Annotated in this window: 54 protein-coding genes and 1 pseudogene (2 of these 55 cut by a window edge); 26 read left to right on the forward strand and 29 right to left on the reverse strand. The window is 73.7% G+C overall.

Annotation, left to right across the window (positions count from 1 at the left end):
- A partial coding sequence (locus A4V12_RS10655) for an FAD-dependent oxidoreductase (RefSeq protein WP_234372136.1) occupies positions 1-1,059 on the reverse strand: 1,059 nt, incomplete at its 3' end.
- A 90-nt stretch (positions 1,060-1,149) separates the two neighbouring features.
- Here A4V12_RS10655 and A4V12_RS10660 point away from each other — a divergent pair.
- Together A4V12_RS10660 and A4V12_RS10665 are read left to right on the forward strand one after the other, a co-directional pair.
- Positions 1,150-2,412 carry a cytochrome P450 gene (locus A4V12_RS10660; protein ID WP_423563801.1) on the forward strand — a complete coding sequence of 421 codons (1,263 nt, stop codon included), beginning with the start codon at positions 1,150-1,152 and terminating at the stop codon, positions 2,410-2,412.
- 163 nt (positions 2,413-2,575) lie between these two features.
- Complete coding sequence (locus tag A4V12_RS10665; protein WP_064069038.1) at positions 2,576-3,451, forward strand: esterase/lipase family protein; 876 nt, start codon at positions 2,576-2,578, stop codon at positions 3,449-3,451.
- Positions 3,452-3,512: 61 nt separating this feature from the next.
- Here A4V12_RS10665 and A4V12_RS10670 read toward each other — a convergent pair whose 3' ends face one another.
- The 3 genes from A4V12_RS10670 to A4V12_RS10685 all read right to left on the reverse strand — a co-directional run bounded on the left by A4V12_RS10670 (position 3,513) and on the right by A4V12_RS10685 (position 6,595).
- The gene (locus tag A4V12_RS10670; protein ID WP_064069039.1) at positions 3,513-4,580 is read right to left on the reverse strand and encodes a lytic polysaccharide monooxygenase; all 1,068 of its coding nucleotides are present in this window, start codon (positions 4,578-4,580) and stop codon (positions 3,513-3,515) included.
- 598 nt (positions 4,581-5,178) lie between these two features.
- On the reverse strand, positions 5,179-5,691 hold the full coding sequence (locus A4V12_RS10680) for a DUF402 domain-containing protein (protein ID WP_064069041.1): 513 nt from the start codon (positions 5,689-5,691) through the stop codon (positions 5,179-5,181).
- Entirely contained in the window at positions 5,672-6,595 is a 924-nt protein-coding gene (locus A4V12_RS10685) for a GNAT family N-acetyltransferase (protein ID WP_064069042.1), read from the reverse strand. The genes A4V12_RS10680 and A4V12_RS10685 overlap by 20 nt, the downstream gene beginning before the upstream one ends.
- 70 nt (positions 6,596-6,665) lie before the next feature.
- Between A4V12_RS10685 and A4V12_RS10690 the strand changes: the two genes are divergently transcribed.
- A complete protein-coding gene (locus A4V12_RS10690; RefSeq protein ID WP_064069043.1) occupies positions 6,666-7,040 on the forward strand; it encodes a GntR family transcriptional regulator in 375 nt (124 codons plus the stop codon).
- 61 nt (positions 7,041-7,101) lie between these two features.
- Here the strand turns inward: A4V12_RS10690 and A4V12_RS10695 are convergent, their stop codons facing one another.
- Positions 7,102-8,205, reverse strand: a complete 1,104-nt coding sequence (locus tag A4V12_RS10695; RefSeq protein WP_079136967.1) for a DUF5925 domain-containing protein — start codon at positions 8,203-8,205, stop codon at positions 7,102-7,104.
- A 433-nt stretch (positions 8,206-8,638) separates the two neighbouring features.
- Between A4V12_RS10695 and A4V12_RS10700 the strand changes: the two genes are divergently transcribed.
- Together A4V12_RS10700 and A4V12_RS10705 are read left to right on the forward strand one after the other, a co-directional pair.
- Positions 8,639-9,448, forward strand: a complete 810-nt coding sequence (locus tag A4V12_RS10700; RefSeq protein WP_064069045.1) for an SGNH/GDSL hydrolase family protein — start codon at positions 8,639-8,641, stop codon at positions 9,446-9,448.
- A gap of 472 nt (positions 9,449-9,920) precedes the next feature.
- Entirely contained in the window at positions 9,921-10,184 is a 264-nt protein-coding gene (locus tag A4V12_RS10705; RefSeq protein ID WP_079136968.1) for a hypothetical protein, read from the forward strand.
- A gap of 241 nt (positions 10,185-10,425) precedes the next feature.
- Here A4V12_RS10705 and A4V12_RS10710 read toward each other — a convergent pair whose 3' ends face one another.
- The 4 genes from A4V12_RS10710 to hmgA all read right to left on the reverse strand — a co-directional run bounded on the left by A4V12_RS10710 (position 10,426) and on the right by hmgA (position 15,154).
- Positions 10,426-11,622 (reverse strand): CaiB/BaiF CoA transferase family protein, encoded by a 1,197-nt coding sequence (locus A4V12_RS10710; RefSeq protein ID WP_064069046.1) that lies wholly within the window; start codon positions 11,620-11,622, stop codon positions 10,426-10,428.
- A 116-nt stretch (positions 11,623-11,738) separates the two neighbouring features.
- Positions 11,739-12,938 (reverse strand): type ISP restriction/modification enzyme, encoded by a 1,200-nt coding sequence (locus A4V12_RS10715; RefSeq protein ID WP_064069047.1) that lies wholly within the window; start codon positions 12,936-12,938, stop codon positions 11,739-11,741.
- A 131-nt stretch (positions 12,939-13,069) separates the two neighbouring features.
- Complete coding sequence (locus tag A4V12_RS10720) at positions 13,070-13,819, reverse strand: GntR family transcriptional regulator (protein WP_064069048.1); 750 nt, start codon at positions 13,817-13,819, stop codon at positions 13,070-13,072.
- 12 nt (positions 13,820-13,831) lie between these two features.
- A complete protein-coding gene (gene hmgA, locus A4V12_RS10725; protein ID WP_064069049.1) occupies positions 13,832-15,154 on the reverse strand; it encodes a homogentisate 1,2-dioxygenase in 1,323 nt (440 codons plus the stop codon).
- A gap of 174 nt (positions 15,155-15,328) precedes the next feature.
- Here hmgA and A4V12_RS10730 point away from each other — a divergent pair, with 174 nt between their 5' ends.
- The 7 genes from A4V12_RS10730 to A4V12_RS10760 all read left to right on the forward strand — a co-directional run bounded on the left by A4V12_RS10730 (position 15,329) and on the right by A4V12_RS10760 (position 24,396).
- Positions 15,329-16,006 (forward strand): TetR family transcriptional regulator, encoded by a 678-nt coding sequence (locus tag A4V12_RS10730; protein WP_234372137.1) that lies wholly within the window; start codon positions 15,329-15,331, stop codon positions 16,004-16,006.
- Positions 16,007-16,101: 95 nt separating this feature from the next.
- Entirely contained in the window at positions 16,102-18,300 is a 2,199-nt protein-coding gene (locus A4V12_RS10735) for a molybdopterin oxidoreductase family protein (protein ID WP_064069051.1), read from the forward strand.
- Between the two features lie 120 nt (positions 18,301-18,420).
- Complete coding sequence (locus tag A4V12_RS10740) at positions 18,421-19,887, forward strand: CitMHS family transporter (protein WP_064069052.1); 1,467 nt, start codon at positions 18,421-18,423, stop codon at positions 19,885-19,887.
- Positions 19,887-21,152 carry an MFS transporter gene (locus A4V12_RS10745; protein WP_079136969.1) on the forward strand — a complete coding sequence of 422 codons (1,266 nt, stop codon included), beginning with the start codon at positions 19,887-19,889 and terminating at the stop codon, positions 21,150-21,152. The genes A4V12_RS10740 and A4V12_RS10745 overlap by 1 nt, the downstream gene beginning before the upstream one ends.
- A 158-nt stretch (positions 21,153-21,310) precedes the next feature.
- Positions 21,311-21,796, forward strand: a complete 486-nt coding sequence (locus A4V12_RS10750) for a DUF3574 domain-containing protein (RefSeq protein ID WP_079136974.1) — start codon at positions 21,311-21,313, stop codon at positions 21,794-21,796.
- Positions 21,797-21,899: 103 nt separating this feature from the next.
- Positions 21,900-23,294 carry an aldehyde dehydrogenase family protein gene (locus A4V12_RS10755; protein WP_064069053.1) on the forward strand — a complete coding sequence of 465 codons (1,395 nt, stop codon included), beginning with the start codon at positions 21,900-21,902 and terminating at the stop codon, positions 23,292-23,294.
- 22 nt (positions 23,295-23,316) lie between these two features.
- Positions 23,317-24,396 (forward strand): zinc-binding dehydrogenase, encoded by a 1,080-nt coding sequence (locus A4V12_RS10760; RefSeq protein WP_064069054.1) that lies wholly within the window; start codon positions 23,317-23,319, stop codon positions 24,394-24,396.
- A gap of 139 nt (positions 24,397-24,535) precedes the next feature.
- On the opposite strand, the gene A4V12_RS10765 is transcribed toward A4V12_RS10760, so the two are convergent.
- Positions 24,536-25,180, reverse strand: a complete 645-nt coding sequence (locus A4V12_RS10765; RefSeq protein WP_064069055.1) for a TetR/AcrR family transcriptional regulator — start codon at positions 25,178-25,180, stop codon at positions 24,536-24,538.
- Positions 25,181-25,242: 62 nt separating this feature from the next.
- Between A4V12_RS10765 and A4V12_RS10770 the strand changes: the two genes are divergently transcribed.
- From A4V12_RS10770 to A4V12_RS10780, 3 genes are all read left to right on the forward strand, one after another.
- Positions 25,243-26,394 carry an acyl-CoA dehydrogenase family protein gene (locus A4V12_RS10770; protein WP_064069056.1) on the forward strand — a complete coding sequence of 384 codons (1,152 nt, stop codon included), beginning with the start codon at positions 25,243-25,245 and terminating at the stop codon, positions 26,392-26,394.
- Between the two features lie 58 nt (positions 26,395-26,452).
- On the forward strand, positions 26,453-26,740 hold the full coding sequence (locus tag A4V12_RS10775) for a YiaA/YiaB family inner membrane protein (RefSeq protein ID WP_064069057.1): 288 nt from the start codon (positions 26,453-26,455) through the stop codon (positions 26,738-26,740).
- 62 nt (positions 26,741-26,802) lie between these two features.
- Positions 26,803-27,444 (forward strand): TetR/AcrR family transcriptional regulator, encoded by a 642-nt coding sequence (locus A4V12_RS10780; RefSeq protein WP_064069058.1) that lies wholly within the window; start codon positions 26,803-26,805, stop codon positions 27,442-27,444.
- On the opposite strand, the gene A4V12_RS10785 is transcribed toward A4V12_RS10780, so the two are convergent.
- Positions 27,435-27,896, reverse strand: coding sequence for a MaoC family dehydratase (locus tag A4V12_RS10785; RefSeq protein WP_064069059.1), 462 nt, complete (start codon positions 27,894-27,896; stop codon positions 27,435-27,437). The two genes, A4V12_RS10780 and A4V12_RS10785, sit on opposite strands and share 10 nt — an antisense overlap.
- Before the next feature lie 105 nt (positions 27,897-28,001).
- Between A4V12_RS10785 and soxR the strand changes: the two genes are divergently transcribed.
- A complete protein-coding gene (gene soxR, locus A4V12_RS10790) occupies positions 28,002-28,490 on the forward strand; it encodes a redox-sensitive transcriptional activator SoxR (RefSeq protein WP_064069060.1) in 489 nt (162 codons plus the stop codon).
- Between the two features lie 73 nt (positions 28,491-28,563).
- Here the strand turns inward: soxR and A4V12_RS10795 are convergent, their stop codons facing one another.
- From A4V12_RS10795 to A4V12_RS10820, 6 genes are all read right to left on the reverse strand, one after another.
- Entirely contained in the window at positions 28,564-28,983 is a 420-nt protein-coding gene (locus A4V12_RS10795; RefSeq protein WP_064069061.1) for a DUF2267 domain-containing protein, read from the reverse strand.
- Positions 28,984-29,061: 78 nt separating this feature from the next.
- Entirely contained in the window at positions 29,062-29,484 is a 423-nt protein-coding gene (locus tag A4V12_RS10800) for an Hsp20/alpha crystallin family protein (protein ID WP_064069062.1), read from the reverse strand.
- 99 nt (positions 29,485-29,583) lie between these two features.
- Complete coding sequence (locus tag A4V12_RS10805; RefSeq protein WP_064069063.1) at positions 29,584-30,651, reverse strand: RNA ligase (ATP); 1,068 nt, start codon at positions 30,649-30,651, stop codon at positions 29,584-29,586.
- A gap of 72 nt (positions 30,652-30,723) precedes the next feature.
- Complete coding sequence (locus A4V12_RS10810; RefSeq protein ID WP_064069064.1) at positions 30,724-31,446, reverse strand: 3-keto-5-aminohexanoate cleavage protein; 723 nt, start codon at positions 31,444-31,446, stop codon at positions 30,724-30,726.
- A 246-nt stretch (positions 31,447-31,692) separates the two neighbouring features.
- Positions 31,693-32,304 carry a hypothetical protein gene (locus A4V12_RS10815; protein WP_064069065.1) on the reverse strand — a complete coding sequence of 204 codons (612 nt, stop codon included), beginning with the start codon at positions 32,302-32,304 and terminating at the stop codon, positions 31,693-31,695.
- A gap of 329 nt (positions 32,305-32,633) precedes the next feature.
- On the reverse strand, positions 32,634-33,878 hold the full coding sequence (locus A4V12_RS10820; RefSeq protein WP_064069066.1) for an exo-beta-N-acetylmuramidase NamZ family protein: 1,245 nt from the start codon (positions 33,876-33,878) through the stop codon (positions 32,634-32,636).
- Positions 33,879-34,065: 187 nt separating this feature from the next.
- Here A4V12_RS10820 and A4V12_RS10825 point away from each other — a divergent pair, with 187 nt between their 5' ends.
- The 3 genes from A4V12_RS10825 to A4V12_RS10835 are packed head-to-tail and all read left to right on the forward strand — an operon-like array spanning position 34,066 to position 37,123.
- Positions 34,066-34,830, forward strand: a complete 765-nt coding sequence (locus tag A4V12_RS10825) for an SDR family oxidoreductase (protein ID WP_064069067.1) — start codon at positions 34,066-34,068, stop codon at positions 34,828-34,830.
- Positions 34,827-36,491, forward strand: a complete 1,665-nt coding sequence (locus A4V12_RS10830; RefSeq protein ID WP_107415387.1) for a class I adenylate-forming enzyme family protein — start codon at positions 34,827-34,829, stop codon at positions 36,489-36,491. Before A4V12_RS10825 ends, A4V12_RS10830 begins: the two co-directional genes overlap by 4 nt.
- 38 nt (positions 36,492-36,529) lie before the next feature.
- A complete protein-coding gene (locus A4V12_RS10835; protein WP_064069069.1) occupies positions 36,530-37,123 on the forward strand; it encodes a TetR/AcrR family transcriptional regulator in 594 nt (197 codons plus the stop codon).
- Between the two features lie 9 nt (positions 37,124-37,132).
- On the opposite strand, the gene A4V12_RS10840 is transcribed toward A4V12_RS10835, so the two are convergent.
- From A4V12_RS10840 to A4V12_RS10850, 3 genes are all read right to left on the reverse strand, one after another.
- On the reverse strand, positions 37,133-38,935 hold the full coding sequence (locus A4V12_RS10840; RefSeq protein WP_064069153.1) for a lysyl oxidase family protein: 1,803 nt from the start codon (positions 38,933-38,935) through the stop codon (positions 37,133-37,135).
- Positions 38,936-39,208: 273 nt separating this feature from the next.
- Positions 39,209-40,423, reverse strand: coding sequence for an acyl-CoA dehydrogenase family protein (locus tag A4V12_RS10845; RefSeq protein ID WP_064069070.1), 1,215 nt, complete (start codon positions 40,421-40,423; stop codon positions 39,209-39,211).
- A gap of 9 nt (positions 40,424-40,432) precedes the next feature.
- Complete coding sequence (locus tag A4V12_RS10850; RefSeq protein ID WP_064069071.1) at positions 40,433-41,455, reverse strand: phosphotransferase family protein; 1,023 nt, start codon at positions 41,453-41,455, stop codon at positions 40,433-40,435.
- A gap of 139 nt (positions 41,456-41,594) precedes the next feature.
- Between A4V12_RS10850 and A4V12_RS10855 the strand changes: the two are divergent.
- Positions 41,595-42,885, forward strand: a pseudogene (locus A4V12_RS10855) (enolase C-terminal domain-like protein).
- A gap of 99 nt (positions 42,886-42,984) precedes the next feature.
- On the opposite strand, the gene A4V12_RS10860 reads toward A4V12_RS10855, so the two are convergent.
- Positions 42,985-43,281, reverse strand: coding sequence for a hypothetical protein (locus tag A4V12_RS10860; RefSeq protein ID WP_064069072.1), 297 nt, complete (start codon positions 43,279-43,281; stop codon positions 42,985-42,987).
- A gap of 110 nt (positions 43,282-43,391) precedes the next feature.
- Here A4V12_RS10860 and A4V12_RS10865 point away from each other — a divergent pair, with 110 nt between their 5' ends.
- The gene (locus A4V12_RS10865) at positions 43,392-44,327 is read left to right on the forward strand and encodes an NADP-dependent oxidoreductase (protein WP_064069073.1); all 936 of its coding nucleotides are present in this window, start codon (positions 43,392-43,394) and stop codon (positions 44,325-44,327) included.
- A 4-nt stretch (positions 44,328-44,331) separates the two neighbouring features.
- Here A4V12_RS10865 and A4V12_RS10870 read toward each other — a convergent pair whose 3' ends face one another.
- From A4V12_RS10870 to A4V12_RS10880, 3 genes are read right to left on the reverse strand one after another with little or no spacing between them, the layout of a single operon-like run.
- Positions 44,332-44,652 (reverse strand): DUF202 domain-containing protein, encoded by a 321-nt coding sequence (locus A4V12_RS10870; RefSeq protein ID WP_064069074.1) that lies wholly within the window; start codon positions 44,650-44,652, stop codon positions 44,332-44,334.
- Positions 44,652-45,044, reverse strand: coding sequence for a YidH family protein (locus A4V12_RS10875; RefSeq protein ID WP_064069075.1), 393 nt, complete (start codon positions 45,042-45,044; stop codon positions 44,652-44,654). The genes A4V12_RS10870 and A4V12_RS10875 overlap by 1 nt, the downstream gene beginning before the upstream one ends.
- Before the next feature lie 9 nt (positions 45,045-45,053).
- Entirely contained in the window at positions 45,054-45,587 is a 534-nt protein-coding gene (locus A4V12_RS10880; protein ID WP_064069076.1) for an NUDIX hydrolase, read from the reverse strand.
- A gap of 86 nt (positions 45,588-45,673) precedes the next feature.
- Between A4V12_RS10880 and A4V12_RS10885 the strand changes: the two genes are divergently transcribed.
- Entirely contained in the window at positions 45,674-47,329 is a 1,656-nt protein-coding gene (locus A4V12_RS10885; RefSeq protein ID WP_064069077.1) for an FAD-binding dehydrogenase, read from the forward strand.
- Here the strand turns inward: A4V12_RS10885 and A4V12_RS10890 are convergent.
- From A4V12_RS10890 to A4V12_RS10905, 4 genes are all read right to left on the reverse strand, one after another.
- Positions 47,326-47,703 (reverse strand): DUF4440 domain-containing protein, encoded by a 378-nt coding sequence (locus A4V12_RS10890; RefSeq protein ID WP_064069078.1) that lies wholly within the window; start codon positions 47,701-47,703, stop codon positions 47,326-47,328. The two genes, A4V12_RS10885 and A4V12_RS10890, sit on opposite strands and share 4 nt — an antisense overlap.
- Positions 47,700-48,125 (reverse strand): ASCH domain-containing protein, encoded by a 426-nt coding sequence (locus A4V12_RS10895; RefSeq protein ID WP_064069079.1) that lies wholly within the window; start codon positions 48,123-48,125, stop codon positions 47,700-47,702. The genes A4V12_RS10890 and A4V12_RS10895 overlap by 4 nt, the downstream gene beginning before the upstream one ends.
- A gap of 98 nt (positions 48,126-48,223) precedes the next feature.
- A complete protein-coding gene (locus tag A4V12_RS10900) occupies positions 48,224-49,621 on the reverse strand; it encodes a GntP family permease (protein WP_064069080.1) in 1,398 nt (465 codons plus the stop codon).
- Between the two features lie 75 nt (positions 49,622-49,696).
- Positions 49,697-50,209 (reverse strand): gluconokinase, encoded by a 513-nt coding sequence (locus A4V12_RS10905; protein WP_064069081.1) that lies wholly within the window; start codon positions 50,207-50,209, stop codon positions 49,697-49,699.
- Between the two features lie 150 nt (positions 50,210-50,359).
- On the opposite strand from A4V12_RS10905, the gene A4V12_RS10910 reads away from it, so the two are divergent.
- The 4 genes from A4V12_RS10910 to A4V12_RS10925 form a co-directional block, all read left to right on the forward strand.
- On the forward strand, positions 50,360-51,061 hold the full coding sequence (locus tag A4V12_RS10910; RefSeq protein ID WP_064069082.1) for a FadR/GntR family transcriptional regulator: 702 nt from the start codon (positions 50,360-50,362) through the stop codon (positions 51,059-51,061).
- A gap of 250 nt (positions 51,062-51,311) precedes the next feature.
- Positions 51,312-52,778, forward strand: coding sequence for an amino acid permease (locus A4V12_RS10915; protein ID WP_064069083.1), 1,467 nt, complete (start codon positions 51,312-51,314; stop codon positions 52,776-52,778).
- Between the two features lie 141 nt (positions 52,779-52,919).
- A complete protein-coding gene (locus A4V12_RS10920) occupies positions 52,920-54,008 on the forward strand; it encodes an S-(hydroxymethyl)mycothiol dehydrogenase (protein WP_064069154.1) in 1,089 nt (362 codons plus the stop codon).
- On the forward strand, positions 54,005-54,627 hold the 5' portion of the coding sequence (locus A4V12_RS10925; RefSeq protein WP_064069084.1) for an MBL fold metallo-hydrolase. It continues 7 nt past the right edge of the window; only the first 623 of its 630 coding nucleotides appear in the window; it begins with the start codon at positions 54,005-54,007; the stop codon falls past the right edge of the window. The genes A4V12_RS10920 and A4V12_RS10925 overlap by 4 nt, the downstream gene beginning before the upstream one ends.
- A protein-coding gene (locus A4V12_RS10930) for an RluA family pseudouridine synthase (protein WP_064069085.1) crosses the window boundary here: on the reverse strand, positions 54,618-54,627 show its 3' portion. It continues 920 nt past the right edge of the window; 10 of the gene's 930 nt are visible here — the last part of the coding sequence; its start codon lies off the right edge, out of view — the gene reads right to left on this strand; the stop codon is at positions 54,618-54,620. The two genes, A4V12_RS10925 and A4V12_RS10930, sit on opposite strands and share 17 nt — an antisense overlap.

Consider the following 54,627-nt stretch of genomic DNA (forward strand, 5'->3'; position numbering starts at 1 on the left):
GGCCTCGTAGCTGTCCAGCAGTGCGTCCGGGGCGTGGTGGCGCAGCACCTGCCCCAGCTTCCAGCCCAGGTTGTAGGCGTCCTGGACGCTGATGTTCAGGCCCTGCCCACCGCCCGGCGGGTGGGCGTGCGCGGCGTCGCCGGCGAGGAACACCCGACCGTCGCGGAACCGCTCGGCCAGCGCCGTACGCGGCTCGTAGTACGAGTGCCACAGCACGTCGGTGACGGCGTCGGCGGGCAGGTGGGTGCGGGCGGCGATCAGCTGCCGCACCGCCTCGGGGGTGAGGTCGCGCTCCTCGTCGTCGGCGCGGGCGTTGAGCTGGAAGTCGTCGGTGCCCGGCAGCGGGCACAGCAGCAGGCTGCCCACGCCCCGGGCGTCCGGGTCGTCGAGCCAGATGTGCCAGTGGTCGCGGTCCAGGCCCCGGATGCGGACGTCCGCCACCACGGCGGGGTGCAGTCCGCCGTCCTCGCCCTTCATGGCGATGCCCAGCGCGTCCCGCACGGTGCTGCGCCCGCCGTCGCACCCGACCAGGTACGGCACGGTCAGCGTCCGGCGGCTGCCGTCGTCGTGCGCCAGTTCGGCCAGCACGTGCCGGTCCGTCTGGTGCAGGGAGGCGAGCCGGGTGCCGTGCTCGACCGTCCCGCCCAGGGCGAGGAGCCGGTCGCGGAGGATCTCCTGCGTACGCCACTGCGGCACCAGCCACGGCTCCGGAAACCGCGACACGGGCGCCCCGGGGTCCGGTTCGAGCAGCCGCCAGGTGCCGTCCCGGCGGCCGTCGCGCCAGGTCTGCATGGGCGGGAACGGCCCGCCCGCCGCCCGGAGGGCGTCCATGACGCCGAGGTCGTCGAGCGCCTCCTGGGTGCGGGGCTGCAGGCTCTTGCCGCGCGAGCCCCCGAAGAGCCGCTCGCCCGCCTCGACGACGTGGGTGCGTACGCCGCGGCGGGCGAGGTCACAGGCGAGGGCGAGCCCGGTCGGGCCGGCGCCGACGACCAGGACGTCCACGGCGCCCTGCACCGGTGCTCCTCGGCGCGCGCCGGCGTGCTGCGGGTCGGTGGGCATGTCTCACCGCTTTCTGCCGTGCGGTCACGGCCTTGAGGAGTGCGCGGGACGGTCGGGTACCGCAAGATGCGGCATATGCGGAATATGCCCGTGAAACAGTCCACCCGGTCGAACGGCCGCCCACATCCGCCCGCATGGCCGGACCCGGACGTCGTCACCTGCCCCTTCGACTTCCACCAGGCCCTCGACTTCGACCCGCTGCTCGCCGACCTCATGGCGAGGGGCCCGGTGACCCGCGTCCGGCTGCCCTACGGCGACACCGGGGCGTGGCTGGTGCTGAGCTTCGACGGCGTACGGAGGGTGACCACCGACCCGCGCTTCAGCCGCGCGGCCATCGTCGGCCGGGACTCCCCCCGGCTGACGCCGGAACCCATCGTCTCCCCGGAGTCGGTCAACGTGCTGGACCCGTCGCGCAGCGCCCGCCTGCGCCGTGCCGCCGCACGGGCGTTCACCAAGAAGCGGGTGGAGCGCATGGCGCCGGCCGTCGAGCGGGTGACCCACCGGCTGCTGGACGCCATGGCCGACCACGGCCCGCCGGCCGACCTCGCCCGCCACCTGGCCACCCCGCTGCCGCACCACACCATCTGCGAGCTGCTGGGCGTGGACCCGGCCGACCGGCCCGTACTGCTGCGCCGTACGCACCAGATGCCGGCCACGGCGCCGGCGGCCCGCCGGGCGGCGGCGGACGCGAAACGGTACCTGCGCGAGTACTTCACCGGCCTGGTCGTGGAGCGGCGCCGGGCGCCGGGGGACGACCTCATCAGCGCGATGGCCGGCGCCGGTGACGGTGCCGGCGGCGAGGGCGACGAACCCCTGAGCGACGAGGAGCTGGCCGTCCTGGCGATGACCCTCGTCCTGAGCGGCAACGACACGGCCACCTGCCAGATCGGCAACATCGTCTACAGCCTGCTCACCCGCCCCGGCCGGTGGGCCGCGCCGGCGGACGACCCCGGCCGGCTGCCCGCGGTCCTGGACGAGCTGCTGCGCCTCATCCCGTTCCGCAAGGGCGTCGGCATCCCGCGCGTCGCGCTGGAGGACGTGGAGGTGGAGGGCGTACGCATCCGCGCGGGCGACTTCGTCCACGTCTCCTACCTGGCCGCCAACCGGTGCCCCGCGGTGTTCCGCGACCCCCATGAGCTGGACCCGGACCGGCCGGCCCACCCCCACATGACCTTCGGCTGGGGCGGGCACCACTGCGTCGCCGCCCCGCTGGCGCTGGCGGAGCTGAGGGTGGCCGTGGGGGCGCTGCTCGCCCGCTTCCCGGGCCTGCGCCTCGCGGTGCCCGCGGGGGAGGTGGAGTGGGACACCGCGACGATCCGGCGCTTCCCGCCGCGGCTGCCGGTGAGGTGGTGATCCGTCAGTTTTTACCGACGCGTAACTTCCCTGTTTCTCCTACCCGTGCGTAACTTGGCATGGGCACGGCATTCGCTGTGCCTCCCCACCAGTGGTCCGGGCCACGGGGCGTACCGCCACCGCCCCACATCCCCATTTCCTTGAGCCGCAAGGAGACCACTCGATGCTGCCCTCACGCCTGCCCGCACGGGTACGCCGCGCGCTCAGAGCCTCGGCCGTCCTGCTGCTGGCCGTCGCCGCCACCCTCGCCCCCGCCTCCGCCGCCCAGGCCCAGGGCCCCAGCAGCGGCTGGAACGACTACACCTGCCGGCCGTCGTCCGCCCACCCCCGCCCCGTCGTCCTGGTCCACGGCACCTTCGGCAACTCCGTCGACAACTGGCTCGCCCTCGCCCCCTACCTGGTCAGGCGCGGCTACTGCGTCTTCTCCCTCGACTACGGGCAACTGCCCGGCGTGCCCTTCTTCCACGGCCTCGGCCCCATCGAGAAGTCCGCCGAACAGCTCGACGCGTACGTCGACAAGGTCCTCGCCGCCACCGGGGCCGCCGAGGCCGACCTCGTCGGCCACTCGCAGGGCGGCATGATGCCGCGCCACTACCTCAAGTTCCTCGGCGGCGCCGACAAGGTGAACGCCCTGATCGGACTCGCCCCCGACAACCACGGCACCACGCTCCACGGCCTCACCAAGCTGCTGCCGTACTTCCCCGGCGCGGCCCACCTGCTGAGCGAGAAGACCCCGGCCCTCGCCGACCAGATCGCCGGCTCGCCGTTCCTCACCAAGCTGAACGCGGGCGGTGACACCGTCCCCGGCGTCCGCTACACCGTCATCGCCACCAAGTACGAAGAGGTCGTCACCCCCTACCAGTCCCAGTACCTCGACGGACCGGGTGTGCGCAACGTGCTCCTCCAGGACCTGTGCCCCCTGGACTTCTCCGAGCACGTGGCGATCGGGCTGTTCGACCGCATCGCGTACCACGAGGTCGTCAACGCGCTGGACCCGGCGCACGCGAAGCCCACCACCTGCGCGTCCGTCGTCGGCTGACGGAACGACGCGAAGGGGCCCGTCCGGATCCGGACGGGCCCCTTCCCGGTCACACCGGTCGTCAGCGCGTGGCCCTGCGGCGCGCCGTGGCGAACACGACCGCGGCGCCGATCGCCAGCACCGCCGCGCCACCGCCGGCGAGGTACGGCGTGCTGCCGCTGCCGCCGGTCTCGGCCAGGTTCTCGCCGGCCGGGGCGGCGACGGGCGACGGGGTGCCGGCACCGTTGGCCTGGAGCGTGCCGGCCTGCTCGGCCTGCTCCGTCGCCTCCGCCTGCGTCTGCTCCTGCTCGGCCGGCTCCGCGGGCTTCGCCGCGGCGGGCTGCTTCGGCTCCTCGGCGGCGGGGTTCGCGGGCTCGGCGGGCCGGGCGTCGTGGTCGTCACCGCCGTGTCCGCCGTGGTCGACCGTCGACTTGTCCGTGCCCTGCTCGATCTGCTCGTCGGAGGGGGCCGACGCGACCGGGGCGGGGGCGCCGCCCGCCTGGCCGTTGTCCTTCCCGAACACCACGTCGGAGCAGGTGTAGAAGGCCTCGGGGGAGTCCGAGCGCTGCCAGATCGAGTAGACCAGGTGGCGGCCGGACTTGGCGGGGACGGTGCCGTCGAAGACGTAGGCGCCGTTCTCCAGCTTCGGGTTCGTGACCTTCGCGAAGGGCTTCGCCTCCAGGTCCGACCACTTCAGCGGCTTGGACGGGTCGTAGCCGTCCTTGGTGATGTACAGCTCGAAGGAGCCCTTGTGCGGGGCGGTCGCGCGGTAGCGGAAGGTGTGCGTGCCGGCGGTCATGGCGGACGACGGCCAGTCGCCGCGCGGCAGGTCGAGCCCCTTGTACTTGTCACGGTTCGCGCTGCACAGCTTCCCGTCCGGTATCAGCCGCTGGTGGTTGCCGGCGGCGTTGGCGATGTTGACCTCGTTCCAGTCGTAGAACGCCTGCGGACCGCTCGCCGCGACCGCCGCCTTGCACGCCGCCGAGTCCGGGCTCTCCGGGCCCTCCGCGTAGCAGGCGGACACCCGGCTGACCGGATCGGTCATCGTGCCGTGCGCCGCGGCGGGCGACGCGGTCAGGCCGGCGAGCGCGAGCGGCGCGATGCCCAGGGCGAGGGCGGCGGCTGCGGGCGTGCGGCGACGAGCGGTCATGGTGACGTTCTCCTTCGGCGGGACGAGCAGATGTGGGGGGTTGCGGGGACGGGAACCGGACGGGCGGCACAGCCCCCCGGCCTCGGTACCGACGATCCGGACCGGCCCCGGTGATCAGCAAACTAGCCCGCGGGGAGGCCGGATCCGGCGGCCTGCGGCGGCAGATGAGGATTCTTATGCTCCGCTTAAGGCGAGGCTAAGAGGACGCTCAGATACGGCCACTCGCGGTCGTCCGCCCCCGGCGACAGGGCGCCCACCGCCCGCCCCTACGCCGCTCGGCGCCGCGGGCGGTGGCTTCCCGTACGGCCCCGCGGGAAGCCACGAGGCGACCCGCTGACCCGGCGGGGCAGCACTTCCCGGAGCGCAGAGCGTCCGCCACACCTACCGGCGGGCGTGCTAGGCGTCGCCGACGCCCAGGTCGGCGCGCATGGACCGCTTCATCTCCGCCAGGCGGGGCCAGACCTCCGCGTGGAACCGGCCCTCCAGCGCGGGGCGCCGTTCCGGGCGGCCGGTCGCGGCGGGGCGCTCCAGGTGGCGCAGAGCGCCCGCCCCGGGGAGCGCGGCCCCCTCCGCGCACGGATGACGCCGTACGCGTCCTCTACCGCGAGCCCGTCCCCGGACCGCCCGCCGGGGCACCCGGCAGGGCACCCGCGCGGGCCAGGGCCTCCAGGGTGTCGAGGGCCGCGAGGGCGGCCGCCGCGGCGGCGGGGTCCCGCTCCGCGAGGCCGCTCGCCGCGAACTCGTCCTCGTCCAGGCGCAGCACCTCGGAGCCGTCCGCCGACACCCACAGGTCCAGGTCCAGGTCCTCCACGACCAGCTCGCCGCGGTCGCCGTCGACGGCGGCGGGCCGGGTGACGTCGCAGTACCAGCCCTTCAGGGCGCCGTCCCCGGCGCGCACCTCCTTCACCGCGTACCACCGGTCGCGCCAGTAGTGCTCGGTGAAGACGTCACCCGGCTCGAAGCGGACGAAGCCGAAGTCCCGCACCCCGTCGGCCGCCCACGGCGCGCGGACGGTGATCCGGGTGCCGTCGTCCGCCAGCACCTCGGCCGGATAGCGGATCTTCGTCCGCCCGGCCTTGACGAGACGCACCTCAACCGAGGGCGCGGACATGCCGGACCTCCGTCGCGCAGATCTCGTACCCGAACCACTCGTTGATCGCCAGCATCGGCCCGTTCTCCGCGTCGTTGCTGGTGAACGCGTCCGTGTAGCCCGCCGCCCGGGCCCGCAGCAGCGAGTCGGTCTTGGCGAGCTTCGCCAGGCCGCGCCCCCGGTACGCGCGCAGCGTCCCGGTCATGCCGGAGTGGTAGCGGCTCACGCCGTCGGTGTGGGCGGCGGTGAAGGCCGCGATCCGGCCGTCCACCGTCACCACGGTGGTCAACTCGTGGTCGAGCAGCGGGTTGTTCCAGGTGTCGGCGAGCCAGGCCTCGTAGTCGTCCAGGTCGGCGCCGATGTCGCTCGGCTCGTCGGCCGTCACCTCGGCGTCCGCCTCGAACAGCGGGCGCGGGTCGCCGGCGTAGGCGGCGGCGGTGCGCAGTTCCACGCCGGGGGGAAGCGCGGCCGGCGGCTCCGGCAGCGTGCCGCCCGCCAGGTCCAGCCGCAGGAAGTGCGCCGGGCGGGTGGGCCGGTAGCCGCGCTTCTCCGCGAACGCCCGGAACCCCGGCTCGTCCAGCACCCAGGCGTACACGCTCTCGGCGCCCTCGGCCGCCAGGTGCTCCTCGGCGGTACGCAGCAGCAGCCCGCCCGCGCCCGAGCCCCGGTGCTCGGGGTGGACCTGCGGGTTGGCGTACGACAGTCCGGGCGTGCCGGACTCGTGGGCGATGCCGACGTTGGCCGTGCCGACGATCTCCCCGTCCTTCTCCGCTATCAGCAGCCGGTACTTCCGGGCCGGGTGCGCCGAGGCGACCTGGGCGAGGACGGCCCGGGGCGTCGTCACCTCGAACGGCAGCGCGGCCCGCCGCACCCGGGTCACGGCCTCGGCATCGTCGGGACGGAAGTCACGCACAAGTACGGTCATGGGGCCGCAGGCTACGCGGGGCGGATGATCATCGCCTCCCCTTTTCGGCGCCGTGGGGGACAATCGCCCCGTGACCTTGAAGATCTCCATCGACGCGGGCTCCCCGACGGCCCCGTACGAGCAGCTGCGCGCCCAGATCTCCGACCAGGCCCGCTCGGGCCGCCTCCCCGTCGGCCACAAGCTGCCGACCGTCCGGGGCCTCGCCGACGAGCTGGGCCTCGCGGCGAACACCGTCGCCAAGGCGTACCGGGTGCTGGAGAGCGACGGGGTGATCGAGACCCGGGGCCGGGCCGGCACGTTCGTGGCGGCAGCCGGTGACGCCGCCGCCCGCCGGGCGGCGACGGCGGCCGCCGCGTACGCGGCCGAGGCCCACCGCCTGGGCCTCGACCGCGCCGACGCCGATGCGGCCGTGGCGGACGCGCTGCGGGCGGTCTACGAGCGGTAGCCGGTACGCGCCTGCCGGCGCCGCCGCGGGCCCGCCGTCCGCCGCCCGGCGCGCGCGCCCGCTACAGGTACAGTCCCGCGTCCGCGCCGCGCGCCTGGTCCGGGATGGCCGCCGGGCCGGTACCGCGCCGCAGCGCGTACAGCTCCGCCAGCGTCGCCCCGTCGCGCCCGATGCCCTCCTCGGTGCCGAGCCATGTGACCGCCTCCGGCCGGGTCAGCGGGCCGACCTCGATGCGGGCCAGGCAGCGGCCGGGGCGGACCACCGCCGGGTGCAGGCGCTCCAGGTCCTCGTTGGTGGTGACCCCGACCAGGACGTTGCGGCCCTGTCCGAGCAGCCCGTCCGTCAGGTTCAGCAGCCGTGACAGGGCCTGGCCCGCCGTGTGCTTGGCCTCGCCGCGGATCAGCTCGTCGCAGTCCTCCAGGAGCAGCAGCCGCCACCGGCCGTTCGCCGTCCCCTCGTCCTCGCCGATCGCGATGTCCATCAGGTAGCCGACGTCGTTGAACAGCCGTTCCGGATCCAGCACGCAGTCGACCTGGCACCAGTCGCGCCACGAGCGGGCGAGCGTGCGCAGCGCCGAGGTCTTGCCGGTGCCGGGCGGGCCGTGCAGCAGGAGCAGGCGGCCGGAGATGTCGTCGGGCGTGACCTTCATCAGCCGGTCCATCGCCTCGGCCACGGGCGAGGTGTAGTTGGGCCGCACCTCTTCCCACGACCCGGCGGCGATGCGGCGGGTCGTGCGGTGCGGGCCCCGGCGCGGCGACACGTACCAAAAGCCCATCGTCACGTTGTCCGGCTGCGGCTCCGGGTCGTCCTTCGCGCCGTCCGTGGCCTGCTTCAGCACCCGCTCGGCCAGCTCCGGCTCGACCGCCGTGACGGTGACGTCGGCGCCCCGGTTCCAGCGGGAGACCAGCAGCGTCCACCCCTCGCCCTCGGCGAGCGTGGCGCTGCGGTCGTCGTCACGGGCCGAGCGCAGCACCGAGGCCCCCGGCGGGAGCAGGGTCGCGCCGGACTTGACGCGGTCCAGCGAGGAACTGTGCGCGTACGGCTGCTCGCCCGTCGCGAAGCGCCCGAGGAACAGCGCGTCGACGACGTCGGCAGGGGAATCGCTGTCGTCGACGGTGAGCCGGATCGGCAGGGCCTCATGGGGGTTGGCAGACATGCGCCCCATGATCCGGCACACGCGCGCCCGCCGCACGGTGTTTATGTGCGTGTTCCCCTCGGCGGGCCGACCGCCCGCCGGACGCGCCGACACCGCCCGCCGGACGCGCCGACACCGCCCGCCGGGCGTGCCGACCGCCTGCCGGCGTGCTGCCCTCGGCCCGCCGGACGCGGTGACCGCCCGGCCGCCGGCCACCCGGCCACCCGGCCGGCCGCGCCGGACTCCGCGTACCCCTCGGACGCGGTGCGGCGCCAGGGGTCTGGCGTCGGTCCGACAAAAAAGACTCCGCACGGGTGAGTTGCCCCGGTACCTGCGGATATCGCGCCTCGCGCCCGAGCAGACTTTGACTCGACGTCAACTCCACGCCACGCCGGGCTATTGGCATGGACACTGCATCCTGCTACGAACTTTTTAGGCAGAAATCCTGCCAAAGGGAGGTTCCATGAAACTGTCCCGAGCCGCGGCGTTCACCACCTCACTCCTCCTCGGCGCCGCCCTGACCCTCACCGGGGCAGGGGCGGCGCAGGCCGACTCGTCGGCCGCAGCCCTCGACTACGTGGCACTCGGCGACTCCTACTCCTCCGGAGTCGGTGCCGGGAGCTACGACAGCGCGAGCGGCAACTGCAAGCGCAGCACCCGAGCCTTCCCCAAGCTCTGGGCAGCCGCGAACTCCCCCTCGTCCTTCGCGTTCACGGCATGCTCAGGCGCCCGCACCCATGACGTGACGGCGGGTCAGCTGGGACCGCTCTCCTCCGCCACCGACCTCGTCTCCCTCACCGTCGGCGGGAACGACGCCGGCTTCGCCGACGTCATGACCACCTGCGTCCTCCAGTCCGAGGCCACCTGCATCGCCCGCGTCAACGAGGCGAAGAGCTACGTCGACACCACCCTCCCCGGCCGTCTCGACTCGGTGTACTCGGCGATCAGGACCAAGGCCCCGTCGGCACGGGTCGTCGTGCTCGGCTACCCCCGCTTCTACAAGCTCGGCGGCAGCTGCCTCGCCGGCCTGACCGAGAACGAGCGCCGCGCCATCAACGGCGGCGCCGACCACCTCAACGCGGCGACCGCCAAACGCGCCGCCGACCACGGCTTCGCGTGGGCCGACGTCACCCCGGCGTTCACCGGCCACGAGATCTGTTCGAGCGCGTCCTGGCTGCACAGCGTCAACTGGCTCAACATCGGCGAGTCCTACCACCCCACCGCCGCCGGACAGTCCGGCGGCTACCTGCCCACCTTCAAGGCAGCGCTGTAAGGAGCCGCGCCCCGGCGGACCGGTCCGGCCCGGGGTCCGCCGCGACGGCAGGCGTCCCCGCCCGCCGCCCCGGCACCTCGCCCCGGCACCACACCCGTGACCGCGAAGCCCCCGCCCCACCGAACGGCGCCCCGGCCGGGCCCCGGGACACCACCCGGGCCCGGTCGCGGTGCGTCCCGGCCTTCCCCTTCACCGGAGGATCGGGACCGCCGCTCCGACACCCCGTGAGACGTACGTATTTCTGCCACCATCCGTGTGCCACAAGGGCCTTCGGGCAAACGACCGCAAGCCGCCCCATCCCGGCCCCGCCGGAAGGGTGTCCAACTCGCCCTGGAATCAATCGTATTCGGAGGGTAGTCGTCAACCCTCGTACATGTGTGGTGAATCCCGTCACCGGGATACACGCATGAGATGCGGGGACGATAGGGTTAATCTGCAGCGGCCGGGTGCCCTCGTACGGGTGGGGAGTGACATGGAACAGATAACGGTGCGCAGCAGGCCTCGGGTGCCTGCGATCACATGCGGGAGCAGCGCGACCAGCACGCGCCTCGACCGCCATCTCTCGGTGCTGGGCGGCCCGGCCGTCCCGCAGCGCGAAGCGGCCGAAGCGACCCTGCTGATGCGGGAGTTGACGTCGCGTGACGTCGCCCACACCCGCATGAGCAAGAGCGCGCGCGTCCGGCTCTTCGCACCGCTGCGCCGCCTGCGCCGCTCGCTCTTCGGCAACCACGCCTGACGTCACCCGGCTGCCCGGCCCGCCCGTACCCCACCCGCCGTGCACGAACGTCCCGGCCGCGGCCCGCGGCCGGCAGCCGGTGACACCGTCCGAGGACCGTGCGGGCGCCGTCCCGCCGGGGCCCGGCCGCCCGCCGGCGGGGCCGCCGCAGTAGCGTGCCCCGGGCCGCCCGGCCCCATGGTGGTGCGCCCGCCGAGTGCGGGACGAGGAAGGCGGCCCCTGAGGGGCCGGCCGCCGGCTGTCAAGCCACCACACCGTCGCGCCGCAGTTCCAGGCGCTCGCCGTCCGGCACACCCAGCTCCCGCAGTACCGCGTCCGTGTGTTCCCCCAGCGCCGGTACCGCGCCCATGCACGGCTCCGCCCCGCCCGGCAGGGTGATCGGCGGCAGCATGGCCCGCAGCGGACCCACCGCGGTGTCCACCTCCCGCCACCGGTCGCGGGCCGCGAGCTGCGGATGGGCCGCCACGTCCGCCACCGAGTTGAGCCGGGCGCACGCGATGCCGGCGGCCTCCAGGCGGTCGACCGCCTCCGCCGTCGCCAGCCCCGCCAGCGCCTCCGCCACCACCGCGTCCGTCTTCGCCCGGTGCGCCACCCGCGCCGTGTTCGTCGCGAACGCCGGGTCGTCGCCCAACTCCGGCCTGCCCAGCACCTGTTCGGCCAGCCGCCGCCACTCGCGGTCGTTCTGCACCGACAGCAGCACCTGGCCCCCGTCGGCCGTCGGGTACGCGTCGTAGGGCGCGATGACGGCGTGGGCGACCCCGGTACGCGCCGGGGCCTCGCCGCCGTGCATCCCGTGGTGCAGGGGGTGGCCCATCCACTCGGCGAGCGACTCCAGCATGGAGATCTCCACCGGCCCGCCCAGGCCCGTCGTCCCCCGCCGCACCAGGGCCGCCAGCACCCCCGAGAAGGCGTACATGGCCGCCGCGATGTCGGCCGCCGGGATCCCCGCCTTGACCGGCTGCTCGGGCGTCCCCGTCACCGACACGAGCCCCGCCTCGCACTGGACGAGCATGTCGTACGCCCGCTTGTGCGCGTACGGCCCGCCCGCCCCGTACCCGGAGATGTCCACCCCGATCAGCCGCGGGTGCGCCGCGCACAGGGTCGCCGCGTCGAGCCCCAGCCGGGCCGCCGCCCCCTGCCCCAGGTTCTGCACGAACACGTCCGCGCCGGCGACCAGGCGGCGGACGACGGCGATGCCGCGCGGGTCCTTGAGGTCCACGGCCACCGACTCCTTGCCCCGGTTGCACCACACGAAGTGCGAGGCGAGGCCCCCGGCCGCGGTGTCGTAGCCGCGCGCGAAGTCACCGCCGTCCGGTCGCTCGATCTTGACCACCCGGGCGCCCAGGTCGGCGAGCTGGCGGGTGGCGAACGGCGCGGAGACGGCCTGCTCGACGGCGACGACGGTGATCCCCCGGAGAGGCAGCGGCTGAGTGCTCATGCAGCCGTACCTATCGTGTACGTGCCACCCTTGTCACCCCCTCCGGGCGTCACCCCGGGACACGGGAGCCGGGATCCCGAAGCCGGTGGCCGGGACGCGGGCGCCGGGCCCGGGGGCTACAGCAGCGCCAGCTGGCCCTCGGGACCCTCCTCCTCCCGGTCCAGGACGGAGGCCGGGCGCCGTGCCGCGGCGGGCGCGGGCAGCACGCCGGCCGCGCGCAGGGCGGTGCGGGTGAGCCGCTCCGCGCCGGACATGTCCGGACGCGCGGACTCCAGCTGGGCCTGGAGGGCCAGCACGGTGATCAGCTCCAGCAGTTCGGAGGTCCACTCCTGCGGCCAGGCCGCCGGGCCGATCGCCTCCAGGGTGCCCGGCTCGGCGTGCCCGGTGCGGCGCTCGAACCACAGCTCCAGCATCCGCACCCCGCCCACCCGGTACTCCCACGCCTCGGCCGGTACGGGCGAGATCCGGCCGCCGTCGCCGACCAGCAGGGCCTCGTCCCCGGCGTCGTACGCCAGGCCGCGCGGCCGGGCCGGGAGCGCGGCGCGGACGTACGGACGGCGCCCGCCGGGCAGCCGGGGGCGCTCCCCGCCCCGGGCGCCGCGCAGCTGGACGTCCCTCATGCGGCGGCCCAGGGCCACTCCGGCCGCCCAGACGGCGGGGTCGGCCGGCAGCGGGACGGCGCACCCGGCGGGGGAGGGGCGGGCGGCCACCAGCGCCCAGGCCAGCAGGTCCTCCGGGGTGACGCCGGTGCCGTACCGGCCGGCCAGCAGCTCCGGCAGCCCGGGCGCGACGTTCGGCTCCCGCCCGCCGGGGCGCCGGTACAGCGGGCGGATGCGGCCCGGCCGGCCCGCCGGTGAGCGGCCGTCCGGCAGCGCCGCCGTCACCAGCAGCGCGGGGCCCGCCGCCCGGGGCACGTACCCCTGCTCGACGGCGAACACCTGCCGCTCGTCGGCCACCCGCCACAGTTCCGGGCGGGCGGCGTCCAGGAGCCGGTGGTCCGGCAGCAGCCACTGCTCGTCGAACGGCCCGTGGACCAGCCGGACCGGCTCGGGGCACGGCCCCGCCTCCCGCGCCAGCCGGGCCGTCCCGGTCCGCTGCCCCGGCAGGGCGGCGACCGAACTGTTCGGCGTCCGGGCCCGCGAGGGCCGGAACAGGGCTTCCCTGGCGCTCTCCTCGGCCCCCACCAGCGCCGCCCAGCGGGCCCGCAGGGTGCGGGCATCCGGGGCGACGACCCAGCCGCGGCCCAGCCGCAGCGGCGCCACGGACCAGGGCATCAGGTCGTCGAGCAGCGGCGCGTCATCCGTCACGGGCGGCATGCTAGTGACCGCGCACGGTCCGGCTCCACCGTGCCCGCCCGCACCGGCCGGTCCGGCTCCACCGCACCCGCCCGCCCCACGCAGGCCGGCTCCACCGTGCCCGCGCCCGCCCGCCCGCACCCGCCCCGTGCTCAGTCCGCCTCCACCGTGACCGTGAAGGAGAACCGGTCGCCCCGGTAGCGGATGCGCGCCACGTCGACCACCCGCCCGTCCTCGTCGTAGGTCACGCCCGTGTAGTGCAGGATCGGCGACAGCAGCGGGACCTGGAGCAGGCCGGCAGTCTCGGGGTCCGCGAGCCGGGCCTCCACGGTGTCGGTGATGCGGCTGATCCGCACCCCGACCGCGTCCCGGAGCACCTTGGTCATCGGCCACCGCTCCAGGTCGGCCAGGTCGATCCGGGCGGCCACCTCGGGGCGGACCGCGTTCTCCGCCCAGTTCGTCGGCTCGCCGCTCTCGCCGTCGCAGCGCAGCCGCCGGTAGGTGACCACCTCCGCGAGGCCCGGGAAGTGCTCGGCCAGGTCGCCGGGGACCTTGTCCTCGCCGTGGCCGAGGATCGTCGTCCGCTCGCCCGACTGCTGGGCCACGATCGCGTCGATCGAGCCCAGCAGCCGGCGCGGGGCGCTGCGCCGGGCGCCCGGCTCGATGAACGTGCCGCGCCGCCGGTGCCGGCTGATCAGCCCCTCCGCCTCCAGCTCCTTCAGCGCCTGCCGCATGGTCAGGACGCTGACGCCGTAGTGCGTGGCCAGCTGCTCCTCGGTGGGCAGGCGCAGCGAGGCGTCCGGCGCGCGCCCGAGTATGGAGGCGCGGAGGGACTGCGAGACCTGGTACCACAGCGGGAGCTTGCGGTTCAGGACCAGCGAGTCGGGGGCGAAAGCGGTCACGTGTACTCCGTACTACGGCCGAAAGTGGCGCTCAAGACCCTGCCACACGTCGTCGTACCCGCGCTGCAGGTGGTCGGCCTCCGCCGCCTGGCCGGTGGCCGTGATGGGCCAGCGCGTCTCGAACATGAACGCCAGGCCGTCGTCGATCCGCTGCGGCACCAGGTCCGCCGCGCTCGCCCTGTCGAACGTCTCCCGGTCCGGGCCGTGCGCCGACATCATGTTGTGCAGCGAGCCGCCGCCCGGGACGAAGCCCTCGGCCTTGGCGTCGTACGCGCCCTCGATCAGGCCCATGTACTCGCTCATCACGTTGCGGTGGAAGTACGGCGGGCGGAAGGTGTCCTCGCCGACGAGCCAGCGCGGCGCGAAGACGACGAAGTCCACGCCCGCGAGTCCCGGGGTGTCGGACGGCGAGGTGAGCACCGTGAAGATCGACGGGTCCGGGTGGTCGTAGGAGATGGTCCCGATCACGTTGAAGGTGCGCAGGTCGTACACGTACGGGACGTGGTTGCCGTGCCAGGCGACGACGTCGAGGGGCGAGTGGTCGTACGTCGCGGTCCACAGGTTGCCGCAGAACTTGTTCACCACCTCCACCTCGCCCTCCACGTCCTCGTACGCGGCCACCGGCGCCCGGAAGTCCCGGGGGTTGGCCAGGCCGTTGGCGCCGATCGGGCCGAGGTCGGGCAGCTGGAACGGCCGGCCGTAGTTCTCGCAGACGTACCCGCGCGCGGTCTCGTCGAGCAGTTCGACGCGGAAGCGGATCCCGCGCGGGATCAGCGCGACCTCGCCCGGGCGGGCGGCGAGGTTGCCCAGCTCGGTGCGGAGCAGCAGCCCGCCGCGCTCGGGGACGATCAGCAGTTCGCCGTCGGCGTCGCTGAACACCCGCTCCATCGACGTGTCGGCGTGGTAGAGGTGCACGGCCATGCCGGTGCGCTGCGCCGCGTCGCCGTTGCCGCCGAGGGTCCACAGGCCGGCCAGCCAGTCCGTGCCGGGCACCGGCTCCGGGAGCGGGTTCCAGCGCAGCCGGTTGGGGTCGGCGACGGTCTCGGTGAAGGGCGCGGTGCGCAGGGCGCCGTTGCCGGTGCGGACGAACGGCGGGTGCGCGGCCGACGGGCGGATCCGGTAGAGCCACGAGCGCTGGTTGTGGGCGCGCGGCTCGGTGAAGGCGGAGCCGCTCAGCTGCTCCGCGTACAGGCCCAGCGGCGCGCGCTGGGGGGAGTTCCGGCCGAGCGGCAGGGCGCCGGGGACGGCCTCGGAGCTGTGCTCGTTGCCGAAGCCGGTGGAGTACTCCAAGGCCTCCGCGATCTTCTTCGCCTGTTCGGTGACATCGCTCGTCATCGTCGCCCGCTCCTGTCGCTCTGCCTGCCCCGAATGGAATCCTATGTAAGACCGTAGGATTCCAGAGCGCCCGCGTCAACGGGGGTGGGTCTTGGACGCTCCCGGCGCGGCGCGGGTTCCCGCGGCACGGCACGGCATCATGGGCCCGTGCCCCCGCCGCCCCCGCTTCGCCGCGTGCCCGTGCAGCGGCGCAGCGCCGAGCGCCTGGCCCGGATCCTCGACGCCTGCGCCCAGCTCATCGAGGAGGCCGGCTACGAGCGGCTGAGCACCCGCGAGGTGGCGGTGCGGGCGGGCGTGCCGATCGGGTCGGTCTACCGCTTCTTCTCCGGCAAGCGCGCCATGGCCGCCGCGCTCGCCCACCGCAACCTCGACCGCTACGCCGAGCGCGTGGCGGCCCGGCTGGCGCAGCGGCCGGACCTCGACGCGCATGGCGCCGTGGACGCCGTGCTCGACGCGTACATCGCCATGAGGCGCACCGAGCCGGGCTTCGCGCTCGTGGACTTCGGCGTCCCCGCCGCGCCGCGGGAGGCGGCCCCGGACGCGGCCCCGGACGCGTCCCCGGACCGGAACGGCGACCGCGACGGCGACCACGATGGCGACGGAAACGCCGGCCGCGACGGTGACGAGCACGGGGTGAACCACCTCGTCGCCGAACGGATCCGCGGCCTGCTCGGCGGGTACCTCCACCACTCCTCCGGCGAGGTGCTGCGCCGCAAGGTGCTCGTGGCGGTCGAGGCGACCGACGCGCTCCTGCGGCTCGCCTTCCGGGCGGGGCCGCCGGGCGACCCCGAGCTGATCGACGAGACCCGCGCACTGCTCCACGCCTATCTCGCGCCGGTCCTCCGGGGCTGACCCATCGCCACCATGCGTACCGGTCGGTATGCTCGGCGGTGTCTGCGTGTCACGCCGCCGCGGCCCCACGGCTGCCGCCGCCCCGGGAGGCCTCCATGCCCACCGCCCTGCGTATCTGCCCGCTCTGCGAAGCCACCTGCGGGCTCACCCTCACCCTCGACGGCACGCGTGTCACCGGCGCGCGCGGTGACCGGGACGACGTCTTCAGCCAGGGGTTCATCTGCCCCAAGGGCGCGTCGTTCGGCGAGCTCGACGCCGACCCCGACCGCCTGCGTGCCCCGCTCGTGCGCCGGGCGGACGGCACCCTGGCGGAGGCCGGCTGGGAGGAGGCGTTCGACCTGATCGCGCGCCGGCTGCCGCCGCTCGTCGAGCGGCACGGCGCCGACGCCGTCGGGGTCGTCCTCGGCAACCCCAACGTCCACACCATGGCGGGGGCGCTCTACCCGCCGGTCCTCCTCGGCGCCCTGCGCACCCGCAGCCTCTTCACCGCGTCCACGCTGGACCAGATGCCCAAGCACGTCTCCAGCGGGCTGATGTTCGGCGACCCCTTCGCCATCCCCGTCCCCGACCTGGACCGCACCGCCCACCTGCTGGTGATCGGCGCCAACCCGCTGGAGTCCAACGGCAGCCTGTGCACCGCGCCCGACTTCCCCGGCAAACTCAAGGCGCTGCGCAAACGCGGCGGCACGCTCACGGTCGTCGACCCGCGCCGCACCCGCACCGCGCGCCTGGCCGACCGGCACGTCGCCGTCCGCCCCGGCACCGACGCGCTCCTGCTCGCCGCCCTCGTCCACGTGCTGTACGAGGAGGGCCTCACCGACCTCGGGGCACTCGCCGCGCACGTCCAGGGGGTCGAGGAGGTCGAGGCCGCCGTACGGGACTTCACGCCCGAGACGGTCGCCGGCGCGTGCGACGTGGACGCCGGCACCATCCGGGCGCTCGCCCGCGAACTGGCGGCGGCGCCGGCGGCGGCCGTCTACGGGCGGGTCGGCGGCAGCACCGTCGCGTACGGCACCCTCACCAACTGGCTCGTCGACGTCCTCAACGTCCTCACCGGCAACCTCGACCGGCCCGGCGGCGCGCTGTTCCCGCTCTCCGCGACGGTCCCCGCGCCCCGCCCCGCCGGTCCCGGCAAGGGCTTCGCGCTCGGCCGCTGGACGAGCCGTGTCTCCGGGCACCCCGAGGCCAAGGGCGAACTGCCCATGGCCGCCCTCGCGGAGGAGATCGAGACCCCCGGCGAGGGCCGCATCCGCGCGCTCGTCGCCATCGCCGCCAACCCGGTCCTCTCCGCCCCCGACGGCGACCGCCTCGACCGCGCCCTCGGCGCACTGGACTTCATGGTGAGCGTCGACCCGTACCTCAACGAGACCTCACGGCACGCCGACGTGATCCTGCCGCCGCCGCCCCCCGCCCAGAGCGCCCACTTCGACTTCGCGTTCAACGGCTTCGCCGTCCGCAACCAGGTCCGGTACACCCCCGCGCCCGTCCCCCTGGAGCCGGGCCGCATGGACGAGTGCGAGATCCACGCCCGGCTGATCCTGGCCGCGACCGGCATGCACGGGGCCGCACCGCACACCGTCGACGACATGGTCATCGCCCGCACCCTCGCCAGGGTCGTCACCGAGCCGCACTCGCCCGCCCACGGCCAGGACCCCCAGGAGTACGCGGTCCGCCTCACCGGCCGCACCGGCGCCGAGCGGCGGCTGGACCTGATGCTGCGCCTCGGTCCCTACGGCCTCACCCTCGACCGGCTGCGGGCGCACCCCCACGGCATCGACCTCGGCCCGCTGGAGCCCCGCGTCCCCCAGGTCCTCAAGACCCGCAGCGGACGCGTCGAACTCCTGCCGGAACCCGTCGCCGCCGACCTGCCCCGGCTTCGGGAGGCCCTGTCGGCACCCGGCGACTCCCTCGTCCTCGTCGGCCGCCGTCACCTGCGCTCCAACAACAGCTGGATGCACAACGTCCCCACGCTCAACAGCGGCACCAACACCTGCACCCTCCAGGTCCACCCCGAGGACGCGGACCGCCTGGGCCTCACCGACGGCGGCACCGCCCGCGTCAAGGCCGAGGGCGGCGAGCTGCGTGTCCCCGTCGAGGTCACGGACGCCGTGCGCCCCGGCGTGGTGAGCATCCCGCACGGCTGGGGCCACGACCGGCCGGGGACCCGCATGGCGGTCGCCGCCGGACGGCCGGGCGTCAATGTGAACCAGCTGCTCGACGGGAGCCGGCTCGACCCGCTGTCCGGCACCGCCGTGCTCAACGGCTTCCCCGTCCGCGTAGCACCAGCCAGCTGACCTGGGGTTTTGCTCGTATTGCTCACGCGTCGACATCTTGCTGACGGCTGAACGAGGCACCTAACGTCATCCGGGCCGCCGCCCCCGGTGGAGTTCAAGGGTGAACGTTAGGTGTCCTCCATGCTGACAGTCCTCGGCTTCGCCATGATCGCGACCTTCCTGGTCCTGATCATGATGAAGAAGATGTCGCCGATCGCGGCGCTCGTCCTCGTCCCCGCCCTCTTCTGCGTCCTCGTCGGACAGGGCGCACAGCTCGGCGACTACGTACTCGAAGGCGTCGGCAATCTCGCGCCCACCGCCGCGATGCTGATGTTCGCCATCGTCTACTTCGGCGTGATGATCGACGTCGGCCTCTTCGACCCGATCGTCCGGGGCATCCTGCGCTTCTGCAAGGCCGATCCGCTGCGGATCGTGGTCGGTACGGCGGTCCTCGCCGCGATCGTCTCGCTGGACGGCGACGGGTCGACCACCTTCATGATCACCGTCTCGGCCATGTACCCGCTCTACAAGCGCCTCGGGATGAGCCTGGTCGTGATGACCGGCGTCGCCGCCACCGCCAACGGCGTGATGAACACGCTGCCCTGGGGCGGCCCCACGGCCCGCGCCGCCACCGCGCTCAAGCTGGACGCCGGCGACATCTTCGTACCGATGATCCCGGCCCTCGGCGCCGGCCTGCTGTTCGTCTTCGCCCTCGCGTACGTCCTGGGGCGGCGGGAGCGCAAGCGCCTGGGCCACCTCACCCTGGACGAGGCCCTGGAGCCGCGGACCGGGACCGTACTGGCCGCGGCGGGCGGCGACGGCGGCACGGAGCGGTCCGTCACCGCACCGGCGCTCACGTCCCCGGCCCCGGGCGCGTCCATGCCCCCGGCCCCGGCCCCGGGCACGCCCCCGGCCGGTGACGGTGACGGTGACGTCGACGGCGCGGGACCGGCGGCCGACGAGGGGTTCCAGGGACTCGACCCGGAGCGTCCCACCCTCCGCCCCCGGCTGTACTGGTTCAACGCGGCACTGACGGTGGCCCTCCTCACCGCCATGATCATGGAGCTGCTGCCCATCCCGGTGCTCTTCCTGATCGGCGCGGCCCTCGCCCTCACGGTCAACTTCCCGCACATGCCCGACCAGAAGGCGCGCATCGCCGCCCACGCCGACAACGTCCTCAACGTCGCCGGCATGGTCTTCGCCGCCGCCGTCTTCACCGGGGTCCTCACCGGAACCGGCATGGTCAAGCACATGGCCGACTGGCTCGTCGGCGCCGTCCCGGAGGCCATGGGCCCGCACATGGCCCTCGTCACCGGCCTGTTGAGCCTGCCCCTGACGTACTTCATGTCCAACGACGGCTTCTACTTCGGCGTCCTGCCCGTCCTCGCGGAGGCCGGCGCCGCGCACGGCGTGTCACCGCTGGAGATCGCCCGCGCCTCCCTGGTGGGCCAGGCCCTGCACATGTCCAGCCCGCTCGTGCCCGCGGTGTACGTCCTGGTGGGCATGGCGAAGGTCGAGTTCGGCGACCACACCCGCTTCACCGTCAAGTGGGCGGCGCTGACCTCGCTGGTGGTGCTGGGCGCCGGACTGCTCCTCGGCATCATCTGATGAAGCGGTACTGGCTGCTGCGCCTCGTCATCGCCTTCGGCTTCGCCCAGGCGGCGGTGTCGATGGCGCGGCCCGCCGTCTCGTACCGCGCCCTCTCGCTGGGCGCGGACGAGCGCGCGATCGGCGTCATCGCGGGCGCGTACGCGCTGCTGCCGCTGTTCGCCGCCGTACCGGTCGGGCGCAGGACCGACCGCGGCCGGTGCGCGCCCCTGCTGCCCACCGGTGTCGTGCTCATCGCCGGCGGCTGCGCGCTGAGCGGAACGGCCGGCTCACTGGCGTGGATGGCCGCGTGGAGCGGCGTGATGGGGCTCGGCCACCTGTGCTTCGTGATCGGCGCCCAGTCCCTCGTGGCCCGCCGGTCCGCGCCGGCCGAACAGGACCGCGACTTCGGGCACTTCACCATCGGTGCCTCGCTCGGGCAGCTCGTCGGGCCGGTCGCCGCGGGGCTCCTCGTCGGCGACGCCCCGGGCCGCGGCGGCACGCTCGCCCTGGTGGTGTCGGCCGCGGTCGCCGCGGTGGCCCTCACCTCCCTCTGGCGCGTCGAGCAGCGCGACGCCGGCCCCCGGCACGCGCGCGTGGAACGGGACGCGGTCCCCGTCCACCGCATCCTGCGCACGCGCGGGGTGCCCGCCGGCATCTTCGTCAGCCTCGCCGTGCTCTCCGCGACCGACATCCTGACCGCCTACCTGCCGGTCGTGGGCGAGCAGCGCTCCATCCCGCCGGCCACCGTCGGACTGCTGCTGAGCCTGCGCGCCGCCGCCACCATCGCCTGCCGGCTGGTGATGACCCCGATGCTCCGGCTGCTGGGCCGCACGGCGCTGCTGACCGTGACCTGCCTGCTCGCCGGGGTGCTGTGCGCCGGCATCGCGCTGCCCGTGCCCGTGTGGGCGCTCGCCGCGATGCTGGCCGTGCTCGGCTTCTGCCTGGGGGCCGGCCAGCCGTTGTCGATGACCACCGTGGTCCGGGCCGCCCCCCAGGAGGCGCGCTCCACGGCCCTCGCCCTGCGCCTGACGGGCAACCGGCTCGGCCAGGTCGCGGCACCGGCGTCCGCCGGGCTGGTCGCCGGCGTCGCCGGTACGGCCGCCCCGTTCGTGATGCTGGGCGCCCTGCTCCTGGCGGCGGCGGGCCTGGGCGCCCGGGCGGGCCGGGGGACCGGCGGGACGCTCGGCCCGGAGGCGGCGGCCCCCGGCGGTGGCGCGGGGACCCCCACCGGGGCGGCCGGCGGCACCCGGGCGGCCCGCTGCGGAACCCGCCCACGGCGGTGACCCCGGAGGGTCCCGCCCGTCCGGTTCCGGCCGATCGGGTCCGGTCGTCCGGTCCCAGCGCGTCCGGTTCCGGTCCGGCCCGGTGGTTCGGCCGCCCGGTGGCGCACCCGAGTGTCAGAGTGATCGGCACCCCGCCCCGCACGGAAGGCCGCCCGGTCATGCCCACACGCACCCGCCCCCACCCGGTCATGCCCACCACCACCCGCTCCCGCCTGGCGCTCACCACCGCGGCGGTCCTCCTCGCGGCCGGCGCCCCCGCCGCGTACGCGGCCCTCGACGACCGGTCCGGCGGTGCCGCGCCCACCGCCCGCGGCGCGGCGTACGTGGAGACGCGGCTGCTCTTCGGCACGGAGCGGCCCGACGGGGGGCCGGCCGTCACGGACCGGCAGTTCACGGCCTTCGTCGACCGCGAGGTCACCCCCGCCTTCCCCGAGGGGCTGACCGTCCGGGAGGGGCGCGGGCAGTGGCGGGACGCGAGCGGCCGGATCGCGCGGGAGCGGTCGTACGAACTGGTCCTGCTCTACCCGGCCGGGGAGGCGCACGTACGCGACCCGGCGGTCGAGCGGATCCGCGACGCCTACGAGCGCGCATTCGGCCAGGAGTCCGTGGCCCGCCTCGACGAACGGACCTCGGTGGACTTCTGATGTGATGTGGTCGGTCCCGCAGCCCCTGGCGTCCAAAAACTACCACCGCTAGTTTGGGAGGGACGATCCAACGGAACAGCTCCGAAGGCCGAAGGAGAAGCGGATGAAGGCCCACGACGGGATGTACATCGACGGCGCGTGGCGGCCCGCCGCCGGCACCGGCACCATCGCGGTGGTGAACCCGGCCGACGAGCAGGTCATCGGCCACGTCCCGGCCGGCACGGCCGAGGACGTCGACGCCGCGGTCCGGGCCGCCCGCGCCGCGCTCCCCGCGTGGGCCGCCACGGCCCCGGCCGACCGGGCCGCGCGCATCGCCGCCCTGCGCGACGCCCTGGCCGCCCGCAAGGACGAGATGGCCGGGACCATCACGGCGGAGCTCGGTGCACCGCCGCAGACCGCCCAGGCCATCCACGCCGGCCTGCCGGTCGTCGTCGCCGGCACGTACGCCGACCTGGCCGCCACGTACGCCTTCGAGGAGAAGGTGGGGAACTCCACCGTCCTGATGGAGCCGGTCGGCGTGGTGGGCGCCATCACGCCCTGGAACTACCCCCTGCACCAGATCGTCGCGAAGGTCGCGCCCGCCCTGGCCGCCGGGTGCACGATCGTCCTCAAGCCGGCCGAGGACACGCCCCTGACCGCCCAGCTGTTCGCCGAGGCCGTCGACGCGGCCGGCCTGCCCGCCGGTGTGTTCAACCTGGTGACGGGTCTCGGCCCGGTCGCCGGGCAGGCCCTCGCCGAGCACGACGGCGTCGACATGGTCTCCTTCACCGGCTCCACCGCCGTCGGCAGGAGGATCGGCGCCGCGGCAGGCGCGGCCGTCAAGCGCGTCGCCCTGGAGCTCGGCGGCAAGTCCGCCAACGTCATCCTGCCCGGCGCCGATCTCGCCAGGGCGGTCTCCGTCGGCATCGCCAACGTGATGTCCAACTCCGGCCAGACCTGCAGCGCCTGGACCCGGATGCTGGTCCACCGCGACCTCCAGGACGAGGCCGCCGACCTCGCGGCCGCGGCGGTCGCCAAGTACGTGCCGGGCGACCGCGTCGGCCCGCTCGTCAACGCCAAGCAGCAGGAGCGGGTGCGCGGCTACATCGAGAAGGGCATCGCCGAGGGCGCCCGGCTCGTCGCCGGCGGCCCCGAGGCGCCCCTCGACAAGGGGTACTACGTCAGCCCCACCGTCTTCGCCGACGTCACGCCCGACATGACCATCGCCCGGGAGGAGATCTTCGGCCCGGTCGTCTCGATCCTGCCGTACGAGGACGAGGACGACGCCCTGCGCATCGCCAACGGCACCGTGTACGGTCTCGCCGGCGCGGTGTGGGCGGCCGACGACGAGACGGCCGTCGCCTTCGCGCGCCGCATGGAGACCGGTCAGGTCGACATCAACGGCGGCCGGTTCAACCCGCTGGCCCCGTTCGGCGGCTACAAGCAGTCGGGCGTCGGGCGCGAGCTGGGCGCGCACGGCCTCACCGAGTACCTGCAGACCAAGTCCCTTCAGTTCTGAACGACACCGGGAGACAACGATCGTGGTCCGAGCCGCCGTCCTGCCCGCCATAGGTGCTCCTCTGGAGATCACCGGCATCGAACTCCCGGAGCCCGGCCCCGGCCAGGTGAGGATCCGCCTCGCCGCGGCCGGTGTGTGCCACTCCGACCTGTCCCTGTCCAACGGCACCATGCGGCTGCCCGTCCCGGCGGTCCTCGGCCACGAGGGCGCCGGAACGGTGCTCGCCGTCGGGGAGGGCGTCGGCCACGTCGCCCCCGGCGACGGGGTCGTGCTCAACTGGGCGCCGTCCTGCGGCTCCTGCCACCCCTGCGCGCTGGGCGAGGTGTGGCTCTGCGCCGAGGCGCTCACCGGAGCGGGCAGGGTCCACGCCGTCGCCGAGGACGGCACGCGGCTGCACCCCGGACTGAACGTCGCCGCGTTCGCCGAGGAGACCGTCGTGCCGGCCGGGTGCGTGCTGCCCGCCCCCGACGGCGTACCGCTCACCGACGCGGCCCTGCTCGGCTGCGCCGTCCTCACCGGGTACGGGGCGGTCCACCACTCCGCGCGGGTGCGCGAGGGCGAGTCGGTGGTCGTGTTCGGCGTCGGCGGAGTGGGCCTCGCCACCCTCCAGGCCGCCCGCATCGCGGGCGCGGGGACGATCATCGCCGTCGACGTGTCGCCCGAGAAGGAGGAACTGGCCCGGCAGGCCGGCGCCACCGAATACCTCGTGGCCTCCGAGACCACCGCCAAGGAGGTCAGGAAGCTCACCGGCGGGCACGGCGCGGACGTGGCCGTCGAGTGCGTGGGCCGTGCCGTCACCATCCGCACCGCCTGGGACTGCACCCGGCGCGGCGGCCGCACCACGGTCGTCGGCATCGGCGGCAAGGAGCAGCAGGTGAGCTTCCATGCCCTGGAGATCTTCCACTGGGGCCGTACGCTCTCCGGCTGCGTGTACGGCAACTCGCGCCCCGCCGAGGACCTGCCGGCCATCGCCGCCCACATCCGGGCCGGGCGCTTCGACCTGGGCGCGCTCGTCACCGAGCGCATCTCCCTGGACGGCATCCCGGCGGCGTTCGACAACATGATCGCGGGCAGGGGCGGACGGGCCCTGGTCGTCTTCTAGGCCGCCGCCCCGGCACCCTTCCCGACGCCCCCGGCCGCATACGAGGCCGGGGGCGTCACACCCCTGCCCGCCCCCGCGCCGCGCGCGGCCCGGGTCAGTGACGTAGCGCCGCCTCGTACCGCGCCGCGCGCCGCCCGGGTCAGTGACGTACCGCCGCCTCGTACCGCACCGCGAGTCCGTCCAGCAGGGCGCGCAGGCCCGTCTCGAAGGCGCCCTCGTCGACCTGCTGCTGCCGTTCGGCGAGCAGGTGGGCCTGGCCCAGGTGGGGGTAGTCCGCCGGGTCGTAGGCCGTCTCGTCGTCGACGAAGCCGCGGGCGAACGAGCCGAGCGCCGAGCCGGTGATGAAGTACCGCATCAGCGCGCCGATGTGGGTGGCCTGGGCCGGGGGCCAGCCGGCGCGCACCATGGCGCCGAACACGGCGTCGGCGACGCGGAGCCCGGCCGGGCGGCGGCCGGGCCCGCGGGCGAGCACCGGCACGATGTTGGGGTGGTCGGTGAGGGCCGCGCGGTAGGAGACGGCCCAGTCGTGCAGGGCGGTGCGCCAGTCGCGGCCGTCGTGCTCGTCGAACATCGACAGGTCGACCTTCGCGCTCACCGCGTCCGCGACGGCCTCCAGGATCTCGTCCTTGGTGCGGAAGTGGTTGTAGAGCGACGGCCCGCTGACGCCCAGTTCGGCGGCGAGGCGACGGGTGGAGACGGCGTCCAGTCCCTCCGCGTCCACCAGCGCACCGGCCGTGGCGACGATGCGGTCTCTGCTGAGGAGGGGCTTGCGCGGTCGGGCCATGCGGCACATAGTAGGCCGGGGACAAGAAACTAGCAGTGGTAGTTAAAGTGGGGTGACCGCGTATGAACCTGGAGCTGAGCGAGGAGCAGACGGCCGTCAGGCAGCTCGCCGAGGACTTCGTCCGGCGCGAGATCGCCCCGTACGCCGCCGAGTGGGACCGGGCCGAGAACGTCGACAGGTCGATCGTCAAGAAGCTCGGCTCCCTCGGCTTCCTCGGCCTCACCGTGCCCGAGGAGTACGGCGGCTCCGGCGGTGACCACCTGGCGTACTGCCTGGTCACCGAGGAGCTGGGGCGCGGCGACTCGTCGGTGCGCGGCATCGTGTCCGTCTCGCTGGGTCTGGTCGCCAAGACCATCGCGGCCTGGGGCGACGAGCGGCAGAAGAGGCACTGGCTGCCCCGCCTCACCGCCGGCGACGCCCTCGGCTGCTTCGGCCTCACCGAGCCCGGCACCGGCTCCGACGCCGGGAACCTCACCACCCGGGCCGTGCCCGACGGCGGCGACTACGTCATCAACGGCACCAAGATGTTCATCACCAACGGCACCTGGGCGGACGTGGTGCTGCTCTTCGCCCGCACCAACGACACCCCCGGCCACCGGGGCGTCTCCGCCTTCCTGGTCCCCACCGACACGCCCGGCCTCACCCGCCGCACGATCCACGGCAAGCTCGGCCTGCGCGGCCAGGCCACCGCCGAACTCGTCCTTGAGGACGTCCGCGTGCCCGCCTCGGCGCTCATGGGCCCGGAGGGCAAGGGGTTCTCCATCGCCATGTCGGCGCTCGCCAAGGGCCGGATGTCCGTGGCCGCCGGCTGCGTCGGCATCGCCCAGGCCGCACTGGACGCGGCCGTGCGGTACGCGGGGGAGCGCGAGCAGTTCGGCAGGCCCATCGCCGCGTACCAGCTCGTCCAGGAACTGATCAGCGACATCGCCGTCGACGTGGACGCGGCCCGGCTGCTGACCTGGCGGGTCGCCGATCTCGTCGATCGCGGACGGGAGTTCGCCACGGCCGCCTCCCAGGCGAAACTGTTCGCCTCCGAGGCCGCCGTCCGCTCGGCCGGCAACGCCCTCCAGGTCTTCGGCGGCTACGGCTACATCGACGAGTACCCGGTCGGCAAGCTGCTGCGCGACGCCCGCGTCATGACCCTGTACGAGGGCACCAGCCAGATCCAGAAGCTCATCATCGGCCGCGCCCTGACGGGGGTCTCCGCCTTCTGAGTGCCGGGTGAGTACGGCGACGGATGTGGGCCGCGCCACAGCCGCCGATCATGTCCCCATGAGTGACACACCGGTCAAGCAGCAGAACACGGCGGCCTACTACGGCCAGGCGGTCGCCTCCTTCGGGATCGCCCTGGGCGCGGTCGCCCTCGGCGTCTTCAACCTGGAGGCCGACGCCTGGGTCCGGGCCTTCCTGGGCATCGCCGTCCTCTACCTCACCACCTCCGCCTTCACCCTCGCCAAGGTCGTCCGCGACCGGCAGGAAGCCGGGCAGATCGTCAGCCGGGTCGACCAGGCCCGGCTGGAGAAGCTGCTCGCCGAGCACGACCCCTTCCAGAAGCTCTAAGCGCTTGCTCACTGTCGGGGTATGGTGTTCGTCCTGTGACCACCGGAAGGGGCGAGCGAGCGATGAGTGCGGCGGAGGAAACGGCCGGCGGCGAGGACACGCCATGGGACGAGGTGACGCCTGACGCGGCCAGGCGGCTGCTCGTCGCCGCCGTCGAGGCCTTCGCCGAGCGCGGCTACCACGCCACCACCACCCGGGACATCGCGGGCAGGGCCGGGATGAGCCCGGCCGCGCTCTACATCCACTACAAGACCAAGGAGGAGCTCCTCCACCGGATCAGCCGCATCGGCCACGTGAAGGCGCTGGACATCCTCCAGGCCGCCGCCGACGGGCCCGGCGGCGCCACCGAGCGGCTCGCCGACGCCGTACGCTCCTTCGTCCGCTGGCACGCCGGGCGGCGCACCACCGCCCGCGTGGTCCAGTACGAGCTCGACTCGCTCGGCGACGAGCACCGCGCGGAGATCTTCGAGCTGCGCCGCAGGAGCGACGCCACGGTGCGCCGCATCATCAACGAGGGCGTGGCCACAGGGGAGTTCGACGTCCCCGATGTCTCCGGCACCACCCTCGCGGTGCTCTCGCTCTGCATCGACGTGGCCCGCTGGTTCAACACCGAGGGGCGCCGGACGCCCGACGAGGTCGGCGCGCTCTACGCCGACCTCGTGCTGCGGATGGTGGGCGCCGAGGCGCCCGGGGCTCAGAAGTAGTAGCGGGACACCGACTCGGCGACGCACACCGGCTTGTCGCCGCCCTCGCGCTCCACCGTCACCAGGGCGGTCACCTGCACGCCGCCGCCCGCGTCCTCGACGCCCCGCAGCACGGCCGTCGCGCGCAGCCGCGAGCCGACCGGCACGGGGGCGGGGAAGCGCACCTTGTTGGCTCCGTAGTTGACGCCCATCCTCATGCCCTCGACCCGCATGACCTGCGGTACGAGGAGGGGGATCAGCGACAGGGTGAGGTACCCGTGCGCGATGGTCGTCCCGAACGGCCCCGCCGCGGCCCGCTCCGGGTCCACGTGGATCCACTGGTGGTCGCCCGTGGCCTCGGCGAACAGATCGATCCGCTTCTGCTCGATCTCCAGCCAGTCGCTGTGCCCCAGCTGCTCGCCGACCGCTGCGCGCAGTTCGTCGGCGGACGTGAAGATCCTCGGCTCTGCCATGTTCCGGCTCCCCTGACACTCGATGTCTAAGCGCTTGCTCAGCATGGTGCGGGGGACGCGGTCCTGTCAACGGACCGCCCCGCGCCGCCCAGTAGGGTTCGAGGGGTGCCGCAGATTCCAGAGAAGATCCACGAGCTCACCGTCGGCCAGCTCTCCGCGCGCAGCGGGGCGGCCGTCTCGGCCCTGCACTTCTACGAGTCCAAGGGCCTCATCAGCAGCCGCCGCACCAGCGGCAACCAGCGCCGCTACAGCCGGGACGCCCTGCGCCGCGTCGCCTTCGTCCGTGCCGCCCAGCGCGTGGGCATCCCGCTCGCGACGATCCGCGACGCCCTGGCGGAACTCCCCGAGGAGCGGACACCCACGAGGGAGGACTGGGCGCGCCTGTCCGAGACGTGGCGTGCGGAACTCGACGAGCGGATCGACCAGCTGAGCCGGCTGCGTGACCACCTCACCGACTGCATCGGCTGCGGCTGCCTCTCCCTCAAGACGTGCGTGCTCTCCAACCCGGACGACGTCATAGGCGAGCGCATCGCCGGGTCGCGCCTCATGCCCGAGCGCCGCCGCCCGGCGACGCCCGACACCACCCGTCCGTGAACAGCGGCACCGGCCGCGGCCGTCGGGGAGGCAGCACCAGGGGCGCGGCGGACGGGCCGGTCCCCGCCGGGGGTCACGCCTCCGGGGGCAGGCCCGGTTCGCTCATGCCGGGGCGGCCGAACAGCAGGTCGTAGCCCGGCGGGAGCTGGAGGAGTATCCGGCGCATCAGGTCGTCGCCCGCCGTGTCCGCCACCACGCTGAGGACCGCGCCGACGTCCCACTGGGCCGTCTCCTCCGTGGCGCCCTCGATCCACGCCGCCGTGGCCCGCACGAACCGCTCCGGTCCGAGCGGTTCGGCCGCGGGGAGCGGGTTGAGCAGCACCAGGGCGCACGTCTCCGGCAGCCCGGCGGCCAGTTCGGCCCGCTCGTTGCCCACCAGATGGGCGCCGAGCAGGGCCAGGACGACGCGGGCGGCCCGGTCGGCCTCCCGCCGGGAGGGGTACTCACCGCGTTCCTGAACCGCGGCCAGGAACGCGTCCCACTGCATGCGCATCTCTCTCCCTCGGCCTCGTTGAAGGGCGGGGCGGGGCCGGCGGGACCGCCCCCGCCCCCACGCTGCGGGGTGGGCCGGTCAGGCGCTGATCCGCCCGCGCTCGCCGCCGCCCCCGATCGTGATCCTGCGCGGCTGGGCCTGCTCGGCGACCGGGATGCGCAGGGCCAGGACGCCCTTGTCGTAGGACGCCTCGATGCGTTCGGTGTCCAGCGTCTCGCCCAGGAACAGCCGGCGGCCGAACGTGCCGGCCGGCCGCTCGGCGACCACCATCTCCGTGTCGCCGTCCGGGGCGGCCCGGCGCTCGGCGCGCACGGTGAGCACGTTGCGCTCCACGTCCAGGTCGATGCTCTCGGGCGGGACGCCCGGAAGGTCGAGCAGGACGACGAAGGTGTCCCCGTCCCGGTAGGCGTCCATCGGCATGGCCGCCGGGTGCGCGCTGGTGCCCAGCAGGCGCTCGGTGAGCCGGTCGAGTTCCTGGAAGGGGTCGGTCCGCATCAGCATCGTCGGTCCCTCCTCCGCTCGCTCACGGATGCTGCTGACCGTCTGCCCTTTCCTTATAACTCCGGCCCCGAGGGTTGACAAGAGGGCACTCAAGAAAGCTCACTCGTACTCCGTGCCGCCCTTCCGGGTGAGGTAGGCGGGGCTCACCGCCTTCGCTATCGCCCGGCCGCCCACCACCGGGCTGTACCGCTCGGTGGCCGGCCGGACGACCACGCCCTCGCGCAGGTGCAGCTCCCGCCCCGAGACGGTCTCCCTGCCGGTGGCCAGCTCCAGCACCTTCGCGATGTCGTACGGCCCCGAGTACAGCCGCGGCACCAGCGGCAGCGCGCCCTCCACCGTCCCGGCCGGGTCCAGCCAGCGGACCTGCCCGTCGACCTCGGCCGCGACGTCGAAGACGGCGTACCCCAGCTCCCGGCTCCGGCCGTCGGCGCCGTACGCCAGGTCCTGCACCCCGGCGCCGTACACCTCGCCGAACACGCCGATCCTGGTCGCGCCCAGCCGCGCGGCGAGGTCCGCGGCGACCGCCGGCACGTCGTACGCCCGGATCGCCCGCCAGTACAGGTTGCGTGGGTCCTCCGTCAGGGCCAGGCCCTTGGCGCCGTAGCCCTTGGAGGAGACGTGCACCCGGTCCTCCCCGGCGACGTACGTCATCAGGCAGGCCGTGCCGTGCAGCTTCTCCGTCAGGACGACCGGCTCGCCCGGCTCGAAGATGCCCGGGTACCGCTGGATGTTCTCGATGTCGACCCACGGCAGCAGGTCGGGGGCGGCCTCCACGTCACCGTTCATCGTCGTCGGCACCGGCGGCACCCACTTGGTGATGCCCAGCACCTCCGCGAAGTCGGTGCCCTCGGCCGCCGCCCGCGCCAGGTCCACGTCCGCCAGCGCGCGCGGCCGGCAGACGAGGCCCTGCGACAACTCACCGCGCAGCCGCACGGCCTTCACCCGGTTCGACGCCTTCCCGGCCAGCCGCCCGGTCAGCCCCAGCTCCTCCACGAGCCCGGCCGGCAGCACCGCCTGCTCGGGGATGTACACGGCGGCCTCGCCGGTGCGGTAGGCGCCCTTGGCGACGACCGCGCGGTACAGGCCGACCTGCGCGAGCTCGAGGGCGTCGGCGTTCGGATGGTCGTGGACGGTCAGCAGTTCCGCGGTGACACGCAGGGTCGACATGGGTGTGCTCCTTGTGGCGGGTTGTTCATCGCCCCCACTGTCGCCGGACGGGAAAGCGGTGGCCCACCGAATTCACCGCTTGGTAGCGTCCCGTAGCGCACATGCCTCGGCGACCAGCCGCGCGTTGGAGTCCGCGGGCCGCCCGTCGGGCAGCAGCAGCGTGTCCTCCAGGCCGACGCGGGTGTCCAGCCCACGGCGCAACGCCAGGCGCAGCACCGGCCACGCCCCGCCGTCCTCGCCGTGCAGCAGCACCGGCAGGCCGTGGGCATCGCCCACTTCCGCCAGCAGTGCCCGGGCGGTGTCCCCGGCGGTCACCGGGTCCGGGTCCGTCACCTCCGCCAGCACGCGGGACACCCGGGGCGCCAGCGACGACGCCAGGAACCGCCGCACCCCGTCCGTCCCCGACCAGAGGCCCGCCTCCACGCCCACGCCCCGCTCCAGCAGCACGGCGGCGACCTCCTCCGCGCCCGGCTCGTGCCAGTTGACCGAGGCGAGGTCGGGCAGCACCGTCCAGGACCGCACCCGCTCCACCCGCCGCCGCGGCTCGGGCTCCGCCCACGCCCCGGTGGTCACCCCGACCGGGACGTCCACCGCCCCGCGCACGGCCGTCAGCACCGCGGCCACCGCGCGCGGCGACAGCGTGTCGTCCCCGCAGGGCGACTTGGGGTGCACGTGCACCTCGGCGGCCCCGGCCGCCACCGCGCCCGCGGCCGACCCGGCCATCGCGGCCGGCGACATGGGCACGGCGGCCGAATCCCCCGTGCCGCGGCTCCCGTTCACACAGACCTGGATCATGCCCCGATGGTGCCACCCACCACCGACGACGCCCCGCCACCAACGACGCGCGGCCCCCGCTCCACGCGCGGCCGCCGTCCCGGCTCCCCGTCCGTCCCGGCTCCCCGTCCGCCCCGGCCACGACCCCCGCCCGGCCCGCCCGTGCGAGGCACGCGCGGCGCGCGGCCGCGGGACCACGGGCGCGTACCGACGCCGGCGCGCGCACCCGCCGGCAGCCGGACCCGTGCCGCCCGTCCGCGACCGGGCTCACGCCACCGACGCGAGCTCCTTGCGCCGGCCGCGCTTGGCCAGCGCCAGGGCCTCGGGCGTCAGCACCGCCTGCGGCACCACCACCCCGCACCGCGTGCACACGGGCCCGAACCAGGGCTCGTTCGACAGGTCCGGCCGCCAGACGATCGCGTCCCCCGCGCACACCGGGCAGTGCTCGCCCGGCCCGGTCTCCAGGGCGGTGATCAGCCGGCGCAGCGCCTCCGCCAGGGGCACCGTCGGGTGCAGCGACGGGTCGTCGCACCGCGCTATGCCGTTGCCGCCCCAGGTGCGCCGGTGCCAGTCGTCGATCCAGCCGGGCCGCCGCAGCCCGTCGTGCTTCTCGCGCCTGCGGCGCGCCGCGAACTGCTCCTCGTAGGCGAGCCAGACCGCCCGCGCCTCCTCCAGTTCGTCGAGCGCGGCCACCAGCCGCGCCGGATCGGGCTCCCGGTCCTCGGGTCCGAACCTGTGCCTGGAGCACAGGTGGTCCCAGGTGGCCCGGTGCCCGTAAGGGGCGAACCGTTCCAGGCACTTGCGCAGCGAATACCGCCGCAGCGCCAGATCGCACCGTGGGTCCCGAACCTGTCTCGCCAAACTCCGGAATCCGGCCATCGCACTGCCACCTCCGTCACTCGTACTTCGGCGTCGATGAATGGACGTACGGGTTCCCAGTTCGGCTCCATCGAAAAACGAATGGGGTCCATCAGCAGGACATCTGACGTGAAATGCCCCCACGGCCACCCGTGTGGTGATTCCGCGGAACTGACGCTCCCTCACCACAGCGGGGGTGCGCGCACGCCGGGCGCCGCACAAATGCGTCCTCACCGGTCGCATCGCACGATCGGCGGCATCGGCGGGATACCACCGTTCCGGACGGCCGGACGGAATCGCGAACGTTCGCCCGTCCGTGGCCGGTTCGGCCAGCGGCGGTCCGCCCACGGTCAGCGGTACATCAGGTACCGCCGCCGCACGGACCGGAAGGCCGCCAGGTCCGCCTCCCAGGCGCCGGCCACCTCGTCGGTGTCCGCGCCCGCCTCGATCAGGGTCCTCACCTTCGCCGATCCGGTCAGCTTGTCGATCCAGTTGTCCGCCCGCCAGGCGAAACCGCTCCAGCTCCGTTTCGCCGTCACCAGCAGTCCGATACCCGTCCGCACGGGATCGAACGCCTCCCGGTCGTCCACGTGCACCTGCACCCCGCCCACCGTCCTGCCCTGGAACTTGGAGAACACCGGAGCGAAGTACGCCTCGCGGAAGCGCACGCCCGGCAGCTCCAGCGCGTTCGCCGCCTCCGCCCACCGCCGGTCGACACCGTCCGCGCCCAGCAGTTCGAAGGGCCGGGTCGTGCCCCGCCCCTCCGACAGGTTCGTCCCCTCGAACAGGCACGTACCCGCGTACACCAGCGCGGTGTCCGGCGTCGGCATGTTGGGGCTCGGCGGCACCCACGGCAGCCCCGTCGCGTCGAAGAAGTCGGTCCGCCGCCACCCGGACATCCGCACCGTCGCCAGCTCCACCGGCTCCGCCAGGAACTCGCCGTTGAACAGCCGCGCCAGCTCCGCCACCGTCATCCCGTGCGCCTGCGCGATCGGCTCACGCCCCACGAACGTCGCGAACGCCCGGTCCAGGACGGGCCCGAGAGCGGCCCGCCCGGTCACCGGGTTGGGCCGGTCCAGCACCATGAAACGTTTCCCCGCCAGCGCCGCCGACACCATGCAGTCGTACAGCGTCCAGATGTACGTGTAGAAACGCGCGCCCACGTCCTGGATGTCGAAGACGACCGTGTCGACCCCCGACGCGGTGAACACGTCCGCCAGCGCCCGCCCGCTCTTCAGGTACGTGTCGTACACCGGCAGCCCCGTCGCCGGATCGTCGTACCGCCCCTCCGAACCGCCCGCCTGGGCCGTGCCGCGGAAACCGTGCTCGGGCCCGAACACCGCCACCAGGTCCACGCGGTCGTCGGCGTGCATGACGTCCACCACGTGCCGCACCCCGGCGGTCACCCCCGTCGGGTTGGTCACCACCCCCACCCGCTGCCCCGCCAGCGCCGCGTACCCGTCGGCCGCGAGCCGGTCGAAGCCGGTCCGCACCCGGCGGCCGCCGCCCCCGTGGGCCCCCGCCCGGCCCGGCGCGGCGGCCACCGCACCCACCGCGCCACCGGCGACCAGCAGACCCCGCCTGGACACGCTCATCCGACACCTCCGTGACGCTCGACCGATCCGGGACTCGCACGCTAGCGCGGCCGCCCGCCGCGGGGAACGAACGCGGCACGACGTCGTCCGGGCGCCGCGACACCCTTCCCCCGCCACATACCGACCGGTTAGTCTGTCCACCCGGTCAGGAGCCGAGGCCGAGCAGTCACGACGAGAGGCGGGTCCCATGAGTACGGTCCAGGGCGCGGGCGTGGTGGTCACCGGAGCGGGCGGCGGCATCGGGGCCGCGCTCGCCCGCAGATTCGCCGCCGAAGGCGCCCGCGTCGTCGTCAACGACATCGACCCCGGCCGCACCAAGGCCGTCGCCGACGAGATCGGCGGGACCGCCGTCCCGGGCGACGCCTCCACCGTCGTCGAGGAGGCCCGCGACGCGCTCGGCGGCACCGTCGACGTCTACTGCGCCAACGCCGGCCTCGCCTCGCCCGGCGACGCCTTCGCCGAGGAGCACGTCTGGGCAGCCGCCTGGGACGTCAACGTGATGGCCCACGTCCGCGCCGCCCGCACCCTGCTGCCCGACTGGCTGGAGCGCGGCTCCGGCCGCTTCGTCTCCACCGTCTCGGCGGCCGGACTCCTCACCATGGTCGGCGCCGCGCCCTACAGCGTGTCCAAGCACGGCGCGTACGCCTTCGCCGAATGGCTCTCGCTCACCTACCGCCACCGCGGCCTGAAGGTGCACGCGATCTGCCCGCAGGGCGTCCGTACGGACATGCTCACCGCCGCCGGCTCGGCGGGCGACCTGGTCCTCGCCCCCACCGCCATCGAGCCCGAGGACGTCGCCGACGCGCTCTTCGAGGGCATCGAGGCCGACCGGTTCCTGATCCTGCCCCACCCCGAGGTCGCCGCCTACTACCGGGCCCGTGCGGGCGACCCGGAGCGCTGGCTGAACAATATGAGCCACATCCAGCAGAAGTGGGAGGGCGACGGCGAGTGAACCCGAAGACCTCGGTCTACGTGGCCAGACCGTGGCTCGCACAGCTGAGCGAGGCCCAGCGGGCCCCGGTGCGGCCGGCGGCCACCGTCCTGCACGCCTTCCGCGCCGCCGTCGCCAGGGCCCCCGGCCGCACCGCTCTCGCCTACTTCGACGGGCGCCTGAGCTACCGCGAGACCGACGCGCTCTCCGACTCGGTGGCCGGACACCTGGCCGCCCGGGGCGTCGGCCGCGGCGACCGGGTCGCCCTGATGCTCCAGAACACCCCGCACTTCGTCCTCGCCCTGCTCGGTGCCTGGAAGGCCGGCGCCACCGTCGTCCCGCTGAACCCGATGTACAAGTCGGCCGAGGTCGCCCACGTCCTGGCCGACTCCGGGGCGAGCGTCCTGATCTGCTCCGACCGCGCCTGGGAGGGGTACCTGCGCGAGACGGCCGCCGCCTCGCCCGTGCGCTTCGCCCTCACCGCCTGCGAGAAGGACCTCCAGACCCGCGACGACCCGCGCGTCCTGGGCTTCGAACGGCTGCCCGTGCCGTCCGACACCGACGACCTGGTCGCCGTGGCCCGCGCGGACCACCCGGCGCCGCAGTACGGGCGCGACCTCACCGGCGCCGACGTGGCCCTGATCAGCTACACCTCCGGCACCAGCGGCACGCCCAAGGGCGCCATGAACCTGCACCGCGGGATCATGTACAACGCCGAGCGGCAGCGCACCGGCCACCCCGTCGCCGAAGGCTCCGGCTACTTCGCCCTCGCGCCGCTCTTCCACATCACCGGCATGGTGTGCGAGCTGGCCGCCTGCGTCGCCAACGCGGGCACCCTCGTCCTCGCGTACCGCTTCGAGGCGGGCGTCGTCCTGGACGCCTTCGCCGAGCACCGCCCCGCCTACACCGTCGGCCCCTCCACCGCCTTCATGGCGCTCGCCGCCCACCCCGGGGCCACGCCCGGCCACTTCGCCTCCTTCCAGGTGATCTCCTCCGGCGGCGCCCCGGTCCCCCCGGCGCTGGTCGAGAAGTTCCGGGCCGGCTTCGGCCCCTACCTCCGCAACGGCTACGGCCTCACCGAGTGCACCGCCCCCTGCGCCTCCGTGCCGCCCGACAAGGAGGCCCCGGTCGACCCCGCCTCCGGCACCCTCTCGGTCGGCGTCCCCGGCCCCGAGACCGTCGTCCGGATCCTGGACGAGAACGGCGAGGAGGTGCCGTTCGGCGAGCAGGGCGAGATCACGGTGCGCGGCCCGCAGGTGGTCCCCGGCTACTGGCGGATGCCGCAGGCCACCGCCGAGAGCTTCCCGGACGGCGAGCTGCGCACCGGCGACATCGGCTTCATGGACCGGGACGGCTGGCTGTACGTGGTCGACCGCAAGAAGGACATGATCAACGCCTCGGGGTTCAAGGTGTGGCCGCGCGAGGTCGAGGACGTGCTCCACACCCATCCGGCGGTCCGCGAGGCGGCCGTCGTGGGTGTCCCCGACGCCTACCGGGGGGAGACGGTCAAGGCCTACGTCAGTCTGTGCCCGGGAGCCGCGGCGGAGCCGGCGGAGCTGTCCGCGTACTGCGAGCGGCGCCTCGCGGCGTACAAATATCCCCGCGAGGTCGAGATCCTGCCGGATCTGCCGAAGACGACCAGTGGGAAGATCCTCAGGCGGGAACTGCGTTACCCCGCGTAAGACGGCGACACGCACACGTACGAGAAAGGTGGCGGCACATGGCCAGGACGACGGACGGGAACGGCACCCCCGTCCCCCAGAGGCTGCTGGCCACCGCCACCCGGCTCTTCGCCGAACAGGGGTACGACCGCACCTCCGTCCAGGAGATCGTCGAGGCGGCCGGCGTCACCAAGGGTGCCCTCTACCACTACTTCGGCTCCAAGGAGGACCTGCTCCAGGAGGTGTACTCGCGCGTGCTGCGGCTCCAGCAGGAACGGCTGGACGCCTTCGCGGGCGCGGACGCGCCCGTGGAGCAGCGGCTGCGGGACGCCGCCGCCGACGTGGTCGTCACCACCATCGAGAACCTCGACGACGCGTCGATCTTCTTCCGGTCGATGCACCACCTGAGCCCGGAGAAGAACAAGCAGGTCCGCGCGGAGCGGCGCCGCTACCACGAGCGGTTCCGGGCCCTCATCGAGGAGGGGCAGGAGCAGGGCGTCTTCTCCACGGCCACCCCCGCGGACCTGGTGGTGGACTACCACTTCGGCTCGGTCCACCACCTGTCCACCTGGTACCGGCCGGACGGCCCGCTCAGCCCCCAGCAGGTGGCCGAGCACCTGGCCGACCTGCTGCTGAGGGCCTTGCGGGCCTGACGCGGAGCGTCAGTTGGCGTCCACCAGGTCGTGCGCCGGCACGGTCACCGTGCGCGCGCCCTTCTTGCCGCCCAGGACGATCTTCCGCAGGGCGCTGTTGTTGGTGAGGTCGGTCTCCTTGAGCCGCTTCTCCGGGTTGGCCAGCACCTGGATGTAGTAGGTGCCGTTCGGCAGCGAGGTGATGTCGAACGACTGGCCGGGCAGGTCCTGGGTGTAGGTGTCGCCGGAACCCACGTCCAGCACCTCACGCACCGAGATGGAGTTCCGCTGGCCGCACGCCGTGGACAGGTCCGTGTTGTACGGGTGCCAGTTGGCGTTCTTCACCGTGTAGTCGACCGCGTCGGTGTTGGCCAGGCAGAAAGCCTCCTTGCCGCTGCGCACGGCCTCCTTCTGATCGGCCTTCAGCAGCCGGTAGCTGGCGAAGTCGGTGAAGTGCCAGTGCTCGTGACCCGGGCGCGGGTCCCACTCCATGGTGCCGGTCGGGGTGTAGCCGACCTGCTTGCCCTTCGCGTCGTAGAAGTACTGGTAGGCGTCCATCAGCTCCTTGCCGGGCGCGCGGAAGCCGTCCACGACCAGCTGCGCGGGGCCGGCGTTCCACACGTTGGCGCTGAAGGCGAGGAAGTCCTTGCCCTTGTCGGGGCCCTCGGTGGCCGGCTCGCTGACGGTGATGCCGTAGGCGGGCAGCGAACGCAGGTCGGGCTTGGGCACGTCCGGCACGACCGCCTTGCCCGTCGGCCGCTTGGCCGCCGGCTTCACCGCCGGTGCCTTGCGCGAGCCGTCGGTCCGCCCGGCGCCGTCGCCCATGCGCGCCCCGGCCTTGAGGGCCTGCTTCTTCACGGCCCACGGCACGGCGGGCGGGGCAGGGACCAGGGGCCCGTGGCCGACGTTGTACGAGGGTCCGGCGCCGCTCGTGGGGGCCGCCGGGGCGGCCGGGTCCACCGCTCCGTGACCCGCGTGGCCGCCCTTAGCGCCGTGGCCCGCGTGCCCCGCCCGTCCCGCGGGCGCGGCGTGGCCGGCCGCGGTGCCGTGACCGGCGTGGGCCGCCGGGTGGCCCGCCGCGCGGGCGTCGCGGCGCGCGGCGGGCGCCGCGCCCGCACCGCCCTCCGAACTGATCTCCCGCACGGTGACCTTGACCGTCTGGGGCTTGTCGGCGATGCCGAACACGTCGCGGTAGCGCTTGGCGACGGACACCTTGGCCGTGTACTTCCCGGGCTTCAGGACCACGGGCTCGGAGTAGACACCCGCGTAGGTGTTGGCGGCCCAGCCCTTCTCCACGCCCCACACGGAGCCGAGGGTGAACGGGTTGGTGGGGCAGCTCTCGGGGTACTTCGAGGTGGCCGGGGCGTCGGGGCGCACCCGCCCGGACGCGTTGTTGGGGCAGAACGCCTCGGACCTGTTCAGCACGGTCCTGCCCGCCGCGTCGGTGAGGGTGACCTGGACGAAGCCCGGCAGACCGGCGAAGTCCTTCACCAGCCCCTTGGGCAGGGCCTTCTCCGTGGTCCTGCCGCCCTCCCGGAGGACCTGCGCGGCCACCACCGGGTCCTTGTAGGACTTGCGGGTCACCTTCAGTTCCAGCGGGGCGTTCTCGGCGGTGACGTAGGTGCCCAGGTCGAGGTAGACGCCGGGCTCCTCCTTGTACGAGTCGAGGGTCACCGACTGCGAGGCGGCGATCAGGCTGAGCCGCGGGGCGGCGGGGGCGGCGGGCGCGGCCTCGCCGTCGGGCGCGGCGGCGACGATACCGGCGGTCACGGCGACGGCCGCGGCTCCGGCGATCACCGAGCGCCCGAGACGGGCCTGGGGGGATCTGGTCATCGTTCCCTCGTTCTGCGAGTGCCTGTCGGGACGGCGTACGGCGGCGGGGCCGCGCGTGGTCATGGCGCGATCCCGTCTCCGGCCCGTGAGAGTCGCCGGTCGGCACTGCGGGTTGTCCGGACCCCGGCAAGTCGGGAATCCTTGGCCGAAAATAGGCTCTCGGCACCGGATCCCGCCGACTTGAAGCCGTTCGCACCCGCCGGGCACCGCACATGTGGTAGAGCCCGGGGCCGACCGCGGCCCCGGGCTCCTCGCACCGTACGGTCGTGACCGTCAGGCGTACTTCCTCAGCTCCCGCCGCGCCAGCGAGCGCTGGTGCACCTCGTCGGGGCCGTCCGCCAGCTTCAGCGTGCGGGCGGCGGCCCACAGCTCGGCGAGCGGGAAGTCCTGGCTGACGCCACCCGCGCCGTGCACCTGGACCGCCTTGTCGATGATGTCCACCACCGCGCGGGGCGTGGCGATCTTGATGGACTGGATCTCGGTGTGCGCGCCCCGGTTGCCGACCGTGTCCATCAGCCAGGCGGTCTTCAGCACCAGCAGCCGAAGCTGCTCCACCGTCACCCGGGCGTCCGCGATCCACCCCTGCACCTGCCCCTGGGCGGCCAGGGGCTTGCCGAAGGCCGTCCGGGACACGGCCCGGCGGCACATCAGTTCGATGGCCCGCTCGGCCATGCCGATCAGCCGCATGCAGTGGTGGATCCGGCCGGGCCCGAGCCGGGCCTGGGCGATGGCGAACCCGCCGCCCTCCTCGCCGATCAGGTTCGCCGCCGGCACCCGGACGTCCTCGAACACCACCTCGGCGTGGCCGCCGTGGGAGTGGTCCTCGTACCCGTACACCTGCATCGCGCGCCGGACGTGCAGCCCCGGGGTGTCCCGGGGGACGAGGACCATGGACTGCTGGCGGCGGATGTCCTCGCCGTCCGGATCCGTCTTGCCCATCACGATGAAGATCGCGCAGTCGGGGTTCATCGCCCCGGAGATGTACCACTTCCGGCCGTTGATGACGTAGTCGTCGCCGTCCCGCCGGATACGGGTCTCGATATTCGTCGCGTCCGAGGAGGCGACCTCCGGCTCCGTCATGGCGAAGGCGGACCGGATCTCCCCGGCGAGCAGCGGCCGGAGCCACCGCTCCTTCTGCCGCTCGTCACCGAACTGGGCCAGCACCTCCATGTTGCCGGTGTCGGGGGCGGCGCAGTTCAGCGCGGTGGGCGCCAGGTGCGGGGAGCGGCCCGTGATCTCGGCAAGCGGCGCGTACTGGAGGTTCGTCAGGCCCGCCCCGTGCTGCTCGTCGGGCAGGAAGAGGTTCCACAGGCCCTGCCTGCGCGCCTCCGCCTTGAGCTCCTCGACCACGGCCGGGGTGTCCCACGGCGAGGCGAGCTTCGCCCGCTGCTCGTGCTCCACCTCCTCCGCCGGGTACACGAACTCGTCCATGAAGGCGAGGAGTTTCGCCCGCAGCTCCTCGGTGCGCGCGTCGAATGCGAAGTCCATGGGTGTCGGTCAGCCTTCCTGGAGAGTGGTGAGGCCGTGCTCGATGAAGACGGGCACCAGGTCGCCGATGCGGTCGAAACCCGCGCCGACGGTCTGCCCGAGGGTGTAGCGGTAGTGGATGCCCTCCAGGATCACGGCGAGCTTGAACCAGGCGAACGCCGTGTACCAGGAGATGGCGGAGGTGTCGCGGCCGGAGCGGGTGGCGTAGCGCTCGACCAGCTCGGCGGGCGAGGGGTGGCCGGGCGCCGCCGCCGTGGTGGAGACGGGGGAGTGCGGCAGGTCCAGCCGGACGCTGTACATGGCCAGCAGGCCCAGGTCGGTGAGCGGGTCGCCGAGCGTGGACATCTCCCAGTCCAGGACGGCCCGCACCCGGTCGTCCTCGCCCAGCAGCGCGTTGTCGAGGCGGTAGTCGCCGTGGACGACCGCCGGGGCGGGGGAGGGCGGCAGCGCGCGGCCGAGCGCGGCGTGCAGCTCGTCGATCCCGGACAGGTCACGGCTGCGGGAGGCGTCCAGTTGCTTGCCCCAGCGCCGCAGCTGCCGGTCCAGGAAGCCCTCGGGCCGCCCGAAGTCGCCGAGCCCGACCGCCTCCGGGTCGACCGCGTGCAGGTCGACGAGGGTGTCGACCAGCCCCAGGACCGCGGCCCGGGTGCGCTCGGGACCGAGGGGCGCGAGCTGGTCGGCGGTGCGGTACGGCGTCCCGGTCACGAACTCCATGACGTAGAACGGCGCCCCGAGCACCTCCTCGTCCTGGCACAGCACCAGCGGTTCCGGGACCGGCACGGCCGTCGGGTGCAGGGCGCTGATCACCCGGTGCTCGCGCCGCATGTCGTGCGCGGTCGCCAGCACGTGGCCCAGCGGCGGGCGGCGCACCACCCACTGGCCGGTGCCGTCGGTGACGACGTACGTGAGGTTCGACCGGCCGCCCTCGACGAGGCGGGCGCTGAGCGGTCCGCTCACCAGGCCGGGCCGCTCGCGGTCGAGGTAGCCGCGCAACCGCTCGGGATCGAGGCCTGGTGGGGGAGCTGAGCTCATCGTTCGCACCTCCGGTGACGGGAAGGACAGTGGCGTACGCAGCAGCATGACCGACCAGTCGGTATGTCGTCCAGTGCCGGGCCGGAAACCCGGTGCGCACGTCTGGCCTTGTGGTCGGGATGCTGAATAGAGTTCATGTATGGACACAGCGCTGCTGATCGACGACGTTCGGCTCACCCCGGTCCTGATCGCGGACCCTCCCCTCCTCAACACCCAGGGCGTCCACCAGCCCTACACCCCACGGCTCGTCATCGAGGTCATCACACGCGGTGGTGTCAGCGGGGTGGGCGAGACCTACGGCGACGGCGCGTATCTGGACCTCGCCCGGCCGCTCGCCGGGGCGCTGTCGGGCCGACCGGTCACGGACGTGAACGGCCTCCCCGGCCTGGCCGAGCGGGTGTGCGGCGGCTCACCCACCCCCGAGGAGGGCGTCGACGCGGGCGGGCTGCGGGGCGTGAGAACGGCCGGCAAGACGCGGGCGTCCGTGGTCTCCGGCTTCGAGGTCGCCTGCCTGGACGCCCTCGGCAAGACCCTGGGACTGCCCGTGCACGCCCTCCTGGGCGGCAAGGTCCGCGACACCGTCGACTACAGCGCCTACCTCTTCCACCGCTGGGCCGCCCACCCGGAGGGCGGCGAGAAGGACGACTGGGGCGCGGCCCTCGACCCGGCCGGCATCGTCGCCCAGGCCCGGCGCCTCGTCGCCGAGCACGGCTTCCGCTCCTTCAAGCTGAAGGGGGGCGTCTTCGAACCGGACCGGGAGATCGCGGCCGTCCGCGCGCTGGCGGAGGCCTTCCCCGGCCGGCCGCTGCGCCTGGACCCCAACGGCGCCTGGTCGGTGGAGACGGCACTGTACGTCGCCGAGCGGCTCGCCGGCGTCCTGGAGTACCTGGAGGACCCGGTGAGCGGCACCGACGGCATGGCCGCCGTCGCCGCCGCCACCGACATGCCGCTCGCCACCAATCATGTGCGTGACGACCTTCGACGAGATCGCCGAGGCCTTCACCCGCGACGCCGTCCAGGTGGTGCTCTCCGACCACCACTACTGGGGCGGCCTGCACCGGACCCGCGAACTGGCGGCCGTCTGCGGCGCCTTCGGAGTGGGCCTCTCCATGCACTCCAACACCCACCTGGGCATCAGCCTCGCCGCGATGACCCACGTGGCGGCCACCGTCCCCCGCCTCGACCACGCGTGCGACAGCCACTACCCGTGGCAGACCGAGGACGTCATCACCGCCCGCCACGTCTTCCGCGACGGCCGGCTCACCGTCCCCGACGCGCCCGGTCTCGGCGTCGAGCTCGACCGCGGGCGGCTCGCCGCCCTCCACCGGCGCTGGCTCGACGACGACGGCACCCTGCGCGAACGCGACGACGCCGCGGCCATGCGCGAGGCCGACCCCGCCTGGACCACCCCGCCCACGCCGCGCTGGTGACACCCCGCCCGCGCGCGTGCCCCCGTTCACCCGGGCGTGCCGGCCCGGCGCGTCCCCGCCCGCCCCGCACGCGCGCGTGCCGGGCGGGCGGGGCGGGGATCAGTGGTCGTCCCAGTGGTCCTCGTGCGCGGCGTGCCGGTGGCCCTCGTGGACGTAGTCGACGTGGTCGCCGTGCGCCACGGCCGGATGGCCGCAGCCGTCGCCGTGCACATGGGCGTGCCCGCTGTGGGCCACGTGCTCGCCCGGCTCGCACTCGTCCCAGTGTCCCGAGTGCTCCCGGTGGAGGTGCCCGTCGTGCACGTAGTCGAGGTGGTCGTGGTGGACCATGGCCCGGTGCCCGCAGGCGGGGCCGTGGGTGTGGGCGTGGGCGGAGTGTTCCTGGTGGAGGACGGTCATCACGGGCCTCCGGCGCGTCGGCTTCGGTGACACCTCCAGGCTAGTCCCGTCCGCCCGGTGGCGATCGGTCCCGGCTTGCGGGCGGGCCGGACCGGCCGGAGGGTCGGACCATGAAGGCGATCAGCTACAGCCGCTACGGCGGCCCCGAGGTCCTGGAGTTCGGCGAGCGCCCCGACCCCAAGGTGGGGCCGGACAAGGTGCTCGTCCAGGTCCGCGCGGCGGCCGTGAACCCCGTCGACTGGAAGGCCCAGGCGGGGTACCTCGACACGATCTTCGACACCGTCTTCCCGGTGATCCCCGGGTGGGACGTCTCCGGGGTGGTCGTCCAGCCCGGGGTGTCCGTGACCGAGTTCTCCGTCGGGGACGAGGTCATGGGGTACGTGCGCGAGGACGTGCTGTGCCACGGCACCTTCGCCGAGTACGTCGCCGCCCCCGTCCGCACCCTCGCCCGCAAGCCGCGCAACCTGGGCTTCGAGGAGTCGGCCGCGCTGCCGCTGGCCGGGCTCACCGCCTATCAGGCGCTGCACCGGGCCCTGCACGTCCGTTCCGGCGACACCCTCCTGGTGCACGCCGCGTCCGGCGCCGTCGGCTCGATGGCCGTGCAGATCGCCCGGCACCTCGGCGCCCGCGTCATCGGCGCCTCCCGCGACGAGGGCCAGGACCGGGTGCGCGAACTCGGCGCCGAGCCGGTGCCGTACGGCGACGGCTTCACCGCCCGCGTCCGCGAGCTGGCGCCGCGCGGCGTGGACGCCGCCCTCGACACGGTCGGCGGCCAGGTCCTCAAGGAATCGGCCGCCCTGCTCGCCCCCGACGGCCGGCTCGCGTCCATCGCGGACGGCGAGGTGATCGCCCTGGGCGGCCGGTACTACTGGGTACGCCCCGACACGGACGACCTCACGGCGCTCGCCGGTCTGGTGGAGGAGGGCGCCCTGACGGTCCGGGTCGCCGCGTCCTTCCCCCTGGAGCGGGCCGCCGACGCCCAGCGCGCCAACATGGAGGGCGGCCTGCACGGCAAGGTCGTGGTGACCGTGGACCACGACCACTGAGCGGCTACAGCACCACGCCCACCGCGAACGCGGCCAGCGCCACCGTGCACGCCGCGGCCACGACCGCCCCGCGCGCCGACAACGCACGCGGCCGCGCCGTCCCCAGCGCCACCATCCGCCGGTGCGCCACCCCCAGGAACCCCAGCCACACCAGCAACGACAGCCCCGCGCCGATCAGCCCGGCCGCCGTGACCTCTTCGTGCACCGCCTGCTTGGCGGCCAGCACCGCGGCGACGGTGGCCGACAGCGTCGTGCGGCGCCACGCCAGCCGTGTCCGCTCCGGCTGGAGCCCGGGGTCGCGCACACCGGCCGCGCCGCCCGTCATCAGCCGCTCCAGCCGAAGAGCACGACCACCACCATCGCGCCGGCGACCAGGCCCACGGCCAGGCTCAGCAGTGTGGGGAAGCGGCTGACGGGCAGGTCCTCGCCCCGCCGCATCGCCCGCTCGCACCGCGCCCAGTGGTTCACCGCCCGCAGCGCGCACAGCGCCCCGGCGGCGAGCAGCGCCAGCGCCATCCCGACCCGCACGCCCCAGCGCAGGTCCGGCAGGAACTGGTCCACCGCGAACCCGCCGCCGACGAGGGCGAGCGCGGTGCGGATCCAGGCCAGGAAGGTGCGCTCGTTGGCGAGGGAGAACCGGTAGTCGGGTGTGTCGCCCTCTTCCCGGATCCGCTGCGGCGAGAACCACAGCCGCAGACCCCGCACGAAATCGGTCACATGATCAGACTACCGGCGGGGCGCGCCCCCAGCCCTCCGGTACTCCCGCAGCCGCTCGTACGCCGCCAGCCCGTCCGGCACCCACTCCCACACGCCCAGACGCGCCTCGACCTCCCGCTCCGGCCAGAACGCGTGCCACGCCACCTCCTCCGCCTGCGGCTCCACCGGCACCGCGCACCGCACCTCGTACACGGACGACCACCACGACCCGCGCCCGCCGCCGTCCTCGTACAGGAACTTCAAGCGCGGCGTCGGCCTCGGCAGGCCGCGCACGCCCAGCTCCTCCTCCGCCTCCCGCAGCGCCGCGTCGTCGTAGCTCTCGCCCGCCCCGACGACACCGCCCACGAACATGTCGTACAGGGACGGGAAGACCAGCTTCGTGGCCGTGCGGCGGTGCACGAACACCCGGTCCTCGGCGTCCCGCGCGAGCACGAACACGCACCGGTGGCGCAGGCCCCGCGCGTACACCTCGCCGCGCGGCAGCCGCCCCACCACCCGGTCGTGCTCGTCGACGACGTCCAGGATCTCTTCGGCAGCGTTCATGCCGCCATGAAAACACCGCCCGCCTGTTGACGTGTTACCGCCGCGTACCGAAGATCAGAGCACCCTGCCGACAAGGATGAGGACCCATGGCGTACGACGCTGACGTGATCGTGATCGGGGCGGGCCTCGCGGGCCTCGTCGCCACCGCCGAGCTGGTCGACGCGGGGCGCAGCGTCATCCTCCTCGACCAGGAACCGGAGCAGAGCATCGGCGGCCAGGCGCACTGGTCCTTCGGCGGCCTGTTCTTCGTCGACTCGCCCGAGCAGCGCCGGATGCGCATCCGCGACAGCCACGAGCTGGCCCTCCAGGACTGGCTCGGCACCGCCGGCTTCGACCGCCCCGAGGACCACTGGCCGCGCAAGTGGGCGGAGGCGTACGTCGACTTCGCGGCCGGCGAGAAGCGCGCCTGGCTGCGCCGGCAGGGCGTCCGCTTCTTCCCGGTCGTCGGCTGGGCCGAACGGGGCGGCTACGACGCCACCGGACACGGCAACTCGGTGCCGCGGTTCCACATCACCTGGGGGACCGGCCCCGGCCTGGTCGCCCCCTTCGAACGGCGCGTCCGCGCGGGCGTCGCCCGGGGTCTGGTACGCCTGGCGTTCCGGCACCGCGTCACCGGGCTCGGCCGCACCGCGGGCGCCGTCGACACCGTCAGCGGCGAGATCCTGGAGCCGTCCGGCGCCGAGCGGGGCACGGCCAGCAGCCGGCGGGTCACCGGCGCCTTCGAGTACCGGGCGCAGGCCGTGATCGTCACCTCCGGCGGCATCGGCGGCAACCACGACCTGGTCCGCGCCCAGTGGCCCGAGCGCCTGGGCACCCCGCCCGAGAAGATGCTCTCCGGCGTTCCCGCGCACGTCGACGGCCTGATGCTGGGCATCGCGGAGGCGGCCGGCGCCCACCACATCAACCGCGACCGGATGTGGCACTACACCGAGGGCATCGAGAACTGGAACCCCATCTGGGCCCGGCACGGCATCCGCATCCTGCCCGGCCCGTCCTCGCTCTGGCTCGACGCGACCGGGCGCCGGCTCCCCGTCCCGCTCTTCCCCGGCTTCGACACGCTCGGCACCCTCGAACACATCATGCGGACCGGGCACGGCCACACCTGGTTCGTCCTCAACCGGCGCATCATCGGCAAGGAGTTCACCCTCTCCGGCTCCGAGCAGAACCCGGACCTCACCGGCAGGTCCGTCCGCGGCGTGCTGGACCGCGCCCGCGCCGACGTGCCGGGCCCGGTCAAGGCGTTCATGGACCACGGCGTCGACTTCGTCGTCGAGAAGGACCTGCCCGCCCTGGTGCGCGGCATGAACGCCCTGACGAAGGAACCGCTGATCGACGAGGCGGAACTGCGCCGCGAGATCACCGCCCGGGACCGGGAGATCGCCAACCCCTTCACCAAGGACGCCCAGGTCACGGCCATCCGCGGCGCCCGCAAGTACCTCGGCGACCGGCTGATCCGCACGGTCGCCCCGCACCGCGTCCTGGACCCGGCGGCCGGCCCGCTGGTCGCCGTGCGCCTGAACATCCTCACCCGCAAGTCGCTCGGCGGACTGGAGACCGACCTGTCGTCCCGGGTCCTCACCGCCGGCGGCGACCCGCTCCCCGGGGTGTACGCGGCGGGCGAGGCGGCCGGCTTCGGCGGCGGCGGCGTCCACGGCTACCGCTCCCTGGAGGGCACCTTCCTCGGCGGCTGCATCTTCTCCGGCCGCGCGGCGGGCCGGGCCGCCGCCCGTTCCGTCGTCTAGATCGTGCCCTCCGGGACCGGCGTCGCCTGGTGGTAGTACAGCCTCCAGACACCCCCGTGGTCCGGGTCCCGGCGCCACAGGGAGCTGCGCCGGGCCCGGCGGCCCTCCACGACCGATTCGTACGTCAGGTGCACCAGGTCCGGCGCCAGCAGGACGCCCGTCATGCCGGACACCTCGTACCGCGGCCCGCCGGGGTCGCCGCCCGTCATCCCCGGGAGCGCGGCGAGCATGTCGTCCCGGCCCCACCGCCGCCCGGAGGCGCCGACCTCCGCGAAGTCCGGGTGCAGCAGCCGCGCCGCCTCCGTCCGCGACGTCCGCACGGCCGGGTCGAGGAGCCGCAGCTCGCCGGCGACCGCCTCGTCGACCCCGGTCACCGCAGGTCCTCCACGACACGGAACCGCTCGGCGACGACCAGCGTGGTGTCGTCGACCGTGAAGTCCGGGTCCCCGAGGGCCTCGCGCATCTCGTCGCCGTGCCAGAACGCCTCGTGGTCCGCGCGCCATTCGGCGACCGACCGGTGGCCCTCCCCCTCGTCGAGCGCGTGGCGCAGGTCCACCTCGCCGAGCGGCAGGACCCGGACCTCCGTCAGCTCCAGCACCGCCACCTCGCGGCCGTCCGAGTCGATGAGCGCCGACCGCTCGCCGACCGGCGGGAGTTCCTCGCCCTCCGCCTCGTACTCGACCAGCAGACCGGTCGTCGACGTCTTCTCACCCGACAGCACCGCGGCGACCAGCCGGTCGCGCAACGGCCCGGGAAAAGCCAGCAGATAGGGCTTGAGCTGCTCGGTGTTCGCCATGGGGCGACAGTCTGGCAGGCCACCGCCGCCGGCCGCGACGCCATATCCGCGACCCCATGTCCGCGACGCCGTGCCGCCGCGGTGGCCCGCCCGCCGTCCTACAGCACCAGCGACAGCAGCAGCACGAACACGATGCCGACGACCGAGATGATCGTCTCCATCACCGACCACGTCTTGACCGTCTGGCCGACGCTCATCCCGAAGTACTCCTTCACCAGCCAGAAACCGGCGTCGTTGACGTGGCTGAAGAAGAGGGAGCCCGCACCGACCGCCAGCACCAGCAGCGCGGCGTGCGAGGTCGACATGTCGGCGGCCAGCGGCGCGACCAGACCGGCCGCCGAGATGGTGGCGACCGTCGCCGACCCGGTGGCCAGCCGGATCGCCACCGCGATCAGCCAGGCCAGCAGCAGCGCGGGGATCGCCCAGTCCTCGGAGAAGTCCAGGATCATCCCGCCGACGCCCACGTCGATCAGGGTCTGCTTGAAGCCGCCGCCCGCGCCCACGATCAGCAGCACACCGGCGATCGGGGCGAGCGAGGTCTCCACGGTCGAGGAGATCCGCTCCTTGCTGAAGCCGGCCGCCCGGCCCAGCGTGAACAGGCCCACCAGGACGGCCGCCAGCAGGGCGATCAGCGGCGAGCCGATGACGTCGGTCACCCGCTGGACACGGTTCTCCGGGTCGTCGACGACGATGTCCACCAGCGCCTTGACCAGCATCAGCACCACGGGCAGCAGCACGGTCGCCACCGTGGCGCCGAAGCCGGGCCGCCGCTCCAGGTCGTCGGACACCCGCTGCGGGATCATCCGCTCGGGCACCGGCACGTCCACCCACCGGGCCGCGTACCGGGAGAACAGCGGGCCGGCGATGATCACCGTCGGGATGGCGACGACGATGCCCAGCGCCAGCGTGACGCCCAGGTTCGCGCCGATCGCGTCGATGGCGACCAGCGGACCGGGGTGCGGCGGTATCAGCCCGTGCATCACCGAGAGGCCCGCCAGGGCGGGGACGCCGATCCGCATCAGCGAGTAGTCACCCCGCTTGGCGACCATCAGCACCACCGGGATCAGCAGCACGATGCCGACCTCGAAGAAGAGCGGCAGCCCGATCACCGACGCGATCAGCACCATCGCCCACGGCATGGCGCGCCCGCCCGCCCTGGCGAGGATCGTGTCCACGATCTGGTCGGCGCCCCCGGAGTCGGCGAGCAGCTTGCCGAGGATGGCCCCGAGCGCGATCAGCACACCGACGCCCGCGACCGTCGAGCCGAGGCCCTTGGTGAACGAGGCGATCGCCGCGTCGAGCGGGGCGCCCGCGAAGGCGCCGAGCGCCAGCGAACCGATCGTCAGGGCCAGGAACGCGTGCAGCTTGAACCTGGTGATGAGCAGGACGATGACGGCGATGCCCGCCAGGACGGCGATGCCCAGCTGCGCGTTGCCGGCCGAGGTGATCGGTTCGGTGGCGTCCGCTGCCAGCATCTCGACGTTGAGACTGGTCACAGGGGTTCCTCGGGTTCAGGGACGGGTGGGGTGGCGGGTCGGGTCGGGGTCGGGGGCGGCCGTGGTGGCCGGGTCTCAGGCGGGGGCGAGCCGGCGCAGTGCGGCGACCGCCCGGTCGGCGATGTCCTCGGGGCCGCCCGAGACGTCGACGGTCACGCCCGCCTCGTCGTCCCCGAGCGGCTGGAGCGCCGCGAACTGCGAATCGAGCAGCGCGGTGGGCATGAAGTGGCCCCGGCGCGCGGCCATCCGCTCCTCGATCAGCGCCCGGTCGCCGGTCAGGTGCAGGAAGACGGCGCCGGGCGCGGCCGTACGCAGCCGGTCGCGGTACGCCCGCTTGAGCGCCGAACTGCTCACCACCCCGCCGAGGCCCGCCCGGCCGTGGGCCCAGCGCCCGATCGCGTCGAGCCACGGCCACCGGTCGTCGTCGTCCAGCGGGACGCCGGCCGACATCTTGGCGATGTTCGCCTCGGGGTGGAAGTCGTCGCCCTCGGCGTACGGGACACCGAGGCGCTCGGCGACCAGCGGACCGATGGTGGTCTTGCCGGTCCCGGCCACGCCCATCACGACGACGACGGGTGGGTGCTGCATGGGTGGGTGCCTCGCTGTCTTCCTCGACATCGATCGATCCGGACACCACCGCGGCATCCGTCGCCCGCACACTAGAACCCATTCGGTACGACGTATTCAAGAGCCTGTGACATAAAAGTCATACTTTTCGGTGCCGGTTACGCTAAGCACATGACGACGCAGGCCCAGGGGCTCCATACGCATGTACTGGACACCCTCGGGCTCGCCCTCACGGCCGGGGAGTACCCGCCGGGCAGCGTGCTGCGCACCGACGAGCTCGCCCAGCGCTTCGAGGTGTCACGCACCGTGATCCGCGAGGTCGTCCGCGTGCTGGAGTCGATGCACCTCGTGGAGTCGCGCCGCCGCGTCGGCGTCACCGTGCGCCCCACCGCCCAGTGGAACGTGTACGACCCGCGGGTCATCCGCTGGCGGCTGGCCGGCAGCGACCGCCCCCGCCAGCTCCGGTCGCTCACCGTGCTCCGCTCGGCCGTCGAACCGGTCGCCGCCGGTCTGGCCGCCACGCACGCCACTCCCGAGCAGTGCCGCGAGCTGACGGAGGAGGCCCTGGGGATGGTCGCCACCTCGCGCGGCGGGCAGCTGGAGGCGTACCTCGTCCACGACATCGCCTTCCACCGCGTCGTCCTCAACGCCTCGGGCAACGAGATGTTCGCCCGCCTCGGGGACGTGGTCGCGGAGGTCCTCGCGGGCCGCACCCACCACCAGGTGATGTTCGAGGACCCCGACCCGGCCGCCGTCACCCTCCACGTACAGGTCGCCGAGGCCGTACGGGAGCGGGACGCGGCCCGCGCCGAGGAGCTGACCAGGGAGATCGCGACGGGAGCACTGCGCGAGCTGGACGTCCTGGCGCCCTAGGCCGGACGCCGTCCGCCGCTCCCGGCCGATCGACAGCCGCCCCCGGCCGGTCCCCTCGGGCGGCTCGATGCCGATTAACCATCCAGTAACCTCAATAACACCTCAAATCAGCCTGTACGTGACATAGGCCACAGCCAAAACGGCGGCCGAGCCGTGACTATGTGCCCTGGCCTTCTGCCGCGGTGACCACCTTCATCACCCGCGTACGGCCGGCTGATACCGCACGACCCCTCACAAAGGCGACTTCCAGATGAGTGACCGCACCATGCCTGCGGCCGACACCCTGAGCCCCGGATCCCCGGCGGCGACGGGCACCCCCCACATCGACGCCGGTGACGCCGGTTACAGCAAGGACCTCAAGTCCCGGCACGTCAACATGATCGCCATCGGCGGCGCGATCGGGACCGGCCTCTTCCTCGGTGCCGGCGGCCGGCTCGCGGGCGCGGGCCCCTCCCTCGCCATCGCGTACGCCGTCTGCGGCGTCTTCGCCTTCTTCGTCGTCCGGGCCCTCGGTGAGCTGGTGCTCTACCGTCCCTCCTCCGGTGCCTTCGTCTCCTACGCCCGTGAGTTCATGGGGGAGAAGGGCGCCTACACCGCCGGCTGGCTGTACTTCCTCAACTGGTCGACCACCGCCGTCGCCGACATCACCGCGGCCGCGGTCTTCGCGCACTACTGGTCGCTGTTCAGCGACGTCCCGCAGTGGGTGCTCGCCATGATCGCCCTCGCCGTCGTCCTCACCGCGAACCTGATCTCGGTGAAGTACTTCGGCGAGATGGAGTTCTGGTTCGCGATCATCAAGGTCGCCGCGCTGGTGCTCTTCATGTGCGTCGGCATCTTCCTGGTGGCGACCCAGCACGAGGTCGGCGGCCACACCCCGGGCCTCGCCACCATCACCGACAACGGCGGCATGTTCCCGATGGGCATGCTGCCGATGCTGCTGGTCGTCCAGGGTGTCGTCTTCGCGTACGCCTCCGTCGAGCTGGTCGGCGTCGCCGCCGGTGAGACCGAGAACCCCGAGAAGATCATGCCGAAGGCGATCAACTCGATCATGTGGCGCGTGGGCCTGTTCTACGTCGGCTCCGTCGTGCTGCTCTCGCTGCTCCTGCCGTACACCGCCTTCACCGGCGACCAGAGCCCCTTCGTCACCGTCTTCGACAAGCTCGGCATCCCCGGCACGGCCCACATCATGAACCTGGTCGTCCTCACCGCCGCCCTCTCCAGCCTGAACTCCGGCCTGTACTCCACCGGCCGCATCCTGCGCTCGATGGCCATGTCGGGCTCCGCGCCCAAGTTCACCGCCCGTATGAACAAGGGCCAGGTGCCCTACGGCGGCATCCTGCTCACCGCCGCCTTCGGTGTCCTCGGTGTCGGCCTGAACTACCTCATGCCGGGCGAGGCCTTCGAGATCGTGCTGAACCTCGCCTCCATCGGCATCCTCGGCACCTGGGGCATGATCATGCTCTGCTCGCTGATGTTCTGGGCTCGCGCCAAGGAGGGCAAGGTCACCCGCCCGTCCTACCGGCTGCCCTGGGCCCCGTACACGCAGATCGTGACGCTGATCTTCCTCGCCACCGTCCTGTTCCTGATGTGGTACGGCGGCGGCGTCGGCCAGAAGACCGTCAACTTCGTCCCGGTCATCGCGCTCCTCCTGGTCGGCGGCTGGTTCGTCGTCCGCGGGCGGGTCGCCGCGCTCGCCGCCGCGCGGTCGCAGGACTGACCCACCGGGCACGCCACGACGCCCCCGCCGGACACCCGTCCGGCGGGGGCGCCCTCGTACGCGGCCGAATATGTACCCCGTCGGGCGGCGGTGACCGCGATAGTGGTGCCGGACATCCGCTCGACGAAGGGAAGCGCCACGATGGCACAGCAGGTCAAAGGGGTCATTGCCCCGGGGAAGAACGAACCGGTGCGCGTGGAGACCATCCTGGTGCCCGACCCCGGCCCCGGTGAGGCCGTCGTGCGGATCCAGGCCTGCGGGGTGTGCCACACCGACCTGCACTACAAGCAGGGCGGCATCAACGACGACTTCCCCTTCCTCCTCGGGCACGAGGCCGCCGGCGTGGTCGAGACGGTCGGCGACGGCGTCACCGACGTGGCGCCCGGCGACTTCGTGATCCTCAACTGGCGGGCCGTCTGCGGGAAGTGCCGGGCCTGCCGGCGCGGCAGGCCCTGGTACTGCTTCGACACCCACAACGCCCGCCAGAGGATGACGCTCACCGACGGGACGGAACTCTCACCCGCGCTCGGCATCGGGGCGTTCGCCGAGAAGACGCTCGTCGCCGCCGGCCAGTGCACCAAGGTCGACCCCGCCGCCGCCCCCGCCGTCGCCGGCCTCCTCGGCTGCGGCGTGATGGCGGGCATCGGCGCGGCGATCAATACCGGCCAGGTCGGCCGGGGCGACTCCGTCGCCGTCATCGGCTGCGGCGGCGTCGGCGACGCGGCGATCGTCGGCTCCCGCCTGGCGGGCGCCGCACGCATCATCGCCGTCGACATCGACGACCGGAAGCTGGAGACCGCCCGCACCATGGGCGCCACCCACACCGTCAACTCCCGCACCACCGACCCGGTCGAGGCGATCCGCGAGCTGACCGGCGGATTCGGCGCCGACGTCGTCATCGAGGCCGTCGGCCGCCCCGAGACCTACCAGCAGGCGTTCTACGCCCGCGACCTCGCCGGCACGGTCGTCCTCGTCGGCGTACCCACGCCGGACATGAAGCTGGAACTCCCGCTCCTCGACGTCTTCGGGCGCGGCGGGGCGCTCAAGTCCTCCTGGTACGGCGACTGCCTGCCCTCCCGCGACTTCCCGATGCTCATCGACCTGCACCAGCAGGGCCGAATCGACCTCGCCGCGTTCGTCACCGAGGAGATCGGCCTCGGCGACGTGGAGAAGGCGTTCGCGCGGATGCACGAGGGCGACGTGCTGCGCTCGGTGGTGATGTTCGGATGACCGCGCGCATCGGGCACCTCGTCACCTCCGGCACCTTCTCCCTCGACGGCGGCACCTGGGACGTCGACAACAACGTCTGGATCGTGGGGGACGGCGCCGAGGCCATCGTCATCGACGCCGCCCACGACGCCGACGCGATCCTCGCCGCCCTCGACGGCCGCACGCTGCGGGCCATCGTGTGCACCCACGCCCACAACGACCACATCGACGCCGCCCCCGCGCTCGCCGCCGCCACCGGCGCCCGCATCCTGCTCCACCCCGACGACCTGCCGCTGTGGAAGCGGACCCACCCCGACAGCCACCCCGACGGCGAGCTCACCGACGGCCAGACCCTCACCATCGCGGGCACCGACCTCACCGTCCTGCACACCCCCGGCCACGCGCCTGGCGCGGTCTGCCTGTACGCACCCGACCTGGGCACCGTCTTCACCGGCGACACCCTCTTCGCGGGCGGGCCCGGCGCCACCGGCCGGTCCTTCTCCGACTTCCCGACCATCATCGGCTCGATCCGCGACCGGCTGCTCACCCTCCCGCCCGGCACGGTCGTCCGCACCGGGCACGGCGACAGCACCACGATCGGCGCCGAGGCCCCGCACCTGGAGGAGTGGATCAACCGAGG

Source organism: Streptomyces noursei, assembly GCF_001646665.1.
Taxonomy (GTDB): Bacteria; Actinomycetota; Actinomycetes; order Streptomycetales; family Streptomycetaceae; genus Streptomyces; species Streptomyces lavendulocolor.

What these genes read in the sequence shown, in the direction of transcription:
- A4V12_RS10665 (WP_064069038.1), top strand. Translation starts at nt 2,576, where the DNA reads ATGCTGCCCTCACGCCTGCCCGCACGGGTACGCCGCGCGCTCAGAGCC.
- A4V12_RS10670 (WP_064069039.1), bottom strand. Translation starts at nt 4,580, where the DNA reads ATGACCGCTCGTCGCCGCACGCCCGCAGCCGCCGCCCTCGCCCTGGGC.
- A4V12_RS10680 (WP_064069041.1), bottom strand. Translation starts at nt 5,691, where the DNA reads ATGTCCGCGCCCTCGGTTGAGGTGCGTCTCGTCAAGGCCGGGCGGACG.
- A4V12_RS10685 (WP_064069042.1), bottom strand. Translation starts at nt 6,595, where the DNA reads ATGACCGTACTTGTGCGTGACTTCCGTCCCGACGATGCCGAGGCCGTG.
- A4V12_RS10695 (WP_079136967.1), bottom strand. Translation starts at nt 8,205, where the DNA reads ATGGGGCGCATGTCTGCCAACCCCCATGAGGCCCTGCCGATCCGGCTC.
- A4V12_RS10700 (WP_064069045.1), top strand. Translation starts at nt 8,639, where the DNA reads ATGAAACTGTCCCGAGCCGCGGCGTTCACCACCTCACTCCTCCTCGGC.
- A4V12_RS10705 (WP_079136968.1), top strand. Translation starts at nt 9,921, where the DNA reads ATGGAACAGATAACGGTGCGCAGCAGGCCTCGGGTGCCTGCGATCACA.
- A4V12_RS10710 (WP_064069046.1), bottom strand. Translation starts at nt 11,622, where the DNA reads ATGAGCACTCAGCCGCTGCCTCTCCGGGGGATCACCGTCGTCGCCGTC.
- A4V12_RS10715 (WP_064069047.1), bottom strand. Translation starts at nt 12,938, where the DNA reads ATGCCGCCCGTGACGGATGACGCGCCGCTGCTCGACGACCTGATGCCC.
- hmgA (WP_064069049.1), bottom strand. Translation starts at nt 15,154, where the DNA reads ATGACGAGCGATGTCACCGAACAGGCGAAGAAGATCGCGGAGGCCTTG.
- A4V12_RS10735 (WP_064069051.1), top strand. Translation starts at nt 16,102, where the DNA reads ATGCCCACCGCCCTGCGTATCTGCCCGCTCTGCGAAGCCACCTGCGGG.
- A4V12_RS10740 (WP_064069052.1), top strand. Translation starts at nt 18,421, where the DNA reads ATGCTGACAGTCCTCGGCTTCGCCATGATCGCGACCTTCCTGGTCCTG.
- A4V12_RS10745 (WP_079136969.1), top strand. Translation starts at nt 19,887, where the DNA reads ATGAAGCGGTACTGGCTGCTGCGCCTCGTCATCGCCTTCGGCTTCGCC.
- A4V12_RS10750 (WP_079136974.1), top strand. Translation starts at nt 21,311, where the DNA reads ATGCCCACACGCACCCGCCCCCACCCGGTCATGCCCACCACCACCCGC.
- A4V12_RS10755 (WP_064069053.1), top strand. Translation starts at nt 21,900, where the DNA reads ATGAAGGCCCACGACGGGATGTACATCGACGGCGCGTGGCGGCCCGCC.
- A4V12_RS10765 (WP_064069055.1), bottom strand. Translation starts at nt 25,180, where the DNA reads ATGGCCCGACCGCGCAAGCCCCTCCTCAGCAGAGACCGCATCGTCGCC.
- A4V12_RS10770 (WP_064069056.1), top strand. Translation starts at nt 25,243, where the DNA reads ATGAACCTGGAGCTGAGCGAGGAGCAGACGGCCGTCAGGCAGCTCGCC.
- A4V12_RS10775 (WP_064069057.1), top strand. Translation starts at nt 26,453, where the DNA reads ATGAGTGACACACCGGTCAAGCAGCAGAACACGGCGGCCTACTACGGC.
- A4V12_RS10780 (WP_064069058.1), top strand. Translation starts at nt 26,803, where the DNA reads ATGAGTGCGGCGGAGGAAACGGCCGGCGGCGAGGACACGCCATGGGAC.
- A4V12_RS10785 (WP_064069059.1), bottom strand. Translation starts at nt 27,896, where the DNA reads ATGGCAGAGCCGAGGATCTTCACGTCCGCCGACGAACTGCGCGCAGCG.
- A4V12_RS10795 (WP_064069061.1), bottom strand. Translation starts at nt 28,983, where the DNA reads ATGCGCATGCAGTGGGACGCGTTCCTGGCCGCGGTTCAGGAACGCGGT.
- A4V12_RS10800 (WP_064069062.1), bottom strand. Translation starts at nt 29,484, where the DNA reads ATGCTGATGCGGACCGACCCCTTCCAGGAACTCGACCGGCTCACCGAG.
- A4V12_RS10805 (WP_064069063.1), bottom strand. Translation starts at nt 30,651, where the DNA reads ATGTCGACCCTGCGTGTCACCGCGGAACTGCTGACCGTCCACGACCAT.
- A4V12_RS10810 (WP_064069064.1), bottom strand. Translation starts at nt 31,446, where the DNA reads ATGATCCAGGTCTGTGTGAACGGGAGCCGCGGCACGGGGGATTCGGCC.
- A4V12_RS10815 (WP_064069065.1), bottom strand. Translation starts at nt 32,304, where the DNA reads ATGGCCGGATTCCGGAGTTTGGCGAGACAGGTTCGGGACCCACGGTGC.
- A4V12_RS10820 (WP_064069066.1), bottom strand. Translation starts at nt 33,878, where the DNA reads ATGAGCGTGTCCAGGCGGGGTCTGCTGGTCGCCGGTGGCGCGGTGGGT.
- A4V12_RS10825 (WP_064069067.1), top strand. Translation starts at nt 34,066, where the DNA reads ATGAGTACGGTCCAGGGCGCGGGCGTGGTGGTCACCGGAGCGGGCGGC.
- A4V12_RS10835 (WP_064069069.1), top strand. Translation starts at nt 36,530, where the DNA reads ATGGCCAGGACGACGGACGGGAACGGCACCCCCGTCCCCCAGAGGCTG.
- A4V12_RS10840 (WP_064069153.1), bottom strand. Translation starts at nt 38,935, where the DNA reads ATGACCAGATCCCCCCAGGCCCGTCTCGGGCGCTCGGTGATCGCCGGA.
- A4V12_RS10845 (WP_064069070.1), bottom strand. Translation starts at nt 40,423, where the DNA reads ATGGACTTCGCATTCGACGCGCGCACCGAGGAGCTGCGGGCGAAACTC.
- A4V12_RS10850 (WP_064069071.1), bottom strand. Translation starts at nt 41,455, where the DNA reads ATGAGCTCAGCTCCCCCACCAGGCCTCGATCCCGAGCGGTTGCGCGGC.
- A4V12_RS10860 (WP_064069072.1), bottom strand. Translation starts at nt 43,281, where the DNA reads ATGACCGTCCTCCACCAGGAACACTCCGCCCACGCCCACACCCACGGC.
- A4V12_RS10865 (WP_064069073.1), top strand. Translation starts at nt 43,392, where the DNA reads ATGAAGGCGATCAGCTACAGCCGCTACGGCGGCCCCGAGGTCCTGGAG.
- A4V12_RS10870 (WP_064069074.1), bottom strand. Translation starts at nt 44,652, where the DNA reads ATGACGGGCGGCGCGGCCGGTGTGCGCGACCCCGGGCTCCAGCCGGAG.
- A4V12_RS10880 (WP_064069076.1), bottom strand. Translation starts at nt 45,587, where the DNA reads ATGAACGCTGCCGAAGAGATCCTGGACGTCGTCGACGAGCACGACCGG.
- A4V12_RS10885 (WP_064069077.1), top strand. Translation starts at nt 45,674, where the DNA reads ATGGCGTACGACGCTGACGTGATCGTGATCGGGGCGGGCCTCGCGGGC.
- A4V12_RS10895 (WP_064069079.1), bottom strand. Translation starts at nt 48,125, where the DNA reads ATGGCGAACACCGAGCAGCTCAAGCCCTATCTGCTGGCTTTTCCCGGG.
- A4V12_RS10905 (WP_064069081.1), bottom strand. Translation starts at nt 50,209, where the DNA reads ATGCAGCACCCACCCGTCGTCGTCGTGATGGGCGTGGCCGGGACCGGC.
- A4V12_RS10910 (WP_064069082.1), top strand. Translation starts at nt 50,360, where the DNA reads ATGACGACGCAGGCCCAGGGGCTCCATACGCATGTACTGGACACCCTC.
- A4V12_RS10915 (WP_064069083.1), top strand. Translation starts at nt 51,312, where the DNA reads ATGAGTGACCGCACCATGCCTGCGGCCGACACCCTGAGCCCCGGATCC.
- A4V12_RS10920 (WP_064069154.1), top strand. Translation starts at nt 52,920, where the DNA reads ATGGCACAGCAGGTCAAAGGGGTCATTGCCCCGGGGAAGAACGAACCG.